We start from the raw sequence: 57495 nt of genomic DNA on the forward strand, positions 1-57495 counted from the left end.
GAACGTCCTGAGTAAGTGGTTGAAATAAAAAAAGGCGGCTTTATCGGCCGCCTTTTTACTGTGTGATTAATTCACACTATGGTTATTTTACTTATTTTAGTGCTCTTGCAATTCTTACTGAATGTCATTTACGAAGCATGCCTTCGATAAAATCTTTCCAGTTCCCCAGTTCACGTTCAATCATAACAACCTCTCTTATTATTATGCGCATTCTACAAAAACGTACCATCATTGTGAAGACTATTTAACCAATTGCTGTGATTGTACCCTACGTCCTGCGGGGATTTATGATAAATATGAACGGAGAGCCCTCAATTTTTTGTGACGGCCAGCAATATTTTGAAATAACCCTACGAACGGGTGAGTTTTATTTTATTTGCTGAGTTTGTTGGATTTTTAAAGTTAATGGACATCTATGCTTAAATGATGAAAGAATATTCAGCGTACAATTGTGAGTCGAATTAAAAAGACGTATTAATCCAGACAATTCCTGAATGTGTTATATTCCACTTAAGGATATATCTTCGAATTTACTGAACATTTAATTATCAGAACATCAAAAGGATTCACCATGGTTGTGATGTACGGCATTAAAAATTGCGACACCATCAAAAAAGCCCGCCGCTGGCTGGACGCTAACAGCGTGGAGTACCGCTTCCACGATTACCGTGCCGACGGGCTCGATGCAGAATTTCTGCATAGCGCTATCCGCGAACTGGGTTGGGAAGCCCTGCTGAACACCCGCGGCACCACCTGGCGTAAACTGGACGACTCACTGCGCGCCAGCATCACCGATGCCGACAGCGCTGCAAAACTGATGCTCGAGATGCCGGCAATTATCAAACGCCCATTGCTCTGCGCGCCAGGGCAGCCTATGCTGCTGGGTTTCAGTGAAACCCTTTATTCCGACTTTTTTCGTTGAGGTGTAGTTTATGTCATGCCCGGTCATTGAGCTGACTCAGCAGCTTATTCGCCGTCCTTCCCTTAGCCCGGACGACGCAGGTTGTCAGGCTCTTATGATTGAACGCCTGCGTGCCATCGGTTTTACCGTTGAACGCATGGATTTTGGCGATACCCAGAACTTCTGGGCGTGGCGCGGACAGGGCGAAACGCTGGCCTTCGCCGGGCATACTGACGTCGTTCCCGCCGGTGACGCGGATCGCTGGATTAACCCGCCGTTTGAGCCGACCATTCGGGATGGCATGCTGTTTGGTCGCGGCGCGGCAGACATGAAAGGTTCTCTGGCGGCGATGGTCGTGGCGGCAGAGCGCTTTGTGGCGCAGCATCCCAACCACAAAAACCGTCTCGCGTTTTTGATCACCTCCGACGAAGAAGCCAGCGCGCACAACGGCACCGTGAAGGTCGTCGAAGCGCTGATGGCCCGCAACGAGCGTCTCGACTACTGCCTGGTCGGTGAGCCGTCCAGCACCGAAGTGGTGGGTGACGTCGTCAAAAACGGACGCCGTGGCTCGCTGACCTGTAACCTGACCATTCACGGTGTGCAGGGCCACGTCGCTTATCCGCATCTGGCCGATAACCCGGTCCACCGCGCCGCGCCAATGCTGAGCGAGCTGGTGGCGATTGAGTGGGATAAGGGCAACGAGTTCTTCCCGCCGACCAGCATGCAGATTGCGAACGTCAAGGCCGGGACCGGCAGCAATAACGTGATCCCGGGGGATTACGTCGTCCAGTTCAACTTCCGCTTCAGCACGGAACTGACCGATGAGATGATCAAGGCGCGCGTTATCGCCCTGCTGGAAAAATATCAGCTGCGCTACACCGTGGAGTGGTGGCTTTCCGGCCAGCCGTTCCTGACGCAGCGCGGCAAACTGGTGGATGCGGTGGTGAACGCCATCGAGCACTATAATGAAATTAAGCCACAGCTGCTGACAACGGGTGGCACCTCAGACGGACGCTTTATCGCCCGTATGGGTGCTCAGGTTGTCGAACTGGGGCCAGTGAACGCAACCATTCATAAAATAAATGAGTGTGTCAATGCGGCAGATTTACAACTGCTGGCCCGTATGTATCAACGTATTATGGAGCAAATCGTCGCCTGACGAACGCTCTGAGAGGAATAGCGAATGGATTGGCTTTCAAAGTACTGGTGGGTTCTGGTGTTGGTTTTTCTGGTCGGCGTACTGCTGAACGTGATTAAAGACCTTAAGCGCGTGGACCATAAAAAATTTCTCGCCAACAAGCCGGATCTTCCCCCGCACCGTGATTTCAACGACAAGTGGGACGATGACGACGACTGGCCGAAGAAGGATCAGAAGAAGTAATCGATCCGATTCCCCCTCTCCATGGGAGAGGGGGAAGAATCACATAAACTCAACAATATCATCGTCATCCGGCTTACCGCCGCTGAGCGCTTCATCAAAGTAGTGCTTCGGTACGGTATAGCGCAGATGGTCAAGCGCAAACTGCATGCTGCGATCGTCAATGGCGTGGCCCAGATCGTCAACGATATCCAGCGTCACATCCCCACCCTCACGCATCAGCGCTTCCTGGGCAGCAACCGCATGCGAGAGCTCAATCACCCGGTCTTCACCGCCGTGGATTAAGTGGATCGTGGTCTGCGTGGTTGCGCTTGTCGGTAACGTCGCAAAACGGCCGTTAAAGGCGATCACCCGTGAAACCAGACCCGGCTGCGCCTTTACGCTTTCCAGCGACATGATTGACCCCTGCGAGAAGCCAATCAGCGCGGTCGCTTCGGCTCCTACGCCGCTCTGCTGCTGCCAGTAGCGGACGACGTCGATAAAGGTCGGCATGATGGCGTCGATACGCGCCTGACGGTTCTCTTCCGTCACGCCCTGAACCGAGAACCACTGGCGCCCGTTCGGGCCGCATGGCTCTACGCCACCGATGCTAATAATCAACGCTTCCGGGAAAACGGGCGCAAACCAGCTGCCAATCTGCCCCATATTGACGGCATTATCGCCAACACCATGAAACAGAAGCAGTAACTGTTTAGCCGGTTTGTCAGGGCTTTGAACAACAAAATGGTCATGTTTCATGGTGGTCTCCTTAATAGATGACCTGGATTCTACGCCTCCCGGCGGGAATGACCATGCCACTTTACTGAAGAAGTCATTGAAAAAATTGCCATTGCAAAATGGCTTCCTTCAACTGCTGGCAGCGCGGATAATCAATGGTTTCAAGCGCTTGCGCGGTTTCAGAGCGCAGCTTTGCCAGCAACGCTTTTCGCCCGAGCTCATCCGTTTTCCCTGCTAGTTTCCCCCGCAGGGCCGGAAGCGGCATATCAACGGTGAGCAACAACCGCGTCAGCGCGGCAACCGAGGTTGAAAACGCGCGATGGGCAAAAGCAAACCCGGCCAGCTCCCACCAGTCATCACTATTAAGGGTAGCTTCCCAGCCGTCGTCCACCGGGATCTTTTCACCGTTCCAGGCCGACAGGACGCGCATATCCCGGCACAAACGCTGATGTTCCTGCGCGCACAGCCGACGCCCTGCCTCGCTTAGCGGCAGCAGCGCCATCGCCGTGTAGCAGCCGCTGCTGGCTTCCCGATGGCTCCCCATCCGCACCAGCACAAACCCGCACCGCTGCCAGAAATGCCACAGCTCGTCGGTATAACCGAAACTCACCGACAGATAATCTTCCCCGCGGGCGCTACGGATAAGCCGTTGCCCGATGCCTTCCCGCTGGCGCAGGGGGTGAACCGCAATGCGGCTAACCCGTCGCCCTTTCAGCGTTGCCGCGAGTGGCGATCCGCCGTGTGCCGCCAGCGACTGCGCTACGAGATTCCCGCGCGGACGCCGGTATCCCGCCCACACGGCGCGGCTAAGCTCAGGGGACAACCCGCCCTCTTCCACCAGCCAGAGCGCGCCTGCAATCTCTGCCTCGGTCCCGGCAACAGCAAAGTGCTGACCGGGCGCGTCCATCATCCGGCGTAAATCGAGCGGTGACGTGCGGTAGTGTGCCGCACACAGCAGTTCATAAACGCTTGCCACGCGTGCCGGGTCGCTCTCCCACATCCGCGGCGCCAGCGGCGTTATACGCACGTCGCCTTCCGGTTTGCGGTCGATAAGCGCATCATCAAATAACAGAGCATTTGCCACGAACCGCTCAAGCGGACATCCGACGGCCCAGCGAATGGGGGTCGATAAGGCATAATGCCGCAGTCCGCTGAAACGGGCGCAAAACTTCAGCAGGAACCCCCTTCCCGTCCCTTCATAGCCCTGCACCGTGGTGGTTAATAATGCGCGCGTAAAGCGCGTCACCAGCTTCTCCAGCAGCGGACCCGGGATGGCAGCCGCTTCATCGACAATCAGCCAGTCGGCCTGCAGCGTGGAGGCCAGCAGCGCATCCGGGGCCATAAAGTGGAAATGCTCGCCCGCAAAGCGCGCAATGACATCCGTTGCCCCTTTAGCCGGTGCCGTGACCACCGCACTCCCCTGAATGCTATTGAGCAGCATCCCCGCCAGCGCTGACTTTCCGCGCCCGCGCGGTGCCGTTACGGCAGCGATGCCCGCAGGCATGGTCAGAAGCGCGTCGAGGATCTCCGCCTGCTCGCGCTGCGGTGCGCCGCTGGCAGGCCGCCAGGCGGGTAAATCCGGCGCAACGGGAACGGACAAAGGACGATGCTGTTGCCAGACAATCGCATCCGAATCGGCGGCAAGCGTCCGGCAGAAGTGGTGCACAAAGTGTGGAGTGGCGATCGGCTCCGCGCTGTCGCTCCAGCGCAAAGAGTCGCTGTCTGGCCTGTCGGCCCAGTCAGCAAGCGGAGGAACCAGCAGCACCAGGAGGCTTCCGGCGCGCAGCGTCCCGCTGAGCGCGGCGAAGGCTGAGACGTCAAACCCGGCGCGCGCGTCAAAAACGGTGTGAAGGTATTCGCGTCCCAGCAGTCCGCTGAGGGTTTTAGAGGGATTGTCATCCAGCCACAGCCAGTCTCCCGGCAGGGTATTACGCAGGTCAGCCGCCTGACTCAACGTCCACTGCGTCTCACCGCTGAGCACCACCAGCCGACGATGGCCGGTGCGCTCAAGCTCGCGTATCAGCTGTTCAAACGCCAGCATTACATCGCTTTACCGAAGGTATTACACTGCGCCGGGTCGCCGCTGTCGAAACCGCGTTTAAACCAGCTGTAGCGCTGCTGCGAGGTACCGTGAGTGAAGCTGTCCGGCACGACGCGCCCCTGGCTCTGCTGCTGAAGACGGTCGTCACCGATCGCCTGAGCGGCATTCAGCGCCTCCTCAAGATCGCCGGATTCCAGAACGCCCTGCTGCTGCATGCTGTGGCCCCAGACGCCCGCGAAGCAGTCCGCCTGCAGCTCCATTTTAACGGACAGGCGGTTCACGTCAGCCTGCGACGCATTTTGCTGGAGCTGGCGCACTTTTGGCTCAATTCCCAGCAGCTTTTGCACGTGATGGCCGACTTCATGCGCGATCACGTAGCCCTGGGCAAAATCGCCATCAGCGCCAAGCTTGCGTTTCATGTCATCGTAAAAAGAGAGATCGATATAGACGGTGCCGTCCGCCGGGCAGTAGAACGGCCCCATCACGGACTGTCCGGTGCCGCATCCGGTGCGGGTTGCGCCCCGGTACATCACCAGCTTCGGCTGCTGGTAGGTACGCCCCATCTTCTCAAACAGCTGACCCCAGGTGTCTTCCGTTGTGGCGAGGATCACGGAGGTAAATTTGGCCGCTTCATCTTCATTCGGGCTGATGGAGCGCTGAGAATGCTGCTGCTGTTGCAGCGGCTGACCGGTCATTAACCCGGTGAGATCGACGCCGTAATAGCCCGCGACCAGCACCACAATCAGCAGAATGATACCGCCCTTGCCGCTGGGTAAGCGGAAGCCCGGTCCGCCCATGGAAGGACCGCCGCCGCCATCACTGCGTCTGTCTTCTACATTGTCACTTTCACGACGCCCTTGCCAGCGCATAACCACCTCTAACTATTCCATTTATAATAGCTATGATCGTAGGCGGTTAACGGCAAGATTACCATAGGAAACAAAGGTAAGACGCCAAAGGATGCGAACATCCTTTGGCAAGTGAGGGAGTTAGTCGAGCTTAACGCCTAAACGGTGAGCAACCGCTTCGTACGCTTCAATCAGGCCACCCAGGCTCTGACGGAAACGGTCTTTGTCCATTTTATCCAGGGTTTCTTTGTCCCACAGGCGGCTACCGTCCGGAGAGAACTCATCGCCCAGCACCACTTCGCCTTTGAACAGACCAAACTCCAGCTTGAAGTCGACGAGGATCAGGCCCGCGTCATCAAACAATTTTTTCAGCACGTCGTTGGCTTTGTAGGTCAGCTCTTTCATGCGCGCCAGGTTCTCTTTGTTCACCCAGCCGAAGGTTTCGCAGTAGGAATCATTGACCATCGGGTCGTGCATGGCATCGTTTTTCAGGAACAGATCGAACAGCGGTGGATTCAGTTCGATACCTTCTTCAATGCCCAGACGCTTCACCAGGGAGCCCGCCGCACGGTTACGAATAACGCACTCAACCGGAACCATATCCAGTTTTTTCACCAGACATTCCGTATCGGACAGCAACGCTTCCATCTGAGTCGGGATACCCGCTTCGGCCAGTTTGGTCATAATGAAGTGGTTGAACTTGTTGTTCACCATGCCTTTACGATCGAACTGCTCAATGCGCGCGCCATCCCCTGCTGACGTATCATTGCGGAACTCGAGCACCAACAGATCCGGGTTTTCCGTGCTGTATACGGTCTTCGCTTTGCCACGATACAACTCAGCTTGCTTCTGCATCTTCATTACTCCTGGTGTGATGATTTGTGTTCAAAACTGGGGATATTATGCCACGCACACGTTTGCGTAGCACGAAAATAAAAAGGGCTGGATTCACCAGCCCTCGTATTTATTTGCTGAATGCTGCCTGGAAGACAGCGACCAGCGCATCGTTCTGCGACTGGGTCAGCGTGTGACCTTTTGGATCGATAAACTGCAGGCTACTGCGGTTATCAAGGTCACCGACCTGAATCTTGTAGTCACCGGAGGCAAGCTGAGGATCTTTCGCGCCCAGTTCCTGCCACGCGCTGTCGGAGAGCGGCTTATAGGTTGCCGTCATGCTGCCGGTTGAGCGGGTACTGTCGGTCACTTTCATGCCCACTTTTTCCAGCGTCGCTGGCAGACGCTGCCAGGTCTGGTTAAACGGTGCACGCACCACCAGCATTGGCAGGCCGGTATCATCCGCGCCGCTCTGGACATCGAAGGTCACACCGTTGCGGCTCTGCGCGGCGTTGGCAGCATCGGTCGCGTTTTTATCCAGGCCTGCGGCAATCACGTTCAGCATTTCGGTGCTGTAACGCTGCAGGGATGCGGCATCCGCAACCGGTTTACCCGCCTGCTCCAGGTTCAACAGCTTAACGTTAACCGCCTGCTGATAACCCTGTGGTTTAACGGAGACTTGATAACGACCGCGGTACTGCTGGTCTTCATCCAGACGGTTCCATTCGATCCAGTCGGTGGTTAACGTCTGGCTGGCATCATCGCGTTTATCGATGGTGTAGTTCTTCGCCTGAATGACGCTGACAACCTGCGGCCACAGGGTGCTACCGCGCGCGCTCTCAACCATCAGAGATGCCGTATCACCGGTGAACTGGGTACGCGCCCCGCTCACCAGCGCCAGAGGCTGTGCTGGTGGACGAATATCAAGCGCTTTACCGACCAGGCCGCTGCCGTTGGTCACGGGAATATTATAATCGCCGTTCTGAATCGGCAGGATCATACCAGCCGGTGCGTGAAGTTCAGCAAGCGGGGTCGCATCCAGATAGGATTCATCACCGCTCACCTGGCGCTTGTAGCGCGAGTCTGAACTACAGGCAGCGAGCAGCATAACAAGCGAAACACTCGCAACCTTCGCCAGGCGCGACTTCTGTACTGAATAAGCCATCAAATCTCCCTAAACTTTACAGCAAACCGGCATGTTTCAGCGCTGCCCTGACGATATCACGACCGTGGTCGGTAATCGGTGTCATTGGCAGACGCAGCGTGTCGGTTGCTACAAGCCCCAACTCCTTACATGCCCATTTCACTGGGATCGGATTGGGTTCGACAAATAATTTATTGTGCAGCGGCATCAGACGCTGATTTATGACACGCGCTTCATCAAAGTGACCGGCCGCGGCCAGTTTGCACATTTCAGCCATATCGCGCGCCGCAACGTTTGCCGTTACGGAGATCACGCCATGGCCACCGAGCTGCATAAAGTCCAGCGCGGTCGCATCATCACCGCTCAACAGGATAAAGTCGTCTGAAACCAGCTCTTTGAGCTGATGAACGCGGCTTAAGTTCCCTGTCGCCTCTTTAATACCGATAATATTTTTGACTTCCGAGAGACGGCCAACGGTTTCCGGCAGCATATCGCAACCGGTACGGGACGGCACATTATACAGAATTTGTGGCAAGTCAGTATGTTCAGCGATGGCTTTGAAGTGCTGGAACAAACCTTCCTGAGTAGGACGGTTGTAGTAAGGGGTCACCGTCAGACAGCCGACAATGCCGCTGTCGTTAAAACGTTTAGTCAGGCTGATCGCTTCTGCGGTGGCATTCGCGCCTGTGCCCGCGATGACCGGAATACGTCCGTCAGCCAGTTCCAGGGTCAGCATAACCACATCGCCGTGCTCGTCGTGGCTCAGCGTTGCAGATTCACCGGTAGTCCCTACCGAAACGATCGCCGAGGTTCCATTGGCGACATGGTAATCAATCAGCTTCTTCATGCTAGACCGGCAGACGTTACCTTTTTCATCCATCGGTGTTACAAGCGCGACAATACTTCCCGTGAACATGAGCCATCCTCTGTGCGAACAAGAGTCTCAATGGTACGTTTGGAACTGTAATAAAAGCAAGCGACCTGAGGCCCTCAGGCGGTTGTATGCATGTTTTTTTTATGCTTTCCTTAGGAAGACTTAACCATGCAAAGGAAGAACAGGTTTGACAACCTCATCACAACATTACCTGGTTATCACTGCGCTGGGTGCCGACAGGCCGGGTATCGTGAACACCATCACCCGCCACGTAAGCAGTTGCGGCTGTAATATTGAAGACAGCCGTTTGGCCATGCTCGGCGAAGAGTTCACATTCATTATGTTGCTTTCAGGGACATGGAACGCCATCACGTTGATTGAATCGACCCTGCCGCTGAAAGGTGCCGAGCTGGATTTGCTGATCGTCATGAAGCGCACCACCGCGAGACCGCGTCCGGCTATGCCTTCTACCGTCTGGGTGCAGGTTGAAGTGCCTGATTCTCCACATCTGATAGAGCGCTTCACCGCGCTGTTTGACAGCCATCAGATGAACATCGCCGAGCTCGTTTCCCGCACACAGCCGGGCGACGCAAGCACGGTTCCCACGCTCTTTATTCAAATTACCGCGCACAGCCCTGCATCACAGGATGCGTCAAATATCGAGCAAGCGTTCAAAGCCCTCTGTACAGAATTAAACGCGCAGGGCAGTATAAGCGTCGTCAATTATTCGCAGCACGAACAGGATGGAGTTGAGTAATGAATCCACTGAAAGCCGGTGACATCGCACCGAAATTTAGCTTACCGGATCAAGACGGCGAGCAAGTAAATTTGACCGACTTCCAGGGACAGCGTGTTCTGGTCTATTTCTACCCGAAAGCCATGACCCCCGGCTGCACCGTACAGGCCTGCGGCTTACGCGATAACATGGATGAGTTGAAAAAAGTCGGCGTGGAAGTGCTGGGTATCAGCACCGATAAACCAGAAAAGCTGTCACGATTTGCTGAAAAAGAGCTGCTGAACTTCACGCTGCTTTCTGACGAAGATCATCAGGTATGCGAGCAGTTCGGCGTCTGGGGCGAGAAGACGTTTATGGGTAAAACCTACGACGGTATTCACCGCATCAGCTTCCTGATTGACGCCGACGGTAAAGTTGAACACGTGTTTGACGACTTCAAAACCAGCAACCACCACGACGTGGTGTTGAACTGGCTGAAAGAAAGTGCCTGAAAGTGAGTGTCGGGTGGCGGCTTCGCCTTACCCGACCTACAAGGATAAATAGGCCGGGTAAGCGCAGCGCCACCCGGCAAAACTTACTGCTCTTCTACCGCCGGCACATCCGGCCACGCGTGGACGACCGCTTTAATCAGCGTCGCCAGCGGAATGGCGAAGAACACGCCCCAGAATCCCCACAGCCCGCCGAAAATCACCACCGATAAGATAATCACCAGCGGATGCAGGTTCACCGCTTCGGAGAACAGCACCGGTACAAGCAGGTTACCGTCCAGCCCCTGAATAATCAGATACACCGCGAAGCAGCTCCAGAACTCGGTACCCAGCCCAAACTGGAACAACGCCACGCCAACCACCGGAATGGTTACCACAAACGCGCCGATATAGGGGATCAAAACCGAAAATCCGACCAGCACGGCCAGCAGCAGCGAGTAGTTCAGGCCGAAAATCAGGAAGCCAATCCAGGTGGCGACCCCCACCACAATCATCTCCAGCACCTTGCCGCGAATGTAGTTGGTGATCTGCTGGTTCATCTCTTCCCAGACCTGCCCCGCCAGCCCGCGGTTGCGCGGCAGAATACGGCGTACGGCGTTGAGCATCTGGTCTTTATCTTTCACCAGGAAGAAGACCATCAGCGGCACCAGCACGAGGTAGACCGCCAGCGTCAGCAGTCCGACCAGGGACGCCAGAGAGTACTTCACCACCGAATCGCCCATCGTCATGATGCGGGCGCGCATGTTTTCGGCCATCGCGTCGATAATCCCGGCATCCATCAGCGCAGGATAACGGCGCGGCAGCGTGGCGGCGAAATCAGAAAGCTTATTCAGCATGCCGGGCATATCGCGGATCAGGTTAATTCCCTGTTGCCAGGCAACCGGCATCACCACAAAGGCCATCAGCAGCAGGATGCCGACAAACAGCACCAGCACGATGCTGGTCGCCCAGCGGCGGGAACACCCAATATTCTCCAGGCGCGCCGTTGGCCACTCCAGCAGGTACGCCAGCACAATCGCTACCAGCAGAGGGGCGAGCAGACCGCTGAAGAAGAACAGGATACCGAACCCGGCGACCAGAATAACCAACAAAGCAATGGCTTCCGGGTCGCTGAACCGACGCCGGTACCACTGCATTAACATTTCGAGCATACAACCCTTCCCTGAATCGAATGGCGGGAGTGAGACGGTGAATTGTATCTAACTGTCACAAAAAAGACTTTCGCTTTTTGTATCTCGATCGCAATCCGCAAAAGCCTGATGAATGGGATTTTCTTCATGCTACAACACGGCTACACTCGCAGGGCAGCAGAGATGAACGATATGCCGGTTCATCGGTCAAACTAGCACATCTAACATACAGGACAGTGGTTATGTTCAGGCAGTTGAGAAAAACACTGGTTGCAACACTGATTGCCGCGGTGACGGTCGGTCAGGTGTTGCCCGCTTTTGCTGACTCGTCCGATACATTGCCGGACATGGGCACCACGGCAGGAAGCACGCTCTCTATTGGGCAAGAGATGCAAATGGGCGACTACTATGTCCGCCAGCTGCGCGGCAGCGCCCCGCTGATTAACGACCCTTTGCTGGTACAGTACATAAACGGGCTGGGCATGCGTCTGGTAGCACACGCCGACTCGGTAAAAACCCCCTTCCATTTCTATTTAATCAATAATGACGAAATCAACGCCTTCGCCTTCTTTGGCGGTAACGTGGTGCTGCATTCGGCGTTATTCCGTTATTCGGACAACGAAAGCCAGCTGGCCTCGGTCATGGCGCACGAAATTTCGCACGTCACCCAGCGGCACCTGGCGCGTGCGATGGAAGACCAGAAACGTAACGCCCCCCTCACCTGGGTGGGCGCACTGGGTTCCATTCTGCTGGCGATGGCCAGCCCGCAGGCCGGGATGGCGGCGCTGACCGGTACGCTGGCCGGGACGCGCCAGGGGATGATCAGCTTTACCCAACAAAACGAGCAGGAAGCAGACCGCATCGGCATCCAGGTGTTACAGCGCTCAGGCTTTGACCCGCAGGCCATGCCGAGCTTCCTCGAAAAACTGCTCGATCAGGCGCGTTATTCTTCCCGCCCACCGGAAATTTTGCTCACACACCCGCTGCCTGAGAGCCGTCTGTCGGACGCGCGTAACCGTGCCAACCAGATGCGCCCGGTTGTGGTCCAGTCTTCGCAGGATTTCTACATGGCGAAAGTGAGAACGCTGGGGATGTACAATTCCGGGCGTAACCAGCTCACCAGCGACCTGCTGGATGCCCTGGCGAAAGGCAACGTGCGTGAGAAAAACGCCGCGCAGTATGGTCAGGCGCTCCAGGCGATGGAAGCCAGCAAATACGACGAGGCGCGTAAAGCGCTGCAACCGCTTCTGGCTGCCGACCCGAACAACCCGTGGTACCTCGATCTGTTGACGGATATCGATCTGGGGCAGAAGAAGCCTGCCGATGCGATTAACCGCCTGAAAGGGGCGAAAGACGTCCGCACCAACCCGGTGCTGCAGCTTAACCTGGCGAACGCTTACCTGCAGGGCGGCCAGCCGGGTGAAGCGGCGACCATCCTGAACCGTTACACCTTTAACAATAAAGACGATCAAAACGGCTGGGATCTGCTCGCTCAGGCGGAAGCCCAGCTTGGCAACCGTGACCAGGAGCTCGCGGCGCGTGCCGAAGGCTTTGCCCTGGTGGGCCGCCTCGATCAGGCCATTTCCGCGCTCAGCAGCGCCAGCTCGCAGGTCAAACTCGGCAGCCTCCAGCAGGCCCGATACGACGCGCGTATCGATCAGCTTCGCGGCCTGCAGCAGCGCTTCAAGCCGTACGAGAAGATGTAATCAAGGAGAATTCACGTCATGACAGACGCCGTAAAAATTTATCACAACCCGCGCTGCTCCAAGAGCCGCGATACCCTGAGCCTGCTGAAGTCTAACGGCGTGGAGCCGGAGGTGGTGCTGTACCTCGACACCCCACCGGACGCGCAAACCCTCCGCCAGCTGCTGCATATGCTGGGCATGGGCAGTGCACGGGATCTGATGCGCAAGAAAGAAGATCTGTATACGTCGCTTAACCTGAATGACGACCGTCTCTCCGAGGAGCGGCTGATACAGGCGATGGTTGAAAATCCAAAGCTGATTGAGCGCCCGATTGTGGTGGCGAACGGCCAGGCGCGCATTGGACGCCCGCCGGAAGACGTGCTCGAGATCCTCTGATGGTTTCGCCCGGTGGCGCTGCGCTTACCGGGCCTACGGGTGCCATATGTAGGCCGGGTAAGGCGCAGCCGGCACCCGGCACAACTATAGCTTCAGAATATCTTTCACAAACGGAATGGTCAGCTTGCGCTGGGCGGTAATCGAGGCGCGATCGAGCTGATCCAGCGTGTCGAAGAGCGTGCGCATTTCGCGGTCCAGCCGCTTCAGCAGGAAACGGCCCACGTCTTCCGGCAGCTCAAACCCACGCTGCTTTGCACGCAGCTGTAGCGCCTGAAGCTTATCTTCATCCGACAGCGGCTGGAGCTTGTAGATTTGTCCCCAGTCCAGGCGAGACGCCAGATCCGGCAGGCCCAGATTCAGCTGCCGAGGCGGGCGATCGCCAGTGATCAGCAGCCGGGTTTTGCCCGATTCCAGAATGCGGTTGTAGAGGTTAAAGATCGCCATTTCCCACGGCTCATCCCCCGCCACGCATTCGATGTTATCGATGCAGACCAGGGAGAGATGTTCCATCCCCTCCAGCACCTCAGGCACGAACCAGGTTCGTTTATCCAGCGGCACATAGCCTACCGCATCACCGCGCGCCGAAAGCTCCGCACAGGCGGCGTGCAGCAGATGGCTGCGCCCCGCACCTTCGCGTGACCAGATATAGATGTATCCGCTGTGTTCCTGACGCAGCACGTTTTGCAGTGCAGCCAGTAAAGAGGGGTTATCACCCGGCCAGAAACTTGCAAACGTTTCGTCGTCAGGGAGATAGAGTGGCAGAGAGAGCTGTGCCGGTCCGTTCAGAAGTACCTCAACCAGATCTGACATAAAATCGGCATGGAGTTTAACACGGAACCTGCAAGGAGAGAACCGGGCGGATCGTCCGCCCGGTTAAAGGATCACTGTGACGCTTTTTCGCTTTCGTCAGCGTCCAGCACCACCTCTTCCGGGCGGATCACGGAGATCAGCTTGAAAATGAGGCTCAGGCCCACGCCGACGATGGTCGCCAGCGCCATACCTTTCAGCTCGGCCGCCCCGATGTGCACCTTCGCGCCGCTCACGCCGATAATCAGGATCACCGACGTCAGGATCAGGTTCTGCGCTTTGCTGTAATCCACTTTGGATTCAATCAGCACGCGAATACCGGAGGCACCGATTACCCCGTACAGCAGCAGAGACACGCCGCCCATCACCGGCACCGGGATGATCTGAATCGCTGCCGCCAGCTTGCCGACGCAGGAGAGCAGAATGGCGATGATCGCCGCGCCGCCGATAACCCAGGTGCTGTAAACGCGGGTAATCGCCATCACGCCGATGTTTTCACCGTAGGTGGTGTTTGGCGTAGACCCAAAGAAACCGGAGATGATGGTGGAGAAACCGTTCGCAAACATGGAGCGGTGCAGGCCCGGGTCGCGGATCAGGTCACGTTTGACAATGTTTGCCGTCACCACCAGGTGGCCGACGTGCTCTGCAATCACCACCAGCGCCGCAGGCAGAATGGTGAAAATCGCAAACCATTCGAAGCGCGGCGTATAGAAGGTAGGCAGCGCGAACCAGTGCGCCTGCGCAATCGGGGTGGTATCCACCACGCCCATCATAAAGGAGAGCGCATAGCCCGCCAGCACGCCGATCAGGATCGGGATAATCGCCATAAAGCCACGGAACAGCACGGAGCCAAAGACCGTTACGCCCAGGGTCACCAGCGAGATGATAATGGTTTTGGAATCCGGCGACTGGCCGTCTGCTGGCAGCAGGCCGGCCATGTTCGCCGCCACGCCCGCCAGCTCAAGACCGATGACGGCCACGATGGCGCCCATCGCCGCAGGGGGGAACATCACGTCCAGCCAGCCGGTACCGGCTTTCTTCACGATGAAGGAGACCAGGCAGAACAGCACGCCACACATGATAAAGCCGCCCAGCGCGACCTCATAACCCAGCGGCAGCAACAATAACACCGGAGAGATAAAGGCGAAGCTCGACCCGAGATACGCCGGGATTTTGCCTTTACAGATAAAGAGATACAGCAGCGTACCGATGCCGTTGAACAGCAGCACGGTAGCCGGGTTAATGTGGAACAGGATTGGCACCAGCACGGTTGCGCCAAACATGGCGAACAGGTGCTGCAAACTAAGCGGGATAGTCTGTAAAAGCGGCGGTCTTTCACTCACCCCGATAGCACGGCGCGTCATAGTGTTTTCCTCTGAGTAGTATCGTTGTTGGTGTTTTATTCAAAAAAAAGCCGACTATCAAAGTCGGCTTATTTATCGTTATTCGATTATTTCGTACCAAAGATCTTATCGCCGGCATCGCCGAGTCCCGGGATGATGTACCCGTGCTCGTTCAGGCCCTGGTCGATAGAGGCGGTATACAGCTCAACGTCCGGGTGCGCTTTTTCCAGTGCCGCGATCCCTTCCGGTGCCGCAACCAGCACCAGCACTTTAATGCTGCTGCAGCCCGCTTTTTTCAGCAGGTCGATAGTGGCAATCATTGAACCGCCGGTTGCCAGCATCGGGTCAACCACCAGCGCCATACGCTCGTCGATGTTGGACACCAGCTTCTGGAAGTAAGGAACCGGCTCGAGGGTTTCTTCGTTACGGTAGATCCCCACCACGCTGATGCGCGCGCTTGGCACATGCTCCAGCACGCCTTCCATCATGCCGAGACCGGCACGCAGGATTGGCACAACGGTAATTTTCTTACCTTTGATCTGCTCAACCTGCACCGGGCCGTTCCAGCCTTCGATGGTGACTTTTTCTGTCTCCAGATCGGAGGTCGCTTCGTAAGTCAGCAGGCTGCCGACTTCAGAGGCCAGTTCGCGAAAACGCTTCGTGCTGATGTCATGCTCACGCATCAGGCCCAACTTGTGTTTAACGAGTGGGTGTTTCACTTCCACAATCTTCATTCTCTTTCTCCTCTGAATGGCATCCGCAAAAAAATCGCGGGATTATACCGCTTTTTTCGGATTAGGCCATACCCATGTTGCTTGACGAATATCAAGCAAAGTGATTTAGAGACAAAAAAACCGGAGGCGAGACTCCGGCTTGGGTGCGGGTTCTGCCGGGTGGCGCTAACGCTTACCCGGCCTACACGTCCCGTAGACCCGGTAAGCGCAGCGCCACCGGGCAATTATAGCTGCTCGCCGTTGCTCGCAATCACCTGCTTATACCAGTCGAACGACTTTTTCTTACTGCGGTTCAGCGTGCCGTTCCCTTCGTTATCTTTATCGACAAAGATAAAGCCGTAGCGTTTTTTCATTTCACCGGTACCGGCAGATACGAGGTCGATACAGCCCCACGGGGTGTAACCCATCAGGTCTACGCCATCTTCCACCACCGCTTTTTTCATCTCGCGGATGTGGGCGGCCAGGTAGTCAATGCGGTACTGGTCGTTCACCGTGCCGTCGCTCTCCTGCACGTCGATTGCGCCAAAGCCGTTTTCAACGATAAACAGCGGCAGCTGGTAGTGATCCCAGAACCAGTTGAGGGAGTAGCGCAGCCCCACCGGGTCAATCTGCCAGCCCCAGTCAGATTTCTGCACGTACGGGTTAGAGACCAGGCTCTTGCTCTCGTCATAGTCCAGCTGCGGGTTGTCCGCCGTCGCCTTGGTGGCGAAGGACATATAATAGCTAAACCCGATGTAATCCACGCAGCCCTGCGTCAGCGCGACTTTATCTTCTTCGGTGATATCCAGCGCGAAGCCGCGACGTTCAAAGTAGTTGAGCAGATGCTGCGGATACTTGCCGCGCACGTGGACGTCGGTAAACCAGTAGCGGCGGTGCATGGCGTTCATCGCCATCATCATGTCGTCCGGCGCGCAGGTCAGCGGGTAGATGGGGCACATGGCAATCATGCAGCCGATCTGCAGGGACGGGTTAATCTCGCGCCCCGCCTTCACCGCCAGGGCGCTGGCCACCAGTTCATAGTGCGCGGCCTGGAACATCACCGGCTCACGATCTTCACCCGGCGCGTACTTCAGCCCGGAGTTGGTAAACGGCGCAAAATCTTCATGGAAGTTGGCCTGGTTGTTGATCTCGTTAAAGGTCATCCAGTACTTCACTTTATGCTGATAGCGCTGGAAAACCACTTTCGCAAAACGAACGAAGAAGTCGATCAGCTTACGGTTGCGCCAGCCGCCGTATTCCGTGACCAGGTGGAAAGGCATCTCGAAGTGGGAAAGCGTAATAACCGGTTCGATGCCGTACTTCAGGCACTCGTCGAACAGATCGTCATAGAATTTCAGACCGGCCTCGTTCGGCTCAAGCTCGTCACCTTTCGGGAAGATACGCGTCCAGGCGATGGAGGTACGGAAGCATTTGAACCCCATCTCGGCAAAGAGTTTGATGTCTTCTTTATAGCGGTGGTAGAAATCGATGGCTTCATGGTTAGGGTAATTTTTCCCCTCAAGCACGCCGTTGGTGATTTCGCGCGGTACGCCGTGCGCGCCCGCCGTCATCACATCGGCAACGCTAACGCCCTTGCCGCCCTCTTTCCAGCCGCCCTCAAGCTGATGCGCCGCAACGGCCCCCCCCCCACAGAAAATCTGCTTTAAATCCTGACATTTGCTTTCCCTCATTCTGCGTTATTTTCTGCAAAAACAATTACAGAAACCGGTTTCAGTTCGATGATGTGCAAAGGGGATAGCCGTTGCAAGCAGAACGCCGAAACCGGTTTCATTTTCGTGAACAGAGTCAAGTTTGTCGCCCTGCATAAGCCAGAGAGAAAAAAAGATCCCCGCACCGAGAATAGGCTCGCAAACGTTTGCCTGGACTGTTAGAATTGCGCCGATTTTTCTTACTAGCTATGCAATCGCGTGGGGACTTGAGCCGTGACCAACAAAACTTCTCTCAGCTATAAAGATGCCGGTGTTGATATTGACGCAGGTAATGCGCTGGTTGACCGAATCAAAGGTGTGGTGAAAAAAACCCGCCGCCCGGAAGTGATGGGTGGTCTGGGTGGATTCGGCGCACTGTGCGCGCTGCCGCAAAAATATCGTGAACCTGTTCTGGTCTCGGGTACTGACGGTGTAGGCACCAAGCTGCGCCTGGCGATGGATTTAAAACGTCACGACACGATCGGTATAGATCTGGTCGCGATGTGTGTGAATGACCTGGTGGTTCAGGGCGCAGAGCCGCTGTTCTTCCTCGATTACTACGCGACCGGCAAACTGGACGTGGATACCGCGGCCAGCGTCATTAACGGTATCGCCGAAGGGTGCCTGCAGTCCGGCTGTGCGCTGGTCGGCGGCGAAACCGCTGAAATGCCGGGTATGTATCACGGCGAAGATTATGACGTCGCGGGCTTCTGCGTCGGCGTAGTAGAAAAATCAGAAATTATCGACGGCAGCAAAGTGGCGGATGGTGACGTGCTGATCGCGCTGGCTTCCAGCGGCCCACACTCCAACGGCTACTCCCTGGTGCGTAAAATCCTCGAGGTGAGCGGCTGCGACCCGCTGACCTCCGAGCTTGACGGTAAACCGCTGGCAGACCATCTGCTGGCACCGACCCGCATCTACGTGAAAAACGTGCTGGAACTGATCGAGAACGTTGACGTGCACGCTATTGCCCACCTGACCGGCGGCGGCTTCTGGGAAAACATCCCGCGCGTGCTGCCGGACAACACCCAGGCCGTAATCGACGAATCCTCATGGCAGTGGCCAGCCGTGTTTAACTGGCTGCAGACCGCAGGCAACGTGAGCTCTCACGAAATGTACCGCACCTTTAACTGCGGCGTGGGCATGGTTATCGCCCTGCCGGCAAGCGAAGCGGATAAAGCGGTCAAGCTGCTGACCGAAAAAGGTGAAAACGCGTGGAAAATCGGTACGATTAAAGCCTCCGATTCCGAACAGCGTGTGGTCATTGAATGAAAAACATCGTGGTGCTCATTTCCGGCAACGGAAGCAATTTGCAGGCCATCATAGACGCCTGCAAACAGAAGAAAATCAACGGCACCATTCGGGCAGTATTCAGCAACAAGGCCGACGCGTTCGGCCTTGAGCGCGCGCGGGAAGCGAACATTCCCGCGCACGCGCTGGAAGCCAGCCAGTTCGCCGGGCGTGAAGCCTTTGACCGCGAGCTGGTTCAGGAGATTGATGCCTACGCACCGGACGTCGTGGTGCTGGCGGGCTATATGCGCATTCTGAGCCCGGCTTTTGTTGCGCACTACGCCGGACGTCTGCTGAATATTCACCCTTCTCTTCTGCCGAAATATCCCGGCCTGCACACCCATCGTCAGGTTCTGGAAAACGGCGATGAGGAGCACGGCACCTCCGTGCATTTCGTTACCGACGAGCTGGACGGCGGTCCGGTGATCCTGCAGGCCAAAGTCCCGGTCTTTGACGGCGACAGCGAAGAAGACGTGACCGAACGCGTGCAGACCCAGGAACACGCCATTTACCCGCTGGTGGTAAGCTGGTTTGTCGACGGGCGTCTCGAAATGCGCGACGGCGCTGCCTGGCTGGATGGCGTGAAGTTACCCCCGCAGGGCCATGCGGCGGAAGAGTAGTTTGTTATGTCGGGTGGCGCCGCGCTTACCCGACATCTACCTTGCATTACCCGATATTCCCTTCTCCAACCTTCTAAATTCCCCAACAAAAAAAATAACTGTCATACTTTTCTGGCACTGTTGGACATATCGTGGAAATGCTCGCCATAATAAGGACGAGACGGATTTACCACGTCCTGTGATTGAACTGGAGTGTGAGCTGTAATGGGTCAGGAAAAGTTATATATCGAGAAAGAGCTAAGCTGGTTAGCATTTAACGAACGTGTACTCCAGGAAGCGGCTGACAAAAGTAACCCGCTGATCGAACGCATGCGTTTTTTGGGCATCTATTCCAACAACCTGGATGAGTTCTACAAGGTTCGCTTTGCCGAGCTGAAAAGACGGATCATCATCAGTGAAGAACAGGGCTTAAACTCTCACTCGCGGCATCTGCTGGGCAAAATCCAGTCCCGCGTGTTGAAAGCCGATCAGGAATTTGACGGCCTGTATAACGAACTGCTGCTGGAGATGGCGCGCAATCAAATCTTCCTGATTAACGAACGTCAGCTTTCCGTTAACCAACAAAACTGGCTGCGCCACTATTTTAAACAGTACCTGCGCCAGCACATTACCCCGATTCTCATCAACCGCGAAACCGATCTGGTGCAGTTCCTGAAAGATGACTACACCTATCTGGCCGTAGAAATTATTCGCGGTGAATCCATTCGCTACGCGCTGCTGGAGATCCCGTCCGACAAGGTCCCGCGCTTCGTGAACCTGCCGCCGGAAACCCCGCGCAGACGCAAGCCGATGATCCTGCTGGACAACATCCTGCGCTACTGTCTCGACGACATTTTCAAAGGCTTCTTCGATTACGATGCGCTAAACGCCTACTCGATGAAGATGACCCGTGACGCCGAATATGACCTGGTGCACGAGATGGAGGCCAGCCTGATGGAGCTGATGTCCTCCAGCCTGAAACAACGCCTGACGGCCGAGCCGGTGCGCTTTGTTTATCAGCGCGATATGCCGGACGCCATGGTAGAAATGCTGCGCGAGAAGCTGACCATTTCGCGCTATGACTCCATCGTGCCGGGCGGCCGTTACCACAACTTTAAAGACTTCATTGGCTTCCCGAACGTTGGCAAGGCCAATCTGGTGAACAAGCCGCTGCCGCGCCTGCGCCATCTGTGGTTTGATAAATTCCGCAACGGGTTCGACGCCATTCGCGAGCGCGATGTTCTGCTCTACTATCCGTATCACACGTTTGAACACGTGCTGGAGCTGCTGCGACAGGCCTCGTTCGACCCGAGCGTGCTGGCGATCAAAATCAACATCTACCGCGTGGCAAAAGATTCCCGCATCATCGATGCGATGATCCACGCCGCGCACAACGGCAAAAAAGTGACCGTGGTGGTTGAGCTGCAGGCGCGCTTCGACGAAGAGGCGAACATTCACTGGGCGCGCCGTCTGACGGAAGCGGGCGTGCACGTGATCTTCTCCGCGCCGGGTCTCAAAATTCACGCCAAGCTGTTCCTGATCTCCCGTAAAGAGGGCGACGACGTGGTGCGCTATGCTCACATCGGCACCGGTAACTTCAACGAAAAAACCGCCCGTATTTATACCGACTACTCGCTGCTGACCGCCGATGCGCGCATCACCAACGAGGTACGCCGGGTCTTTAACTTCATTGAGAACCCGTACCGCCCTGTCAGCTTCGACTATCTGCTGGTCTCGCCGCAGAACTCGCGCCGTCTGCTGTACGATATGATTGATAAAGAGATTGCCAATGCCCAGAAAGGGCTGTCGTCCGGCATCACGCTGAAGCTGAACAATCTGGTCGACAAAGGACTGGTGGACAGGCTGTACGCCGCGTCCAGCTCTGGCGTACCGGTTAACCTGCTGATCCGCGGCATGTGCTCGCTGATCCCGGAACTGGAAGGCATCAGCGATAATATTCGGGTGATCAGCATTGTTGACCGTTACCTGGAACACGATCGGGTCTATATTTTCGATAATGCAGGCGACAAACAGGTCTATCTCTCTTCGGCAGACTGGATGACGCGCAATATTGACTACCGAATTGAAGTCGCAACCCCGCTGCTGGATCCGCGTCTGAAACAGCGTATTCTCGACATTATCGAGATCCTGTTCAGCGATACGGTGAAGGCGCGCTATATCGACAAAGAACTCAGTAACCGCTATGTACCGCGCGGCAACCGCCGTAAAGTGCGGTCGCAACTGGCGATTTACGACTATATCAAATCACTCGAGCAACCCGATTAACCTATGCCGATAAATGATAAGACCCCACGCCCGCAGGAATTCGCCGCGGTCGATCTTGGCTCTAACAGTTTCCACATGGTCATCGCCCGTGAGGTGGATGGCGCGCTGCAGATCATCGGTCGTCTGAAGCAGCGCGTACACCTGGCGGATGGCCTTGATGAACGCAGCATGCTCAGCGAAGAGGCGATGGAGCGCGGGTTAAACTGCCTGTCGCTGTTTGCTGAACGCCTGCAGGGCTTCTCGCCCTCCAGCGTATGCATCGTGGGCACCCACACCCTGCGTCAGGCGCTGAACGCGCCAGAGTTTCTCAAGCGGGCCGAAAAGGTGATCCCCTACCCGATTGAGATCATCTCCGGTAACGAGGAAGCGCGTCTGATTTTCATGGGCGTCGAGCACACCCAGCCGGAAAAAGGGCGCAAGCTGGTGATCGACATCGGCGGCGGTTCTACGGAGCTTGTGATCGGCGAAGACTTTGAGCCTCGCCTGGTGGAAAGCCGCCGTATGGGCTGCGTCAGCTTCGCGCAGATGTATTTCCCGGGCGGCACCATCACCCGCGAGAACTTCCAGCGTGCGCGTATGGCGGCAGTCCAGAAGCTGGAAAACCTGGCCTGGCAGTACCGCATTCAGGGCTGGAACGTGGCGCTGGGCGCGTCGGGCACCATCAAGGCAGCGCATGAAGTGCTGCTGGCAATGGGTGAAAAAGATGGGTTCATCACGCCCGAACGCCTGACGCTGCTGACCGACGAAGTGCTGAAGCATAAAAGTTTTGACGCCTTAAGCCTGCCGGGGCTTTCCGACGAGCGTAAGGCGGTCTTCGTGCCGGGGCTGGCCATTCTCTGCGGCGTGTTTGATGCGCTGGCCATTAAAGAGCTGCGCCTGTCCGACGGCGCGCTGCGCGAAGGCGTGCTGTACGAAATGGAAGGCCGCTTCCGCCATCAGGATATTCGCAGCCGCACCGCGCAAAGCCTGGCCAACCAGTACAACATCGACCGCGAGCAGGCGAAGCGCGTGCTGGACACCACGGTGCAGATGTATGAACAGTGGGAAGAGCAGAATCCGAAGCTGGCGCACCCGCAGCTTGCCGCGCTGCTGAAATGGGCCGCGATGCTGCACGAGGTGGGGCTGAACATCAACCATAGCGGGATGCACCGCCATTCGGCCTATATTTTGCAAAACAGCGATCTGCCAGGCTTCAACCAGGAGCAGCAAACCATGATGGCGACCCTGGTGCGCTATCACCGCAAAGCCATCAAGCTCGACGACCTGCCGCGCTTCACGCTGTTTAAGAAAAAGCAGTTCCTGCCGCTCATTCAGCTGCTGCGTCTGGGCGTGCTGCTCAATAACCAGCGTCAGGCGACCACCACGCCGCCCACGCTGAAGCTGAAAACCGACGACCATCACTGGACGTTGAGCTTCCCGCACGACTGGTTCAGCCAGAACGCGCTGGTCCTGCTGGACCTGGAAAAGGAGCAGCAGTACTGGGAAGCGGTCACCGGCTGGCTGCTCAAAATCGAGGAAGAGAGCGCCGACGTCGCCGCGTAACGGTTCAGGCGTCCGCGCAGGACGCCTCTGTTTCCAGCAGTGACTCAAGCGGTGCCGGTCTGCCAATCAGATAGCCCTGCACATAATCAATACCTAGCGCGTGAACCGCGCTACGTATCTCTTCGGTCTCGACATATTCCGCCACCACCAGCATCTTCTTCATGCGCGCCAGATGGCAGATAGACGCCACAATCTGATAATCCAGGCTGTTGTTGACGATATTGCGGATGAAGTCGCCGTCGATTTTAAGAATATCTGCGTCCACGCTTTTTAGCCGCGCGTAGCTTGCATAGCCGGTACCAAAATCATCAATCGCAATGCGTACCCCCATTTTCTGCAGCTGACTGAGGATATGCAGCGCCTGCTCCGCGTTGCAGAAGTTGCTGCACTCCGTCACTTCAAAGATCAGCTGCCACGGCTCAATAGCGTATTTCGCCAGCACGCGGCTCACCTCAAGCGGGAACTGCACCCGGCACACTGTTGAAGGCGCCAGGTTAATAGCAAAGCGCTGGCCGGGCAGTCTTTCCCGATGCGCGGCCAGGAAGCGCAGCGTATGCTCAAGCACCCACAGATCCACCCGAGAGGACAAACCAAACTCCTGCGCGACAGGCAGGAACTGATCGGGGGAGATCAGTATCCCATTGGTGTCCGGCATCCGCAGCAGGACTTCGTGATAGCAATCGCCACGCAGGCCGCGAACGGGTTGAACCAGCAGGATGAATTCGTCGTTGTCGAGCGCCTTCTGCAGGCGGCTCATCATCGCGACTTTATCCTTCAGGCTGCGCTGCAAATGGACGGCACCGCGCTGCTGAAGATTTTCCGGGTGATTAGAGGAGAGTGACAGATCGGCCACCACCGCCAGCTCCCCCAGCACCAGATAAAGATGGTTAACAGGGGACCGGACATAGCAGTAGCTTACGCCAACCTGCGGCTGCAGCGGCATGCCGTCCCAGACAAAGCGGAACTGCTTGATATGCTCGTCCAGGGCGTCAATCCGCTGCTGGTGCGATTCCGCGTTGAGCCGCACCGCCATGTCATACCCGGTGAGGTGATACACCTGCTCATTGGGCTGGAGCGTAGCGTTAACCCACTGCGCCAGCTGCTGTTTGTACTGAATACGCAGCTGCACGCCGTAATTTCGGCCCAGAATTTCCAGCTCCGGAATGCGCAGCAGGCAGAGCGCCGACCACGGATTCTTCGCCAGATCGCGCGACAGCGCCCGCAGGTTAGGCATATGGACAACCGGATCGAGCAGTGCCAGCCTGCGGGCGTGTTTGTTCACCGCGCGCTGCCGGGTCGCCAGCATCGACATATAAATCACCACAAACGAAAAGACCAGGTAACTGGAAGAGGTGATCGCCAGCTGAATATCGTACCCCGCGTTCACTGGGATATAGCGGTAAAAATAGTGAATGGACACCAGCAGTATCGGGGTCCAGATCAGCGAAATCAGCTTATAGCCAAAACGCATCGCGCCCCAGAGCATCACCGGCATCAGCAGCGACAGGGTATAGTTAGTGGTGAAGATGGAGCTGTTTTCATTTATCGGGAGCAGCAGCAGCGACAGCAGCCCGCCAAGCGCAATCGCCCACAGCAAAAACTCCGCGGCCGTCACCTTTTTATCTATCTGGAAACGGATCTGCGAGAGAAGACTTTTGATATAGCGCGGATGACGGATCAGGCGGATCAGCAGATAGCTCAACGGCACGCCCGTCAGCCCGCTGACCAGCAGCGCCTGGTAGTTAATGAGCGTACGAATGTTAAGAGGGTTCAACCCCGCGAGGCTCTGGCGACTCTCATACACGCCCAGATACACCGCAAACTGAAACAGCACCAGAAACAGCGTCGCAGGGCAGATGACCTGCCAGAAGATGCGCTGCGCCATCAGCCGGATGTCGCCGTACGCCGTCATATTGCGTCTGGGCGCAAACACCCGGTAGCCGCCCCAGCTGAGGACTAAAGGGACAATAAAATGGAGCACCCCGGCAACCGTTTCGAACATCCCGACCGACGGGTAATAGCGGATAAACAGCGACAACACGATCCCGGGAAGGGCTTCCAGGCCAAAGAACATCATCAGCGAGAGCAAAAAGGAGAGCGGTAAATAATAAAGCGCCGCGATACCGTCCCCCAGCTGCGTGAACGTATTTGCCACGCTCAGCACGGGAAGCAAAACCACCGGTAATAGTAGCGGCAATGCCCACCAACGGTATTTATTGTTTTTCAGAAAAGCGAAAATCTTCATAGATGCCCGGTTAAACCCCTTTTTCTCCAGAGGGAAGATAAAGACAGGCATCCAACCTGACCTGGCGCCACCCCGCGACGTGCAGAGTGAACAGTGTGGAGGAGGGATTTTAAATATCAGAGCCGGGAATCCGTTGACTTAAATCAAACTATTTCACGCAAATAAGCCTTGCAGAAGAATTTTGTGAAATAATTTTCTTCATATTATCAATATGGTAAATGCAATTATTAATTTCAATAACAATAGTTAATGCAAACGTTGACGGTTATTTACACATCACAGAATTGACCCCATCTTCCCGCTGTGCCTTAATATCCTTATCGCCCGGGCGGGCTTATCCAGGAAAACAGAGTGAGTCAGGTCACGCGTATGCGCAAACGACATCGATTTAACACCCGAATGACCCGCATCATACTGCTTATCAGTTTCCTGTTTTTCTTTGGCCGCTTCGTTTACTCTTCGATTGGTGCCTGGTACCACCATCAGGACAAAACCCAGTCACAGCAATCGAGCCTGACCGTCGACACCGCTGACCGCTAACCCCCCGAAGGATGTTGTACGAGCCGAATAAGGGCCGCGATCCCTTTGCTGAGGATTTTATCCTGCCGCATCACCACCGCCAGCTGCCGCTGCAGCATGGGCGTCAGCGACATCACGCATAGCCCCTCGCGATCGGCATCCTGTTCTACCGCCATTCGCGGCACGATGCTGTAGCCCAGCCCCGCGCGAACCATGCGTTTGATCGCCTCGATGCTGCCAAGCTGCATCACCGGCGCCATCGCTACCCCATGGGCGGCAAACCAGCCATCGATCAGCGCCCGGGTCCCGCTGCCTGTCTCAAAGGCGATCAGCGGCTGGGCATGGAGCGCCTCCGGGGTTAACTCCCTGAAAGCGTCCTGCTGCTCCCTTGAGGCGATAAAGACAAACTCTTCGTCCATCACCGGCATGACGTCCAGCGCTCTGCCGCTCACCGGCAGGGTCACCAGCCCCATATCGAGACGGTTCTCTTCAATGGCCCTGACGATGTCGAGGGTGTTGCCCGTCGTGACTCCCACGCTCAGGAGCGGATAGTCGCGGCGTAGCTGCTCCAGCAGCGGCGGCAGAAGATGAATGCAGGCCGTCGCCCCCGTGCCAAGGGTAATGGTGCCGCTCACGTCGTGGCTAAACGCATTCACGGCCCGGATGGCGTCATCCACCACCTGCTGAATACGCTCCCCGTGCGCCAGCAAGGTTTCTCCGGCAGCCGTCGCCTTAATCCCTCGCCCGGTACGCTCCACCAGCCGCGTTTGCAGAAACTGCTCCAGCTGGCGTATTTGCAGGCTGACGGCGGGCTGGGAGAGGCCCAGAACGTCCGCTGCCGCTGAAAAGCTGCCGCGCTGGTGAACCAGGCGGAAGGTGGCGAGATAGCCCAGATTAAGCGTCGTCATTCAAAGTTTCTCTTATACGGTGCATAAGGTTGCAGCCCTGCCAGCACAATACCGCGCCCGTTATGCTCAGGACAACTGCATAACGGAATGAAAACTCATGGAAACCTCTGCCCTTCCTCGTCGCCTCGCCCTCACCGCCGGGTGTAATCAACTCATCAACTGGGGGATTTCGTTTTATATGCCCGGCACCTTTGCGCGGGCCATTTCAGCCGACCGGGGATGGTCGTCACCGCAGATTTACCTCGGCCTGACGCTGGCGATGCTGGTGATGGCGGCGGTATCTCCTTTTGTCGCCCGCCTGCTGGCACGCTTTGGCGGTCAAAAAGTGGTGATGGTCGGAACGCTGCTGATCGCCGCAAGCTGCGCAGAAATGGCGTATACCCGGACGCTTTATGGCTGGTACGGCGCCTGGATTGTCGCCGGCACTGGGATGCGCCTGTCGCTGTACGATGCGCTGTTCGCCGCGCTGGTCAACCTCTACGGGCAGCAGGCGCGAAGAACGATCTCACGCGTCACGCTGGCAGGCGGGCTGGCCTCCGCCGTCTTCTGGCCGCTGGGCGATGGTCTGCTTCACATCATGAGCTGGCAGGACGCGTTACGCATTTATGCCCTGCTTGGCCTGCTGAGCGCAGTGCTGATCCGCACGCTTCCCCGGCAGCGGCTGACGGAAAACACGAAGGCCATCGCGCCGCCCCTGCGCAACGAGCGGCGTAACGCCTGGCTTTATGCGGCCTTCATCGCCCTTATCACCTTTGTCTCTAACGGCACCTCCACCCATCTGCCGGAGTTTATTGCCCACTTTGGCCTGCCGGTCGCCATCGGCATGCTGTGGGGGATCGGCCAGACGGGCGCGCGCTCGCTGGAGGTGCTGGCAGGTGGCCGCTTAACCCCCTTCAAACTTACGCTCTTTACCGCTCTTGCTATGCCGCTGTGTTTTCTTGTGGGAATAAGCAGCGCCCTGTTTGTCTGGTGCGCGGCCGGGTTTGTGCTGGGCTACGGCGCCATCAACGGGCTGGTCACCATAGTAAAAGCCACGCTGCCACTGGAGCTGTTTAGCGCGGAAAGCTATGCCCGCCGCACGGGCATGCTGCTTATCCCGGGCCAGCTGATGGCCGCAGCCGCACCGTTTGCCTATGCATGGCTGAACAAAACGCTGGGGATCGCGGGTGCAATGGGAGTGTCGACGGGGTTAACGCTGGTGATTGCCGGGCTGGCGATAGCGATCGTGCGCCGTCCCGGGAGGCAAACTGTATCGCACTGTATCCCGCGCGACGCGCTGACAAACGGGTACAAAACGCCCCCTCCGGCAAATATCTCCGATACATAAAAATGGTTTTCTTTCCCTGTCGTCATTCAGAACCGATGAGGAGAGAACCATGATTCGTCGTTACGCAATTTTACCCCTGCTCGTCCTGGCCTCTGTAACACATGCCCAGGCCACGCCGCTGGACAACCTGAGCGCCGCGGACGTTAACGGCCCCGCCGCCGTTGCCCCGCTGGCGCAGCCGCAACCGCCTGCAAAACTGATCGTCGATCCGCCGCTTGCCGGGCCGCTGAGTAAAGGCGCGGTGTTTATCCAGTACCGTGCCGAAAACCTGCGCATCGAGCCAGTATTCGGACCTGAAGCGCTCAAGGTCACCCCGCGCATCGGGCACATTCACGTGGTGGTGGACGGCGCGCCGTGGCACTGGGCTGACGCCAGCGGAGAGCCGGTGATTCTGGTGGGACTCCCCGCCGGTAAACACAAGGTGACGATTATTCTGGCCGACCCGACGCACAAGCCGCTCGACCACAAAACCATTGAATTCACCGTACCGCCCCACGCGGCGGTCCACCATTTTTAAGGAGTCTGACGATGAAAGCACTGTCTGTAGTCACGGCAGGCCTGCTGGCGCTTTCCGCCAGCGCCTTTGCACAGAGCAAAACCAGCGTCGTGCTGGTGCACGGCGCGTTTGCCGACGGCAGCAGCTGGAATAAGGTGATTACCCTGTTGCAGAAACAGCACGCAGAGGTCATTGCCGTCCAGCTGCCGCTCACGTCGCTTAACGATGACGTTGCGGCCACAAAGCGGGCCATCGCCCGCGCGCAGGGGGATGTCGTGCTGGTGGGTCACTCCTGGAGCGGCACCGTGATTAGCGAAGCGGGCAACGATGCGCGGGTGAAATCGCTGGTGTATGTGGCGGCGTTCGCGCCGGATGCCGGCCAGTCGACGGCGGACCTGGCAGGAAGCTACCCTGCACCGCCGGGCAGCGCGGGCATTGCCAAAACGGCGGACGGCTATTTATACCTGCCGACGGACGCCGTCAGGAAGGATTTCGCGCCGGACGTGAAGCCCGAGGAACAAACTGCAATCGCGGCCACGCAGGGGCCAATTAAGGCCGATGCGTTTGGTGAAAAGGTGACCCACGCGGCGTGGCATGATAAGCCGAGCTGGTTTGTGGTCAGCAAAAATGACCGAATGATCAACCCCGATCTTGAACGTGCGATGGCGAAGACGATCCATGCGAAAACCACCGAGGTCTCCGCGAGCCACGTGTCGATGGTGAGCCAGCCGGAGGCTATCGCCCGGACGATTGAGCAGGCGATTGAAGCAAAATAGTATTTTGTAAATTGTAGGCCGGGTAAGCACAGCGCCACCCGGCAAAAAAATAGCCTCAGCGCCCGCCATCCGCGGGATAATCCCGATTAATCCACGCGTGGTCCTCTTCCCACGTGAACATCCATTTGCGCACCGGCCCGGCCATCACGTTGAGATAATAGCTGTCATACCCGGCCATCGTCGCCACCGGGTGGTAGCCCTTCGGCACCATGACCACGTCACGGTTGTAGACCGCCATGCACTCATCCAGCGCTCTGTCGTCGGTGTAAACCCGCTGCATGCAGAACCCCTGCTCCGGGTTGAGGCGATGGTAGTAGGTCTCCTCCAGGTAAGTCTCCCGGGGCGGGTTATCCGTGTCGTGCTTGTGGCTCGGGTACGAGCTGGTGCATCCCTCGTTGGTCCAGACCTCCACCACCAGCAGGCTGTCGGCGGGCTTATCTTCCGGCAGAATGTTGTGCACGTAGCGCTGGTTATGGCCCTTGCCGCGCGCTTCAGCGTCGATATCCTGCGGCGCAATCAGCCGCGTCGGATACGTGCCCTTGCCGGGGGCGGCGCAGACCGCCAGCTCGAGCCTCGTCAGCGCCTTCACCTGCACCGTCTCCTGCGGGGTAACGTACACCGCCCACGGCTTGATGCGCTCGAACGGGCTCATCCGCTCGCCGATGTCGTTAAACTGCGCGGAAGGCGTGCTGATGGAGGCGCGTCCGGCGACCAGCACCAGGCAACGCTCTTCGCTGACGGCGGGCAGCGTCAGCTGCTGCCCCTCATGTAGCTCATACGCCTCAAAGCCGACGTATCCCCACCCTGCGCGTTCCGGCGTGACGGACTGAGTGCGCCCCTCCGCGTTCGGCTGTTGCCAGCGTGATAACAGACGTGACATGTCACCTCCTCAAATCAGTCCGGCGTCGCGCGCCAGGCGGCTCAGGTTGTTATACCCCAGACGGGCGTAGGTCAGCGGATGGGCAACCGCCGGGTCCTGCTCCGCCTCCACCACCAGCCAGCCGTGATAGTCCTGCGCCTTCAGCAGCTGCATGATCGGCGGGTAATCCACGCAGCCGTCGCCCGGCACCGTAAACACGCCGCTCAGTACCGCATCAAGGAAGCTGGTTTTACGGTTTTTCACGTCCGCCAGCACGTCGGCGCGCACGTCTTTGCAGTGAACGTGGTTGATGCGCGACGCCCAGCGCTGCGCCACCGCCAGCGGATCGGCCCCGGCAAAGGTCAGGTGACCGGTGTCCAGCAGCAGTCCAACCTCTTCGCCGGTGTGGGTCATCAGGTTGTCCACGTCGTCAGCGGACTCAATCACCGTCCCCATATGGTGGTGATAGGCAATCTGCACCCCCTGCTGCTGGGTGTAGCGGGCAAATTCCGTGAGCTTCTCGCCATACTCCTTCCAGCGTGCCTGTGGGAAACGCGGGCGCAGATGCACCGGCGTCTGCTGCTCGCCGTGAATGCAGCCGCTCACTTCCGCAAACACCAGCACCTTCGCCCCCAGCTCGCGCAGCAGCGTCAGGTGGGACTGCACGGCGGCGATCTCCGCCTCCACGCTGCGCTCCAGGAGTCGGCCGGAGTACCAGCCGGAGACCAGCTGCAGGTCATGGCGCTGCAGGATGGGGCCAAGCAGCCGCGCTTCGCGCGGGAATTTATTGCCCAGTTCGAACCCTGCAAAACCGGCCTCTTTACCTTCGCTCAGGCAGGTCTCCAGCGACGTCTCCGCGCCGAGAGAAGGCAGATCGTCGTTTGTCCACGTCAGCGGGTTAATGCCCAGTTGTACACTCATTGTCGTCTCCATTATGCGTGTCCGCGCTCGCGCCACCAGGCGATAAGCTGCAGGTAGTTGTCCCGGATGCGCGCCACCAGCTGCGCATCGTCAATATCGTGTTTCAGCCACGCGCGGGAGGCATCGCCGAACAGCGTGCGCCCTACGGCGAAGCCTTTAACCAGCGGCTGCCCCGCTGCGGCCCTGAAGTCGGCGCGCAGCTGTTCTGCAGGGGCATCCAGGCCGAGGATCACCACCCCGCGGCAGTGCGGGTCACGGCGTTCGATAATCTCGCTCAGTGCCGTCCAGCCCCCGGCGGAAAGCGGCGGCAGCTTCCACCAGTCCGGGTAAATGCCGAGGTTGTAGAAGCGGGAGATGGCGCGCAGGTAGAGCTCGTCGCTGCGCGGCATGGTCGCAGGCAGGATCACCTCCAGCAGCAGCTCGTGCCCGGACTGACAGCAGGCGTGGTACACCTCAGCAATTTTCTGCTCCTGCTCCAGGCGCAGGCCGTGGGCATCTTCCGGATGGAAAAAGACCAGGCACTTCACCACGTGCTCCTGCGGCCAGCTGATGAGCTGGGTGCCGATGTTGCCGTGCTCCATCTCCAGCGGACGCGAGCCAGGCAGCTCAATGGGGCGACCAATCCACCACCCCTCGCCGGTGATGGCGTTGAGCGCGTCCTGTCCAAAGGTGCCATCGCACAGCAGGCCGGCTTTGCCCTCCAGCCCGGCCCGGCTCGCCGCCTCGCGGCTGGCCTGCAGGATCAGCTGCTTGAGCGCCGGAATACGTTTGAGCGACGCCCCGCACTGCAGCGCCATATCCTCAAGCTGACTGCGGTGGTCGAACGCCATTACGCACAGCTCCGGCCATTCGCGGCGACGGGTGGTCACCCGGTGCAGATGGTTCAGACGCGGGTCGAGATCCGGGCGCGGCACATCCGCAGCGCGAGAGAGATAGTCATCCAGCTCGATTTTGCTCGGCATCGCCGGGGCGCAGCCGTGGCGCGAGACCACCAGCGCGCCGCAGGCGTTGGCATAGCGACACGCCTGCTCCCAGCCCTCGTCGTTCAGGTAGCCGCGCAGCAGGCCGGACATAAACGCGTCCCCCGCGCCGAGGACGTTCAGCACCTCCACGCGCACGCCGGTCACCGTCAGGCCGTCGTCCAGCCGGGGCGGAATGGCGTCGGTATAAACCGAGCAGCCGAGCGCACCGCGCTTGCAGACCAGCGTGGCCTGACTCACCGCACGCACCTGCCCCAGCGCCTGCAGGGTCTCCGTGCTGCCGCCCGCAATGTGAAACTCCTCCTCGGTGCCGACAATGACGTCGAAGAGGTGCAGCACCTCCTGCAGCTCGCGGGTGACCTTATCCGCGGCGATAAAACGCGTTTCACCGTCGCCTAAGGAGGTCAGCCCCCACAGCACCGGACGGTAGTCGATGTCCAGCACCGTGCGCACGCCGTGACGGCGGGCATAGCCCAGCGCCGTCAGCACCGCCTCGCGGGTCTGAGGATGAGAAAGGTGAGTCCCGGTGATGGCAAGACACCGTGCGGAGGCAATGTAGCTTTCGTCCACATCGCTGGCCGTAATGGCCATATCCGCGCAGTTATCGCGATAAAAAATCAGAGGAAAGGTGTCCCGGTCTTTAATGCCGAGTAGCACCAGCGCCGTGAGGCGGTCTTTATCGGTAATCAGATGGCTGGTATCGCAGCCCACCTGGCTGAGCTCTTCGCGCAGGAAGCGGCCCATATGCTCGTCGCCGACGCGCGCCAGCATCGACGAGCGCAGCCCCTGGCGCGCGGTGCCGTACGCCACGTTGCCGGACGAGCCGCCGAGGTATTTGGCGAAGCTCGACGCGTCCTCCAGACGGGCACCAATCTGCTGACTGTAGAGGTCTACCGCCACGCGGCCCATGCATATCACATCAAACTGCTTTTCCACGTTGATACCTCATCAGACAATGTCATTCACGTTCAGCCAGCGGCCTTCACGGTGCGAGAGCGCGATCGCGTCCAGCACGCGCGACACCTTCCAGCCCTCTTCGAAGTCCGGCCACATCGGCGCGTCGGCGGCAATCCCGTCCACCAGATCGCGCACCTCCACCGTTTTTTGATCGTTAAAGCCAATCCCATGGCCTGCGCCCATGCAGAACGCGGCGTAGTCCGGGTGTGCCGGGCCGACGAGCAGGGTGCGGAACCCCTGCCGGTTTACCGGATCGTCATGCAGATAGAGCTTCAGCTCCGCCATGCGCTCCTGGGTGAAGCTGATGGCGCCTTTGGTCCCGGTGATGACGTACGACAGCCCCATCTTGCGGCCGCAGGCGACGCGGGAGGTTTCAATCACGCCCTGCGCCCCGCCCGCGAAGCGCACCATCGCGTGGGCCTGATCCTCGTTTTCGACGGCAATCATGTCTGACGACCCGGCCTTCGCCGGGCGTGCCGGGACCACAATCTTCAGGTCGCCGCAGACCTGCTCAATCTCCCCGACCAGGTACTGGGCCATGTTGACGATATGCGCCGCGAGGTCACCCAGCGCCCCCAGCCCGGCGGTCTCTTTGAAGCAGTGCCAGTGAATGGGCGAGAGCGGGTCGGCCATATAGTCTTCGTTGTGGGTGCCGTAGAAGTGGATCACCTCGCCAATCTCGCCGCGGGCGATAATCTCCTTCGCCAGCTGCGCCGTCGGGTTTTTCATGTAGTTGAACCCCACCAGCGTTTTCACCCCGGCCCGCTTCGCGGCGTCGACCATCTCGCGCGCGTCGTGGGCGTTCAGCGCCAGCGGCTTCTCCGAGTAGACGTGCTTGCCGTGGCGGATCGCCTCCAGCGCCATCTCTTTATGCAGGTGGTTGGGTGAGCAAATATCCACCACGTCAATCGCCGGGTCGGCCACCAGCGCCCGCCAGTCGCCGGTGGAGCGGTTGAAGCCAAACGCCTGCGCGCGCGCTGCCGCCAGCTCCGGCGTGACTTCCGCCACCATCTCGCGCACCAGCCTGCCGCGCAGGTTGAACACCGTCGGAGCCTGGGCATAGGCGATAGCGTGTGCCTTGCCGATATACCCGGTGCCAATCAATCCAATACGAACCTCTTTCATCGTGATCCTCACAGTGCGCCGCGACGGCTCTTGGCGTATGTATCAAACGCCACCGCCAGAACGATAATTAACCCGGTGATAATCTGCTGGTAGTAGGCCGAGACGTTCATCAGCACCAGGCCGTTAATCAGAATCCCCATGATGATGGAGCCGATAATGGTGCCGCCGATGCGCCCGTAGCCGCCCATCAGCGAGGTGCCGCCGATCACCACCGAGGCGATGACGCGCAGCTCAAAGGAGATCCCGGCGACCGCCTCGGCGCTTCCCAGACGCGCGCTCAGAATGAAGCCCGCCAGCCCCGCCAGGCAGCCAATCAGCACGTAGACGCTGACCAGCACGCGCTTGACGTTCACCCCCGCCAGGCGCGCCGCCTCCGGGTTGCCGCCGATGGCGTAAACGAAGCGGCCCCAGCGGGTTTTGTGCAGTGCCAGATAGCCGCCGAGGGCGACGATGGCGAAGATCCAGATCGGAATGGAGATGCCGAGCAGCTCCCCGCGCCCCCACCAGCGGTAGCCCTGATCGAAACCGGCGATCGGCGCGCCGTCGTTGATCACCAGCGTCAGGCCGCGCCAGATGGTCATCCCGCCGAGGGTGACGATGAACGGCGGCAGGCGCAGGCGGGTCACGCCCAGACCGTGCAGGAAGCCAATCGCCGTGCCCATCGCCAGACAAATCCCCAGCCCAATCAGCCAGCTCATGCCGCCCCAGGCGTTCGGGTCGACGGTGGTGAAGTTGTCGCCCTTAATCACGTACGCCGCGGTCATGGCGCACACCGCCAGAATGGAGCCCACGGAGAGGTCAATCCCGGCGGTCAGGATGACGAAGGTCATCCCCACGGCCATGATCCCGTAGATGGAGACTTCGGTCAGGATGTTGAAAATATTGCGTTCAGAGAAAAAGTTGCTGTTCTGCGACTGGAAGAAGATCAGCAGCAGGATCATGAAAATCAGCACCCCGAAGCGCTCGAAGAAGGCGATGGGATCGATGCGTCCGGCGCGTTTGACCGGGGCCTGCGTTTTAGAAATCATCTGCGTCATGAGAAACTCCGTTATGCCGCGTTCAGGGCGTTGTGGTTGATGGCCATCATCGTCATCAGCCGTTCTTCGTTAGCGTCGTCACCGTGGATCTCGCCGGTCACTCGCCCTTCGCTGAGGGTGATGATCCGGTCTGACACCGCCATCACTTCAGGCAGATCGGAGGAGATCACGATCACCGCCACGCCCTTTTTCGCCATGTCAAACAGCACCTGGTGCACTTCCGATTTGGTCCCCACGTCGATGCCGCGCGTCGGCTCGTCGACGATCAGCACCCGCGGGTTGAGCGCCATGCAGCGCGCGAGGATCACCTTTTGCTGGTTACCGCCGGAGAGCTTGCGCACCTCCTGCGCGCTGTTGACCATTTTGATCTGCAGCGCCTTGCGGTAGGACTCGATCAGGTCGTCCTCTTTGCGGGTATTCACGAACCAGCGCCACTGCAGCAGCGAGGAGAGGCAGGAGAGCGACAGGTTGTCGCGAATCGACAGTCCCAGCACCGCCCCCTCTTTTTTGCGGTCTTCCGGTACCAGCGCCACGCCCTGGTCAAGGGCATAGAGCGGGTCGCGCGGCTGGTACGGTACGCCGTCCAGCTCAAAGCTCCCGGCGGTAAACGCGTCTGCGCCAAAGAGGCAGCGGGCCACCTCGGTGCGCCCGGCGCCCACCAGTCCGGCAATGCCTAAGACCTCCCCGGCGTGGACGTGGAAGCTGATGTCGTGCAGGGCGATGCCGTGCGGATCCAGCGGCGGCTTTTCGCGGCTCAGCCCCTTCACCGCCAGGCGGACGGGTTTGTCCTCATGATGCGTTACGCTGGCGGGACGGCGATTAAAGGCCACGTCGCGCCCGACCATCAGGCGGATCAGCTGTTCGACGTTGGTCTCCGCCACCGCGCCGGTGCCGGTGAAACGGCCGTCCTGGAAAACGGTGAAGCGGTCGCAGAGCTGGAAAACTTCGTGCAGACGGTGGGTAACGTAAATAATGCTCACGCCACGGTTTTTAAGCTCGCGCACCACGCGGTGCAGGCTTTCCACCTCGCTGTCGCTCAGCGCGGCGGACGGTTCGTCCATAATGATGAGCCTGGCGTTGAGGGTCAGCGCCCGGGCGATCTCCACCATCTGCTGCTGGGCCACGCTCAGGCGGGCGACCGGGGTGGTCGGCGCAACGTTCAGCTGCAGGTAATCAAGAATGACCTGCGCCTCCTGGTTAACCGCCCTTTCGTCGACGATCAGGTTACGTTTACGCGGCTCGCGCCCGAGAAACATGTTTTCCGCGACGGTCATGTTGGGCAGCAGGTTGAATTCCTGATAGATGGTGATAATGCCCTTGTTCTGCCGTTCCACCGGGGAGTCGTCCACCGGCAGCGTTTCGCCGTTGAACCAGATCTCCCCGCGGGTTTGCGGCTGCGCCCCCGCGAGCGCCTTCAGCAGCGTGGATTTACCCGCCCCGTTTTCCCCCAGCAGAGCGTGGATCTCGCCCGCGCCGACGGTCAGCTGGGCGCTGCTTAACGCCCAGACGCCGGAAAAGCTTTTTGCCAGGTCGGTCACTTTCAGTAAGGGTTGCGACATCGGTCTGCTCCTCCTTTAGAGTGAGCCGCCGCGCCAGCGGCGGCTGCGGATAAATCAGTTACCGGCCTCACCGATACGCTCAGCCTGCTGCAGGTTCTCTTTGGTGATCAGCGTCGGTGGGTAGTCGGCCCCGGTGATGGCCTTCTTCTCGCGCACGTTGGCCACCAGCTGGCTCATCGCCGTCTGCACCGCAAAGCCCGGACGCTGATCCGCCGTCACCGCCAGCCAGCCGTCGCGCACGCGGGCCAGCGCTTCCGGTACCGCGTCAAAGCCGGTGACCAGAATTTCGCCCGGCTTCACGCCCTGGCTCTGCAGGGCTTCGATCGCCCCCAGCGCCATGTCGTCGTTGGCGGAGAGGATCACCTGAGGACGTTTCGGCAGCGAGGGCAGCACGCTTTCCACGATGCGCATCCCTTCAGAACGCATCCAGTTGCCGGTCTGATCGGCGACGATCTTGTACTTATCGCCACCCGCCTTCAGGCTGTCGCGGATCCCTTTGGTGCGTTCGATGTTGGAGGAGGAGCCCGGCTGGCCGGTCAGCAGAATGATTTCCGCCCCGTCGGGGAATTTGGTTTTGACGAAGTCGCCAATCGCCTGACCGCCCTTGTAGTTGTTGGCGCCAAAGTGCGGCACCTTCTTCTGGCTGTCGACGGAGCGGTCAAGGGTGACCACCGGCAGCTTCGCATCCTGAATTTCATCCACCGCGCTGGAGACCGCGTTCACGTCGTTCGGGGAGACGATAAAGCCCTGCGCGCCGCGGGTGATGGCGTTTTCCAGGTCAGCCACCTGCTTCGGTGAACTGCCCTGCCCGTCCAGTACCTGAAGCTTCACGCCCATCTCTTTTGCGGCTTTTACCGCCGTGCGCTGCATGTGAACTTCAAACGGCATGGCCAGGTTTGGCGTACTGAACACAATTTGCTCGTTTTCGGCGAGGGCGGCCCCGGACGTCATGGCGATGAGGGCGGCTACGATCAGTTTTTTCATTATTATGTCTCTCTGTGTAGGGTGGTTGTGTTTAGAGGACGATCTCGCGCTGGCTGCGCAGTGACTCCAGCGCTTTATCCGCGAGGTACAGCGCACGTTCACCATCATCGCCGCTGCAGTCAGGCACCGCTTCGCCGCGCAGGACCGCAACAAAGTGTTCCCATTCCGCGGCGTAAGCGGATTTGTAGCGCTGCAGGAAGAAGTGTTCCGGCAGCGCGCTGGTGCAGCCCTGTTTGCCGTAGTGCTGCACCTGGTTTTCCAGAATGTTGCCCGCGCACAGCAGCCCTTCGGAGCCGTGCAGTTCCAGGCGCTGGTCGTAGCCGTAAGATGAACGGCGGCTGTTAACGATGGTCGCCATCGCGCCGGAGGCATATTTCAGAACGATAAACGCGGTATCGATGTCCCCCGCCTCGCCAATCGCCGGATCGACCAGGTTGCTGCCCTGGGCATACACCGACACCGGCTCTTCGCCCATGATGAAGCGCGCCATGTCAAAGTCATGAATGGTCATATCGCGGAACATGCCGCCGGAGACGCGCACGTACTCCGCGGGCGGCGGAGACGGATCGCGGGAGATGATGAGCAGCGATTCCGGCTTGCCGATGCGCCCGGCCTGCGCGTCGGTTTTCACGCGGCGGAACTGCGGGTCAAAGCGGCGGTTAAAGCCGATAAACAGCGGCACGTCGTACTCTTTGACCACCTTCAGGCAGTCGCGCACGCGGGCGAGGTCGAGGTGTACCGGCTTTTCACAGAAGATGGCCTTGCCGTGGCGGGCGGCCATTTCAATCAGGTCCGCGTGGGTATCGGTGGCGGAGGCGATCAGCACGGCGTGAACGTTAGGGTCGGTCATCGCTTCATCCAGGCTCTGCTGGCGGGCCTGATACTGCGTGGCGAGACGGGTGGCAAATTCCTGATTCGGGTCAACCACGGACCAGAGCGTGGTCGCGCCGTGGCTGGCGATGTTAGCTGCATGTACCTGGCCAATTCGGCCAGCGCCCAGTAAAGCAATGTTAAACATAACGGCTCCCGGTGTTGGTGAATGCTGTGAACTAACGACCCTATAAATAAAACATTTATTTCATTTTTATAAATAGTGAAAATTATGTTTTTGAGTGCGGGTTAACACTTTTGAGATGAATGAGATAAATTTTGTTATCAATCTCACAACATGGAAGAAGGTGCTGCTAGCCCCTCACCCCGGCCCTCTCCCTCAGGGAGAGGGAGTAAAAAACCACACCGAGCCGTCCCCTCTCCCTGAGGGAGAGGGTTAGGGTGAGGGGAAAACAAAAATGAAATGAAAATTTCGTTACTTCGGGAAAACTCAATACTGACGGGCTTTTTTCACCTGCGACTGCGTTTGCTCCGCGGCCTCACGCACGGCAGACGACTCTGCCACCTGCGCATCACCGGTTCGCCACCAGGAGGCGTAGTCGTGGGTCATGGTCTTCGGCAGCACCTTGATGTCCAGCAGCGTCGGGCCAGGATGGGCGCGGGCCGCCTCCAGCGCCGCCAGCAGGCTTTGCTCATCGTTTACCCGCCACGCGCGGCAGCCGTAGCTTTCCGCATTTTGCGCAAAATCGACCTTCACCAGCGGCCCGTCAAGCCGCCCGCTTTCCGGGTTGCGATGGCGGTTTTCCGTGCCAAAGCTGCCCATGCCGTGCCCCATCTGCAGGTTGTTAATGCAGCCGAAGCTGGCGTTATCAAACAGCAGAACGGTGACCTTAATGCCCTCCTGAACAGCGGTTTGCAGCTCGGAGTGGAGCATCATGTAGGAGCCATCCCCCACCATGGCGTATACCGGCTGCTCGGGTCGGGCGAGCTTCGCGCCGATGGCTGCCGCAATCTCGTAGCCCATGCAGGAGTAGCCGTACTCCAGGTGATAGCTGTCCGGCGTTTTGACCTGCCAGAGGCGCTGTAAATCGCCCGGCAGCGAACCGGCCGCCCCCACCACGATGGCGTTATCTTCCACATGCTGGTTGATCAGCCCCAGCACCCGCGTCTGGGTCAGGCGGGTATTGAGCGCCTCGCCGTATTCCGCCAGCTGCGCGTCCAGGTGCCCCGCCACTTCGGGCGCGTCGTCAGGACGCCACTGGCGATCCCACAGGCGACGGCACTCGTCGCGCCAGGCGGATTTCGCCTCAGCGATCGCCTCTCCCCAGCCGCTGCGGTAATCACCAAGCGCGTGGGTCAATGCCTCGAGCCCGGTTTGAGCGTCGGCAATCAGCGCCGTGGCGTCCAGCTTCAGGGCGTCAAACTCGGCCACGTTCAGCAGCAGGAATTCCACGTCCGGATGGGAAAAGAGCGCCTTGGAGCCGGTGGTAAAGTCGGTCAGACGCGTGCCGATGCCGATCACCAGGTCAGCCTGCGGCGCGAGCTGGTTGGCCGCCATCCCCCCCGTCACCCCTACGCCACCGAGGTTAAGTGGGTGGTCACTTACCAGCGCCCCCTTTCCGGCCTGGGTTTCGGCAAACGGCAGCTGCAGCGTCTCGACAAAGTCGCGAAACGCCTCATGCGCGCCGGAATAGCGCACGCCGCCGCCGCACACCACCAGCGGGCGACGCTTGCGGGCAATCAGCGCCCGCGCCTGCGCCAGACGCTGCGGATCGGGCGGACGGCGCTCGATGTGGTGCACACGACGCGCGAAGAAGCTCAGCGGGTAATCCCACGCTTCCCCCTGCACGTCCTGCGGGAGGCAAATCGTCACCGCACCGGTATCTGCCGGGTCAGTAAGCGTTCGCATCGCGCTGAGCATCGCGCTCATGAGTTGCTCCGGGCGGTTAATGCGGTCCCAGTAGCGGGAGACCGGACGGAAGCAGTCGTTGGTGCTAATGCTGAGATCGTGATACTGCTCGATCTGCTGCAGCACCGGGTCCGGCTGGCGGCTGGCGTAGATATCGCCCGAAAGCAGCAGCAGCGGGATGCGGTTCGCCGTAGCGGTTGCCGCGGCCGTGACCATATTGGCGGCGCCCGGCCCGACGGAGGAGGTGACGGCAAAGATGCGCTGACGGCGGTGCTGTTTGGCGAATCCCGTCGCCATATGGGCAATGCCCTGCTCGTTGCAGCCCTGCATCACCTGCAGATGGCCCGGATCCTGCTCCAGCGCCTGGCCGATGCCCAGCACGTTGCCGTGCCCAAAGATCGTTGCCACACCCTCCACGAAGGGCGTTTCGTTGCCGTCAACGCTGACGTACTGTTGATTCAGGAACCGGACCAGCGCCTGGGCCATGGTCATACGTTCGGTTTGCATAAAATCTCCTGTCAGCCCAGCGTCGGCATGGAGAACGCAGCGCCTGTCTCCTGCTGCATTTCCGGCCAGCGCGCGGTGATGGTTTTCATTCGGGTGTAGAAGCGCACGCCGTCGTTGCCGTGGACGTTGAGCGCGCCGAAGATGGAACGCTTCCAGCCGCCGAAGCTGTGGAACGCCATCGGCACCGGGATCGGCACGTTGACGCCCACCATACCTGCCTGCACCTCTTCGCAGAAGCGGCGCGCGCAGCCGCCGTCGCGGGTGAAGATTGCCGAGCCATTACCATATTCATGGCGGTTAATCAGGTCCACCGCGCTGGCGTAATCTGCTACGCGCACCACAGAAAGCACCGGACCAAAAATCTCTTCTTTATAGATGGTCATCTCCGGGGTGACGTTATCGAACAGCGTCGGCCCGACGAAGTAGCCCTGCTCGTGGCCCTTCACGCTGAAGCCGCGACCGTCCACCCGAAGCGTCGCCCCCTGCGCTTCCCCGCTGTCAATGTAGCCCAGTACCTTGCTGCGGTGCGCGGAGGAGATGAGCGGCCCCATTTCGTTTTCCGGCGACTGGTCCAGGCCCGGCCCGACGCGCAGCGCAGCAATCTGTTTTTCCAGCCGGGTGCAGAGGTCATCGGCGGTGTTATCCCCCACCGCCAGCACCACCGAGAGCGCCATGCAGCGCTCGCCCGCCGCGCCGTAGGCCGCGCCCATGATGGCGTTGGTCGCCATCTCCATGTCGGCATCCGGCATTAAAATGCAGTGGTTTTTCGCACCGGCCAGCGCCTGGCAGCGCTTACCGTGGGCGGACGCGGTCTGGTAAATGTATTCCGCAATCGGCGTGGAGCCGACAAAGCTCACCGCCTGCACGCGCGGGTCGGTCAGGAGCACGTCAACGGACTCTTTATCACCCTGCACCACGTTGAAGACGCCGTCCGGCAGGCCGGCCTCTTTCAGCAGCTGCGCCAGCGCGAGCGCGAGCGAAGGGTCTTTTTCCGACGGTTTCAGCACGAAGGTATTCCCGGTCGCCAGCGCAATCGGGAACATCCACATCGGCACCATCGCCGGGAAGTTAAACGGCGTGATCCCGGCGCAGACGCCGAGCGGCTGCATCAGCGAGTGGCTGTCAACGCCGGTCCCGACGTTCGCCGAGTGTTCGCCCTTTTGCAGATGCGGAATACCGCAGGCAAACTCCACCACTTCCAGGCCGCGGGTCAGCTCGCCCACCGCGTCGGAGAAGACCTTACCGTGCTCTTCACTGATGAGGCGGGCCAGGCGATCCATGTTCTCTTCCAGCAGCGCCTTGAAGCGGAACATTACGCGCGCGCGCTTAAGCGGAGCATGACGCGCCCACGCCGGAAACGCCTGCTGCGCGGCGGCGATCGCCTGCTCCGTTTCCTGTGCCGTACTCATCACCACCTGGCGGATCTGCTCGCCGGTGGCCGGGTTGAAGATCGCCTGAACGCGCTGGCCTGAACCGGTGACACATTCGCCGTGAATAAAATTCGCTACCGTCTCCATCCTTAACCTCTCGCTGTTGATACGTGACTTGACCTGAACACTGTGTACTGAACACTATATATGAAACAAATATTCCATTTTAAGTTGAAATAAAATAAATGATGATTATTGTGATCAAGGATGGATTTTTATGTTAACAGCCAGCACCACTGACGCCGCGTGCTCTATTAAGGGTTCTCGGGCGAGGAAATGACTGAATCTTCTGTTTCATTTTTGCTGCCAGATGGATGGCCGACATTTAAAAGACGCGGTTTTGCGTTTAGAATCATATGACTGTATTTGGGGGATAACATGACAACAGCAACCAGCCTGAACGAACTGCAGCAGCAAATCCGCGATCGCTACGATAGCCTGAGCAAGAGGCTGCAGCAGGTCTCCCGCTACGTGCTGGACAACACCAACAGCGTGGCCTTTGATACGGTTGCCGTCATTGCCGAGCGCGCCGACGTGCCGCCCTCGACGCTGATCCGCTTTGCCAACGCCTTTGACTTCACCGGCTTCAACGAAATGAAACAGCTGTTTCGCATGAACCTGGTGGAGGAGACCGCCAGCTACAGCGACCGCGCCCGGCTGTTCCGCGAGATGGAGAGCGAGGCCGTGCCGGAAACGCCGCTCGATATCCTGCAGGAGTTTGCCCGCTCGAACGCGCAGGCGCTGCAGCAGCTGGCCGCCCGCGCCGAGCCGGAGATGCTGGAGCGCGCGGTACAGCTGCTGGCCGACGCCGATACCATCTACATTGCCGGACTGCGCCGCTCCTTTAGCGTCGCTGCCTATCTCACCTATGCCCTGAGCCACCTCGAGTGCCGCCCTATCCTGCTCGACGGCATGGGCGGGATGCTGCGCGAGCAAATCAGCCGCATTAAGGCGCGCGACATCGTGGTGTCGATAAGCTTCTCGCCGTACGCGGAAGAGACGGTGATGGTCAGCGAAACCGCCGCCAGCGTTGGCGCGCGGCAGATTGTGATTACGGACAGCCAGATAAGCCCGCTGGCGACGTTCAGCGATCTCTGCTTTGTGGTGAAAGAGGCGCAGGTGGACGCGTTTCGGTCTCAGTCGGCGACGCTGTGCCTGGTGCAGTCGCTGGTGGTGGCGCTGGCGTATCGGTTGGGAGAAGGGAAATAAGGAATCGGTCTTAATGCTTTCCTTAATCATAAACGGTTGGATCTATCAGGGATAAAATGTGAAAAAAATTTTATGGGTGAAATTCGGCTGGTCAGAATATTATCGGGGTGGACCGGTTAATGGTAATTTTGGTTGGCTAAATGAAAATAAAAAATACGAGCGACGGGGTCACGAGGCGTTCAACTTTGAACCTGCACCTGATGGCACTTATTATTGTTATGTTCCGCCACAAGCAAAACATTATGCCCCTTTAAACGAAGACCCGCACGGATGGACAGTTATTTGTCTTGCGAAAAATCCTCGACGCGCCGGGATCCACATTGTTGGATGGTATGAAGATGCAACGTTGCACGGAAAATGGCTTGTTCCGCCTGACAATGAGATAAAAAAAGCGGGGGATATTAACGTATCTTATAGTGACAGGTCATACTGTATTTCAGCCCAGAAAGCCTATTTTATTCCTCCCGACAAACGAAACGCTCCGTTCTCCGATCCCTCCATAAAACAAGGGAAATATTCCTTTCTCGAAGGACCTGGGGTGGAAATCAACGACAATAAGATACGCGTACTTAACTTGCTGAATCAACGGATGGAAAAAATCTCTCCCTTTGCCATCCTTAATCCAAATGATATTAACTCTCCCGACCCTGAACTTAATACAATCGATCCCTTAACGGGATTCGGTACTCCAGAACATAGGAAACGTGTCGAAAAGCGCGCCGAAGATATCGTCATTACACATTACGAGAAAAAAGGTTTTACCTGCAAACGTATGACGCATCTGCCCTGCGGCTATGATTTCTCATTCACGAAAGGTGAAGAGGAGAGACATATTGAAGTTAAAGGCACATCAAGCTCAACCCCGCAATTTTTCCTTACACGGAATGAACATTTGAAGGGAATGCAATCTAATTCAAAATGGCGTCTGGCAATGGTGACTTCTGCCCTTTCTGAATCGCCGAACTTAATTGAATATACTGCCCGCGACCTGAAACGCGTATTTGAGCTTGAACCTTATGTTTATATTGGAAGATTTCTTCCCACAGTAAAGGAATAATGAAACTATTCTTTAGACATAAAAAACCCTCTAAGAAACAGAGGGTTTTTTAGAACGTTAAAAAATTTTAACCGCGTTTATTCCCACTCAATCGTAGCCGGTGGCTTACCGCTGATGTCATACACCACGCGGGAAATGCCGTTCACTTCGTTGATAATGCGGTTAGACACGCGGCCCAGGAAGTCATACGGCAGGTGCGCCCAGTGCGCGGTCATGAAGTCGATGGTTTCCACCGCACGCAGGGAAACAACCCAGTCGTACTTACGGCCATCGCCCATCACGCCGACGGAGCGAACCGGCAGGAACACGGTGAACGCCTGGCTTACCTTGTTGTACAGATCAGCTTTGTGCAGCTCTTCGATGAAGATCGCGTCCGCGCGACGCAGCAGGTCGCAGTACTCTTTCTTCACTTCACCCAGCACGCGCACGCCCAGACCCGGACCCGGGAACGGGTGACGGTAGAGCATGTCGTACGGCAGACCCAGTTCCAGACCGATCTTACGCACTTCGTCTTTGAACAGCTCGCGCAGCGGTTCAACCAGGCCCATCTTCATCTCTTTCGGCAGGCCGCCCACGTTGTGGTGAGATTTGATGACGTGTGCTTTACCGGTGGCGGAGGCCGCAGATTCGATCACGTCAGGGTAGATGGTACCCTGCGCCAGCCACTTCACGTCGTCCAGCTTCAGCGCTTCTTCGTCGAACACTTCCACGAACACGCGACCGATGATCTTACGTTTCGCTTCCGGATCGTTCTCGCCTTTCAGCGCGTCCAGGAAGCGCTGCTCGCCTTCCACGTGAACGATGTTCAGACCGAAGTGGTCGCCGAACATGTCCATAACCTGCTGGGCTTCGTTCAGGCGCAGCAGGCCGTTGTCCACGAAGACGCAGGTCAGGTTTTTGCCGATAGCGCGGTGCAGCAGCATCGCGGTCACGGAGGAGTCCACGCCGCCGGAGAGGCCGAGGATCACTTTGTCATCGCCAACCTGCTGGCGGATACGCTCAACGGCGTCGTCGATGATTTTTGCCGGGGTCCACAGGGCTTCACACTGGCAGATGTCGCGCACGAAGCGCTCCAGCATGCGCATACCCTGACGGGTGTGGGTCACTTCCGGGTGGAACTGCACGCCGTAGAAGCGTTTTTCTTCGTTCGCCATGATGGCAAACGGGCAGCTCTCGGTGCTGGCAACGGTCACGAAGTCAGACGGGATAGCGGTGACTTTGTCGCCGTGGCTCATCCACACGTCCAGCAGCGGTTTGCCGTCTGCGGTCAGGGAGTCTTCGATACCGCGCACCAGCGCGCTGTCGTTAACCACTTCAACCTGCGCATAGCCGAACTCGCGCTCGCTGGAGCCTTCTACGTGGCCGCCCAGCTGCATTGCCATGGTCTGCATACCGTAGCAAACGCCGAATACCGGCACGCCAGCTTCGAATACGTACTGCGGCGCGCGCGGGCTGTTTTCTTCGGTGGTGCTTTCCGGGCCGCCGGACAGGATGATGCCGCTTGGATTGAATTCGCGAATCTGTGCTTCCGTGACATCCCACGCCCACAGTTCACAGTAAACGCCCAGTTCACGCACGCGACGCGCCACCAGCTGAGTGTACTGAGAACCAAAGTCCAGGATGAGAATGCGATGTTTATGAATGTTTTCCGTCATTGACGCTAATTCCGAGGCAAGTGAAACAAAAACAGAGCGCCCGGCAGAAGCCGGGCGCGGAAATTAATCAGGAGCCCAGACGGTAGTTCGGGGACTCTTTGGTGATCGTCACGTCGTGAACGTGGCTCTCCTGGATACCCGCACCGCTGATGCGTACGAATTCCGCTTTAGTACGCAGCAGGTCAATGGTACCACAGCCGGTCAGACCCATACAGGAGCGCAGGCCGCCCATCTGCTGGTGAATGATCTCTTTCAGACGGCCTTTATAGGCAACGCGACCTTCGATACCTTCCGGCACCAGTTTGTCAGCGGCGTTATCGGTCTGGAAGTAACGGTCAGAGGAACCTTTGGACATCGCGCCCAGGGAGCCCATACCGCGGTAAGATTTGTAAGAACGGCCCTGGTAGAGTTCGATTTCACCCGGGGATTCTTCGGTACCGGCCAGCATGGAGCCTACCATCACCGCCGCTGCGCCCGCAGCGATCGCTTTCGCGATGTCGCCAGAGAAGCGGATACCGCCGTCAGCAATAACCGGAATACCGGTGCCTTCCAGCGCTTCAACCGCGTCAGACACCGCGGTGATCTGCGGAACGCCCACGCCGGTCACGATGCGCGTGGTACAGATAGAGCCAGGGCCGATACCCACTTTCACCGCGCTGCAGCCAGCGTCAGCCAGCGCGCGAGCGCCTGCGCCAGTGGCTACGTTACCGCCGATGATCTGCAGGTCAGGGTATTTGGCACGGGTATCACGGATACGCTGCAGCACGCCTTCGGAGTGGCCGTGAGAGGAGTCAATCAGCAGGACGTCAACGCCCGCGGCAACCAGCGCGTCAACGCGCTCTTCGTTACCGGCACCTGCGCCAACCGCAGCGCCAACGCGTAGACGGCCATGCTCGTCTTTACAGGCGTTAGGCTTACGTTCTGCTTTCTGGAAATCTTTAACGGTGATCATGCCGCGCAGGTGGAAGTTGCTGTCAACAACCAGCGCTTTTTCAACGCGTTTTTCGTGCATTTTTGCCAGCACCACGTCGCGGGTTTCACCTTCGCGAACGGTAACCAGACGCTCTTTTGGCGTCATGTACACGCTGACAGGCTGGTTCAGGTCAGTCACGAAACGCACGTCACGACCGGTGATGATGCCCACCAGTTCGTTCTCTTCGGTCACCACCGGGTAACCGGCGAAGCCGTTACGCTCGGTCAGGGCTTTCACTTCGTGCAGGGTGGTGGTTGGCAGAACGGTCTGTGGATCGGACACGATGCCGGATTCATGTTTCTTCACGCGGCGAACTTCTTCTGCCTGACGTTCGATAGACATATTTTTGTGAATAAAGCCAATGCCACCTTCCTGTGCCAGGGCAATTGCCAGGCGCGCTTCAGTCACGGTGTCCATTGCCGCAGAGAGCATAGGAATGTTCAGGCGAATGGTTTTCGTCAACTGCGTGCTGAGATCGGCAGTATTCGGCAGAACGGTGGAATGAGCGGGAACGAGGAGGACGTCGTCAAACGTCAGTGCTTCTTTAGCGATACGTAGCATGGGCAATATCTCTGACCTGGGTGGTTAAATATTGCCGTGGCATTATACAGAGCGTAACCGATTGCATCTACACTTTTTTATAAAAAAGCTTGCGATTGCCTCTCAGCAGGTTACTATCGACTGAATAACTTGCTGATTTAGAATTTGATCCCGCTCACATGTTATCCTCTCAATCCCCCTCAATTTATACCGTCAGCCGCCTTAATCAGACGGTGCGTTTGCTGCTTGAGCAGGAAATGGGGCAGGTCTGGATCAGCGGTGAAATCTCTAACTTCACGCAGCCCTCCTCCGGCCACTGGTACTTTACGCTAAAAGACGATACCGCCCAGGTGCGCTGTGCGATGTTCCGCAACAGCAACCGCCGCGTGACGTTCCGTCCACAGCACGGCCAGCAGGTTCTGGTGCGCGCCAATATCACCCTCTATGAGCCGCGCGGTGATTATCAGATTATCGTCGAGAGCATGCAGCCTGCGGGCGAAGGTCTGCTGCAGCAGAAGTACGAACAGTTAAAGGCTAAGCTCTCGGAAGAGGGACTTTTCGACCAGCAGTTCAAAAAGCCGCTGCCCTCGCCTGCCCACTGCGTGGGGGTCATCACCTCGAAAACCGGTGCGGCACTGCACGATATTTTGCACGTTCTGAAGCGTCGCGACCCTTCCCTGCCCGTCATTATCTACCCGACCGCCGTGCAGGGTGACGATGCGCCGGGGCAGATTGTGCGCGCCATTGAGCTGGCGAACGCGCGTCAGGAGTGCGACGTCTTAATCGTCGGACGCGGCGGCGGCTCGCTGGAAGACTTGTGGAGCTTTAACGAAGAGCGCGTGGCGCGGGCAATCTTTGCCAGCCTTATCCCCGTGGTGAGCGCCGTCGGCCACGAAACGGACGTGACGATCGCCGATTTTGTCGCGGATCTCCGCGCGCCGACGCCGTCCGCGGCGGCAGAGGTGGTCAGCCGCAACCAGCTGGAGCTGCTGCGTCAGATCCAGAGCGGCCAGCAGCGTCTTGAAATGGCGATGGACTACTACCTCGCCAACCGGACCCGGTGCTTTACCCAGCTTCATCACCGTCTACAGCAGCAGCACCCGCAGCTGCGCCTGGCGCGTCAGCAGACCGTGCTGGAGCGCCTGCGCCAGCGCATGAACGTGGCGATGGACACCCAGATCAAGCGCGCGGTGTCGCGCCAGCAGCGCGTGACGCAGCGTCTGAACCAGCAGAACCCGCAGCCGAAAATTTATCGTGCGCAAACGCGGATTCAGCAGCTTGAGTACCGTCTGGCGGAAACTCTCCGCGCGCGACTGAGCGCCACCCGCGAACGCTTTGGCAATGCGGTGACCCACCTTGAAGCGGTCAGCCCTCTCTCCACGCTGGCGCGCGGCTATAGCGTGACGACGGCAACGGACGGCAAGGTGCTGAAGCAAACCAAACAGGTGAGTACCGGCGATGTGCTGACGACGCGTCTGTCGGACGGCTGGGTAGAAAGCGAAGTGAAATCAATTAAACCGGTGAAAAAGACGCGTCAGCGTAAAACCGGATAATTCTTCGCCGGTTACTTACTATACTGCTGCTATTCCCTTTTTCAATAAGGAGAGCAGCATGCCCCATCTTCATAGCGTTATTCCCCCGTATATTCTTCGTCGTATTATCGAAAGCGGTTCCGAACCGCAGCAGCGCTGTGCCCGCCAGACCTTAACCCACGTCCAGACGCTGATGGCCCATATGCCGGGCAAATCCGCCGCGCCGCACGTGAATAAAGCCGGACAGCTGGAGCGCGATATCTACGATGCGAAACAGACCCAGGAGCTTCCGGGTACGCAGGTGCGTTATGAAGGTCAGCCGTCGAACGGCGATGTGGCGGTGGACGAAGCGTACGAGTATTTGGGTATTACCCATGATTTCTTCTGGAAGGAATATCAGCGCGATTCGCTCGATAACAAAGGGCTTATTTTAACCGGCACCGTTCACTACGGTCGGGAATATCAGAACGCCTTCTGGAACGGCCAGCAGATGGTATTTGGCGACGGCGACGGGGAAATATTTAACCGTTTTACCATCGCCATAGACGTCGTGGCGCATGAGCTGAGCCACGGCGTGACCGAGACCGAAGCCGGGCTTATCTACTTTGAGCAGTCCGGCGCGCTGAACGAGTCGCTGTCGGACGTGTTTGGCTCGCTGGTGAAACAGTACCATCTGAAGCAAACCGCCGAGAAAGCAGACTGGCTGATTGGTGAAGGGCTGCTGGCAAAAGGCATCAACGGCAAAGGGCTGCGCTCGATGTCTGAACCGGGCACCGCCTACAACGATCCGCTGCTCGGCAAAGACCCGCAGCCTGCACACATGAAGGATTTCATTAAAACGCGCGAGGATAACGGCGGCGTGCATCTGAACTCCGGTATTCCCAACCGGGCATTTTATCTGGCCGCGACGGCGATTGGCGGCTACGCCTGGGAAAAAGCGGGTTATGCCTGGTACGACACGGTTTGCGATCGCAATCTGGCGCAGGATGCGGATTTTGAGGCCTTCGCAAAACTGACGGTAGCACACGGAGAAAAACGCTCCGGCGGTGACGTTGGGGCGGCCATAAAACAAGCCTGGGAACAGGTGGGAGTGCTGTAAATGCAGGTTCCGGAACTGACGGATGACGCCGTGGTTGAGCTGGCCCGGGAAGGCGGCGTCGCTTTTATTCCCAAGCTGAGCGGCCAGCGCACCATCGCGCTCTCCTCGCTCAATGAGGCCCAGCGCCAGCGTCTGGTGAGCATCCTGGAGCAGGCCTTTCCGCGCGGTCAGCCGCCGGGACAGGCCTCGTCACCCGGCAGCGGCGACCAGCGCTATTTCCGCATCCAGATTATCTGGACCGGGCAAAATCAGGCGCACTACGCCGATATCATCGTGCTGGTACCGGAGCAGGAAGCGCCCGAGTCGCTGGTCGAGCTGTGGCAGAAAGGCGAAGGCTGCGTGTGCGATTAACCTTCGGCCCGAACAAACTCCACGCGTTTTTTAGAGATAAGACCGTGGCCGTTCTGGCAGAAGTAGTCCACTGCCCCGCAGGCTTTTAAGACCTGGAGTGGCTGATGGCACTCCGGGCAGCGGGCTTCAAGCGCAATATCCTTATTACAGCTCTCGCAGTGTGCCATCCCGTTCAGGGGCTCAAGCGGTGCCTGGCAATCCGGGCAGGTAATCGTCATGGTGACTCCTTAAAAGCATTCTGGTCTGCGATCATTTTACCACGTCGCGTTCAGTGCGGGCCACGCAGCTGTTGCTGTAACGCCAGCAGCAGTTCCACTTCCGCTATCCTGCGGCGCGTCGTGCGGCTCACCTCGTGCGGATCCCGTTCAAAAAGACTGCTGGTGCCCAGAATATGCCCGGCAAGACAGTGCTCGTAGAGTGTCCCGGGAATATGCCAGCGCTGAATATCCTTACCCTCAATCAGCTCAAGCACATCCTCCGCGCCGCGCCGGTCGTGGCTGATGATGCGCCCGTCGCGCAAACAGAGCCGTAATCCTTTTTGCCCGCCCGCGGGTCCCGCGTATTTGTTCAGCCAGATATCCACCGGCACGCCGCTGATGCGGCCCTGAATATGCGCCTCGCCCTCCGCCGTGGACATGTCGCCTTTTGCGATAGCGCGGCCCAGGCGGTCTTTAGCCGTGACGACCTGCAGGGTCATATCATCACTTCCGCCCAGATAACGCACCGTTTCGCGCAGCATCGCCAGCACGTGCGTACCGATATCCAGAATCACGCCGTCCGGGTGGCGAAGCGTACGCGCGTCCGGCTCGCCGGTGGCAAAGTTAAGCGCGATGGGTTCCCCTGCGGCGTTATATCCGCTCGGCTCCTGCAAAAAGCCGTCGATTTTGACGATGTCAGAGACGCTGCCAACCAGCGACCGCTTTACCGTTTCGATGCGCGCCATCCAGTGATCGAGCGCCAGCACGCGGGAAGCAGCGTCGGGGTTTGCCAGCAGCGCGTTGAGCTTTTCGATTTGGGGAAGCGTGGCGACGATCGGTTTTTCAATCACAATCCGCGGAACGGCCGAGGCTATGGCCTGTTCCAGCACCTCGAGGTGGTGCAGCGATGCGGTGGTAATAAAGAGAGTATCAAGCGGTACGGCGAGAAGTTCCGTAAGCGAAGCGCAGCGCGTGACGCCTTCAGGCTGCCTGGTGGGGAGAACATCAAATCCAAAACAATGAACCGCGTGACCATAAAGGCGACGTAAGGCGGGCAGATACGCGGTTTCCACGACCGCACCAAGACCGACAAATCCTAACTGCATAGTTTCACCTCAGGGAATCGATGCCGGGGCATAACGCCGCCCCGGCAAGCCCGAGGTTTATGAGGCGTTAGCAGCCGGTTTAGTCTGCGCATTTTCCAGCATGCGGCGTACCGGAACAATGAGGACGATCAGTACCGCGGCACAAATCAGCAGTGCGACGGAGCAGCGCGCAAAGAGATCCGGCAGCATATCCAGCTGGTCGGCCTTCACGTGGCCGCCAATCAGACCCGCCGCCAGGTTACCCAGCGCGCTCGCACAGAACCACAGCCCCATCATCTGGCCGCGCATTCTCTCCGGCGCCAGCAGCGTCATGGTCGCCAGGCCAATCGGGCTGAGACACAGCTCGCCGAGCGTCAGCATCAGGATGCTGCCCACCAGCCAGAACGGCGACACGCCCGCCCCACCGCTGCTCAGCACGTTCTGTGCCGCCAGCATCATCAGGCCAAAGCCCGCTGCGGCACACAGGATACCGATAACAAACTTGGTGATGCTGCTCGGACGAATGTTCATGCTCGCCAGCTTCGGCCACGCCCAGCTAAACACCGGTGCCAGCAGGATGATGAACAGGGCGTTGATCGACTGGAACCACACCGCCGGGATTTCGAAATCGCCGATCATGCGGTTAGTGTAGTCGTTGGCAAACAGGTTGAACGAGGTTGGCTTCTGCTCGAACGCGGACCAGAAGAACGCCGCGGAGATCAGCAGAATAAAGCAGACCAGCAGTCTGGCGCGCTCTTTACGGTTCAGTCCTGCAAAAACAAACAGATAAATAAAGTAGAGGGCAACGGATGCCGCAATCACGTAGACCAGCACGCTGGCTACCGCGACCGGGTTAATCACAATCACACCCTGCGCAATCAGCGTCACGATCGTTGCCACGCCTGCCGCCAGCGCCAGCGCCAGCAGCCAGGCGCCCACGCCGTTACGCTTCACCACCGGGCTGTTCCAGGTGGAGTCGAGGCCGACTTCGCCGTCATAGCGTTTCATTGCCGGAACGGCAAACACGCGGAAGATAATCAGCGCCACCAGCATCCCGATACCGCCAATACCAAAGCCCCAGTGCCAGCCGTGGGTTTTGATCAGCCAGCCGGAAATCAGCGGGGCAATGAACGAGCCCATGTTGATGCCCATATAGAACAGCGAGAAACCGCCGTCACGGCGCGCGTCGCCTTTTTTATACAGGGTACCGACCATTACCGAGATACAGGTCTTAAACAGCCCGGAGCCGAGCACGATGAACATCAGGCCGATAAAGAACAGGTTATTGCCCATGATGGCCGAGAGCGCAATCGACAGGTGACCGAGCGCAATCAGGATCGAACCGTACCAGACGGCTCTCTGCTGGCCGAGCCAGTTATCCGCCAGCCAGCCGCCCGGCAGCGCGGCCAGGTACATGGTGCCGGCAAAGATACCGACAATCGCCGAGGCGTTTTCACGCGCCAGGCCCATCCCGCCGTCATAGACGGTGGCGGCCATAAACAGGATCAGTAACGGACGAATGCCGTAAAACGAGAAACGCTCCCACATCTCGGTGAAGAACAGGGAACCGAGCGGATACGGGTGGCCGAAGAACGTTCGGCTTTCTTTTTGATTAACAGAGGATTGCATAATTCTCCCGAAAGGTATGTCGTCGTGCTTGTAAACACCAGCAGGTACGCCGGCCAGTTACGTATCTGGCCGATTTTTTTACATGCGGCGAAAAGTTGGTTAACCATTTGATAACCAGGCGCTAGTTTTGTCTAGTACCGGACCCTGGACTTTAAGATGAAAATTCGACGATTGTCTACTTTCTTAGATTTAAACTTGGTTAAAAGTGAATAGTGATTGACTTCACACAGAGAAAACCGGCGGTATGAATGGGCAAAAAAAAGCCCGCGAGAGTCGCGGGCTTTCGCGCGTTCAGCAAAGCTTATTTGCTTTTCTTAATGTGCTTAATCAGACGCTTACGCTTGCGCATCTGGTTCGGCGTCAGGGTGTTGCGCTTGTTGGCGAACGGGTTTTCCCCTTCCTTGAACTGGATACGGATAGGCGTGCCCATCACGTCCAGCGATTTACGGAAGTAGTTCATCAGGTAGCGCTTGTAGGAATCCGGCAGGTCTTTCACCTGGTTGCCGTGGATCACCACGATTGGCGGGTTATAACCACCGGCGTGGGCGTATTTCAGCTTCACGCGACGGCCGCGCACCAGCGGCGGCTGATGGTCTTCCGCAGCCATATTCATGATACGGGTCAGCATGGCGGTGCTCTGACGACGGGTGGAGCTGTCGTAAGCTTCGCGCACGGATTCGAACAGGTTACCCACGCCGCTGCCGTGCAGCGCAGAGATGAAGTGTACGCGAGCAAAGTCGATAAAGCCCAGACGGAAGTCGAGGGTCTCTTTCACCTGCTCACGCACTTCATTGCTCAGGCCATCCCATTTGTTGACCACGATAACCAGTGAGCGCCCACTATTGAGGATAAAGCCGAGCAGAGAGAGGTCCTGATCGGAGATCCCTTCGCGCGCGTCGATAACCAGCAGCACGACGTTGGCATCTTCAATCGCCTGCAGGGTTTTGATAACGGAGAATTTTTCCACCACATCGGTGATTTTCCCGCGCTTACGCACCCCGGCGGTGTCGATGAGGACATACTCACGCTCATCGCGCTGCATCGGGATGTAGATACTGTCGCGGGTGGTGCCCGGCATATCGTAAACGACCACGCGCTCTTCACCCAGAATACGGTTAGTAAGTGTAGACTTACCTACGTTTGGACGACCCACGATGGCCAGCTTGATCGGCAGATCCTGCGGGTTGAAGTCGTCTTCAGGCTCTTCTTCTTCGCCCGCTTCGCCGTCTTCGAACTGCGCCCAGTATTCCGCGTCTTCGTCCACCTCTTCCGGCGGGTTCACTTCGTCAACCCACGGCAGCAGAACGGTTTCCAGCAGGCTGGTGACGCCACGGCCATGCGATGCCGCGATAGGGTAGATCTCACCCAGACCCAGTGACCAGAAATCTGCGATGGCCTGATCGGCATCGATGCCGTCGGTTTTGTTCGCCACCAGGAAGGTTGGCTTTTCGCGTGAACGCAGGTGTTTAGCGATAGCTGAGTCCGCCGGCATCAGGCCAGCGCGCGCGTCCACCATGAACAACACCACGTCCGCTTCTTCAATCGCCAGCAGCGACTGTTCCGCCATGCGGGTTTCCACGCCGTCTTCTGTGCCGTCAATACCACCGGTATCAATACAGATGAACTCGCGTCCTTCCACCTCTGCACGACCGTACTTACGGTCACGCGTCAGCCCCGGGAAATCCGCAACCAGCGCATCACGGGTGCGTGTTAAACGGTTAAAAAGAGTGGATTTTCCAACGTTAGGGCGCCCGACAAGCGCGACCACAGGTACCATGTTTGAAGCCTCATAAAATTCAAAATAACGTCGCTTTCGCGGCGTTTTTAAAAATGTCAAAACGGCTCCTGAGTGAACAGGAGCCGTTTAGTATACTACAACCGCCGGGTAATTAACGCGTGATCGCGTACAGCGTGCCGTCTTTTGCCTGAATCAGCAGTTTGCCGTCGGCCACGACCGGGTCGGTCAGGAAACCAGAGCTGTCGACTTTTTGCTGTGCAACAAAGCGGCCATTATCCGGATCGATCCAGTGCATATACCCTTCGCTGTCGCCCACAACCAGGCTACCGTTGTACAGCGCTGGCGCAGTCAGCAGACGGTGCAGCAGATCGCTTTGCGTCCACAGCGTCACGCCGCCTTCGGTGCTCAGGGCCAGCAGACGGTCGTTCTGGTCAACCATATAGATGCGGTTACCCTCAACGATGAAATCATTCACCGAGCCCAGCTCACGTTTCCACATGATCTGGCCGCTGCGCAGATCCAGCGCGGTCAGGTTGCCGTTGTAGGCCAGCGCGTAAACCACACCGTTAACGATGACCGGCGTTGTGTCCACGTCGCTCAGACGGTCAATTTCCGTTGAGCCAGTGGCCTGAGAGATACGCTGCTGCCAGATCATCTGGCCCTGCTGCATCAGTACGGCGCTTACGCGACCGTTGTCGCCGCCGACAATGGCAGCACCAAATGCGGTAGCCGGGGCAGATTCGCCACGCAGAGAGAGCGCAGGCATATCCAGGTTAACGGTCCATTTCACCAAGCCGTCCGCTTCGTTCAGCGCCTGCAGCTGGCCGTTGCTGGTATGAATCAGCACCAGGCCATCGCTCACCACCGGACGAGAGAGGGATTCCCCCGCCACGGTCGTTTGCCAGGCAATGGAACCGTCGCTGCTGTTCAGGGCATACACCTGCGCTTTTTCGCTGCCCACGTAGACGTGGCCACCGGCAACGGTCAGGCCGCCAGACAGCAGTGCAGGCTTACGGGAGAACCAGCCGTCTTTTTCCGCCAGGTTAACGGACCACACTTCTTTTCCGTCATCCGCGTTCACCGCTTTCACGGTACCTTTGCGATCGCCCGCATAGACAACGCTGTCTGCATATGCAGGATGAAGGTTGGAATAGAAATCACCAATCCCATTGCCCACGGAGACATCCCACGCGGTGGATGGGGTAAACTGGTTTTCAACCGTCGGCAGTGGGGACATTTTCACAACGTCTTCTTCGCCACTGAACAGTGAACAACCACTCAATAACGTAACAGAAAGCAGTCCTGGCAGAAGTAATTTACGCAATTGCATCGGGTCCCTCTCAGACGGACAAATTATTTATTTTCATCTGCATCATTTCGCTCAGCGCAGGTGAGGCATTGCTCTCGACGCCAGCTTGCCACGCTTTACGCGCGCCCGCTTTGTCACCTTTGCTCAGCAGTGCTTCACCGCGCAGATCGGCAACGATGGCAGCAAAACCTTCGCCTTTGATGGTATCGAGCGTTTTCAGCGCATCGTCAGCTTTTTTCTGCTGAACCTGAATACGTGCCAGGCGCAGATTGATCACCGCTTTCAGATTT

52 protein-coding genes and 1 pseudogene (2 of these 53 running past the window's edge) are annotated in these 57495 nt (G+C 58.2%); 21 read left to right on the forward strand and 32 right to left on the reverse strand.

Annotated elements, in window-relative coordinates:
• Positions 1–15, forward strand: partial view of a multidrug efflux RND transporter permease AcrD gene (gene acrD / locus ACOTXI_RS14995; protein WP_058653488.1) — the 3' portion only. The gene continues 3099 nt to the left of window position 1, outside the view; only the last 15 of its 3114 coding nucleotides appear in the window; the start codon falls outside the window, past its left edge; it ends in the stop codon at positions 13–15.
• Positions 16–124: 109 nt separating this feature from the next.
• Here the strand turns inward: acrD and ypfM are convergent, their stop codons facing one another.
• A complete protein-coding gene (gene ypfM, locus ACOTXI_RS15000; protein WP_015572204.1) occupies positions 125–184 on the reverse strand; it encodes a protein YpfM in 60 nt (19 codons plus the stop codon).
• A gap of 387 nt (positions 185–571) precedes the next feature.
• Between ypfM and ACOTXI_RS15005 the strand changes: the two genes are divergently transcribed.
• From ACOTXI_RS15005 to ACOTXI_RS15015, 3 genes are read left to right on the forward strand one after another with little or no spacing between them, the layout of a single operon-like run.
• The gene (locus ACOTXI_RS15005) at positions 572–922 is read left to right on the forward strand and encodes an ArsC family reductase (protein WP_008501625.1); all 351 of its coding nucleotides are present in this window, start codon (positions 572–574) and stop codon (positions 920–922) included.
• Positions 923–932: 10 nt separating this feature from the next.
• Positions 933–2060: a succinyl-diaminopimelate desuccinylase gene (gene dapE / locus ACOTXI_RS15010; protein ID WP_008501626.1), complete on the forward strand. Its 1128-nt coding sequence runs from the start codon at positions 933–935 to the stop codon at positions 2058–2060.
• Positions 2061–2084: 24 nt separating this feature from the next.
• Positions 2085–2282: a YpfN family protein gene (locus ACOTXI_RS15015; RefSeq protein ID WP_008501627.1), complete on the forward strand. Its 198-nt coding sequence runs from the start codon at positions 2085–2087 to the stop codon at positions 2280–2282.
• 39 nt (positions 2283–2321) lie between these two features.
• Here ACOTXI_RS15015 and ypfH read toward each other — a convergent pair whose 3' ends face one another.
• The 6 genes from ypfH to dapA all read right to left on the reverse strand — a co-directional run bounded on the left by ypfH (position 2322) and on the right by dapA (position 8779).
• Complete coding sequence (ypfH, locus tag ACOTXI_RS15020; RefSeq protein WP_045351574.1) at positions 2322–3017, reverse strand: esterase; 696 nt, start codon at positions 3015–3017, stop codon at positions 2322–2324.
• Positions 3018–3090: 73 nt separating this feature from the next.
• On the reverse strand, positions 3091–5037 hold the full coding sequence (locus ACOTXI_RS15025; RefSeq protein WP_058653487.1) for a tRNA(Met) cytidine acetyltransferase TmcA: 1947 nt from the start codon (positions 5035–5037) through the stop codon (positions 3091–3093).
• On the reverse strand, positions 5037–5906 hold the full coding sequence (locus ACOTXI_RS15030; protein WP_008501630.1) for a neutral zinc metallopeptidase: 870 nt from the start codon (positions 5904–5906) through the stop codon (positions 5037–5039). The genes ACOTXI_RS15025 and ACOTXI_RS15030 overlap by 1 nt, the downstream gene beginning before the upstream one ends.
• A 120-nt stretch (positions 5907–6026) precedes the next feature.
• Complete coding sequence (gene purC, locus ACOTXI_RS15035) at positions 6027–6740, reverse strand: phosphoribosylaminoimidazolesuccinocarboxamide synthase (protein ID WP_008501631.1); 714 nt, start codon at positions 6738–6740, stop codon at positions 6027–6029.
• Positions 6741–6849: 109 nt separating this feature from the next.
• Positions 6850–7884 (reverse strand): outer membrane protein assembly factor BamC, encoded by a 1035-nt coding sequence (bamC, locus tag ACOTXI_RS15040; protein WP_008501632.1) that lies wholly within the window; start codon positions 7882–7884, stop codon positions 6850–6852.
• Between the two features lie 16 nt (positions 7885–7900).
• Entirely contained in the window at positions 7901–8779 is an 879-nt protein-coding gene (gene dapA / locus ACOTXI_RS15045; RefSeq protein ID WP_058653485.1) for a 4-hydroxy-tetrahydrodipicolinate synthase, read from the reverse strand.
• Positions 8780–8924: 145 nt separating this feature from the next.
• On the opposite strand from dapA, the gene ACOTXI_RS15050 reads away from it, so the two are divergent.
• Together ACOTXI_RS15050 and bcp are read left to right on the forward strand one after the other, a co-directional pair.
• Positions 8925–9494 carry a glycine cleavage system transcriptional repressor gene (locus tag ACOTXI_RS15050; protein WP_023325845.1) on the forward strand — a complete coding sequence of 190 codons (570 nt, stop codon included), beginning with the start codon at positions 8925–8927 and terminating at the stop codon, positions 9492–9494.
• Positions 9494–9964 (forward strand): thioredoxin-dependent thiol peroxidase, encoded by a 471-nt coding sequence (bcp, locus tag ACOTXI_RS15055; protein ID WP_008501635.1) that lies wholly within the window; start codon positions 9494–9496, stop codon positions 9962–9964. The genes ACOTXI_RS15050 and bcp overlap by 1 nt, the downstream gene beginning before the upstream one ends.
• 83 nt (positions 9965–10047) lie before the next feature.
• On the opposite strand, the gene ACOTXI_RS15060 is transcribed toward bcp, so the two are convergent.
• Positions 10048–11112 (reverse strand): AI-2E family transporter, encoded by a 1065-nt coding sequence (locus tag ACOTXI_RS15060; RefSeq protein WP_008501636.1) that lies wholly within the window; start codon positions 11110–11112, stop codon positions 10048–10050.
• A gap of 221 nt (positions 11113–11333) precedes the next feature.
• Between ACOTXI_RS15060 and bepA the strand changes: the two genes are divergently transcribed.
• Entirely contained in the window at positions 11334–12797 is a 1464-nt protein-coding gene (gene bepA, locus ACOTXI_RS15065; protein WP_058653483.1) for a beta-barrel assembly-enhancing protease, read from the forward strand.
• Positions 12798–12815: 18 nt separating this feature from the next.
• Positions 12816–13172, forward strand: a complete 357-nt coding sequence (arsC, locus tag ACOTXI_RS15070; RefSeq protein ID WP_032652948.1) for an arsenate reductase (glutaredoxin) — start codon at positions 12816–12818, stop codon at positions 13170–13172.
• Between the two features lie 84 nt (positions 13173–13256).
• On the opposite strand, the gene ACOTXI_RS15075 is transcribed toward arsC, so the two are convergent.
• From ACOTXI_RS15075 to ACOTXI_RS15090, 4 genes and pseudogenes are all read right to left on the reverse strand, one after another.
• Positions 13257–13958, reverse strand: coding sequence for a DnaA inactivator Hda (locus ACOTXI_RS15075; RefSeq protein WP_166792068.1), 702 nt, complete (start codon positions 13956–13958; stop codon positions 13257–13259).
• Between the two features lie 95 nt (positions 13959–14053).
• Positions 14054–15343: a uracil permease gene (gene uraA / locus ACOTXI_RS15080; RefSeq protein WP_023294266.1), complete on the reverse strand. Its 1290-nt coding sequence runs from the start codon at positions 15341–15343 to the stop codon at positions 14054–14056.
• Positions 15344–15429: 86 nt separating this feature from the next.
• Complete coding sequence (gene upp / locus ACOTXI_RS15085) at positions 15430–16056, reverse strand: uracil phosphoribosyltransferase (RefSeq protein WP_008501641.1); 627 nt, start codon at positions 16054–16056, stop codon at positions 15430–15432.
• A gap of 224 nt (positions 16057–16280) precedes the next feature.
• Positions 16281–17712 (reverse strand): annotated as a pseudogene (locus ACOTXI_RS15090) (6-phospho-beta-glucosidase).
• A gap of 266 nt (positions 17713–17978) precedes the next feature.
• On the opposite strand from ACOTXI_RS15090, the gene purM reads away from it, so the two are divergent.
• From purM to ppx, 4 genes are all read left to right on the forward strand, one after another.
• Positions 17979–19016 carry a phosphoribosylformylglycinamidine cyclo-ligase gene (gene purM / locus ACOTXI_RS15095; protein WP_058653481.1) on the forward strand — a complete coding sequence of 346 codons (1038 nt, stop codon included), beginning with the start codon at positions 17979–17981 and terminating at the stop codon, positions 19014–19016.
• Entirely contained in the window at positions 19013–19654 is a 642-nt protein-coding gene (gene purN, locus ACOTXI_RS15100) for a phosphoribosylglycinamide formyltransferase (RefSeq protein WP_021241814.1), read from the forward strand. The genes purM and purN overlap by 4 nt, the downstream gene beginning before the upstream one ends.
• Before the next feature lie 204 nt (positions 19655–19858).
• A complete protein-coding gene (ppk1, locus tag ACOTXI_RS15105; protein WP_008501645.1) occupies positions 19859–21919 on the forward strand; it encodes a polyphosphate kinase 1 in 2061 nt (686 codons plus the stop codon).
• Positions 21920–21922: 3 nt separating this feature from the next.
• Positions 21923–23461: an exopolyphosphatase gene (ppx, locus tag ACOTXI_RS15110; RefSeq protein WP_008501646.1), complete on the forward strand. Its 1539-nt coding sequence runs from the start codon at positions 21923–21925 to the stop codon at positions 23459–23461.
• Positions 23462–23465: 4 nt separating this feature from the next.
• Here ppx and ACOTXI_RS15115 read toward each other — a convergent pair whose 3' ends face one another.
• Positions 23466–25706, reverse strand: coding sequence for an EAL domain-containing protein (locus ACOTXI_RS15115; RefSeq protein WP_031275105.1), 2241 nt, complete (start codon positions 25704–25706; stop codon positions 23466–23468).
• Between the two features lie 351 nt (positions 25707–26057).
• Here ACOTXI_RS15115 and ACOTXI_RS15120 point away from each other — a divergent pair, with 351 nt between their 5' ends.
• Entirely contained in the window at positions 26058–26246 is a 189-nt protein-coding gene (locus ACOTXI_RS15120) for a YfgG family protein (protein ID WP_021241815.1), read from the forward strand.
• Here ACOTXI_RS15120 and ACOTXI_RS15125 read toward each other — a convergent pair.
• The gene (locus tag ACOTXI_RS15125; RefSeq protein WP_008501649.1) at positions 26243–27133 is read right to left on the reverse strand and encodes a LysR family transcriptional regulator; all 891 of its coding nucleotides are present in this window, start codon (positions 27131–27133) and stop codon (positions 26243–26245) included. The two genes, ACOTXI_RS15120 and ACOTXI_RS15125, sit on opposite strands and share 4 nt — an antisense overlap.
• Before the next feature lie 97 nt (positions 27134–27230).
• On the opposite strand from ACOTXI_RS15125, the gene ACOTXI_RS15130 reads away from it, so the two are divergent.
• The 3 genes from ACOTXI_RS15130 to ACOTXI_RS15140 are packed head-to-tail and all read left to right on the forward strand — an operon-like array spanning position 27231 to position 29732.
• A complete protein-coding gene (locus ACOTXI_RS15130) occupies positions 27231–28460 on the forward strand; it encodes an MFS transporter (protein ID WP_008501650.1) in 1230 nt (409 codons plus the stop codon).
• A 49-nt stretch (positions 28461–28509) separates the two neighbouring features.
• Positions 28510–28977 carry a DUF6130 family protein gene (locus ACOTXI_RS15135; RefSeq protein ID WP_045406081.1) on the forward strand — a complete coding sequence of 156 codons (468 nt, stop codon included), beginning with the start codon at positions 28510–28512 and terminating at the stop codon, positions 28975–28977.
• 11 nt (positions 28978–28988) lie between these two features.
• Complete coding sequence (locus ACOTXI_RS15140; protein WP_058653480.1) at positions 28989–29732, forward strand: alpha/beta fold hydrolase; 744 nt, start codon at positions 28989–28991, stop codon at positions 29730–29732.
• A gap of 55 nt (positions 29733–29787) precedes the next feature.
• On the opposite strand, the gene iolB is transcribed toward ACOTXI_RS15140, so the two are convergent.
• The 10 genes from iolB to ACOTXI_RS15190 all read right to left on the reverse strand — a co-directional run bounded on the left by iolB (position 29788) and on the right by ACOTXI_RS15190 (position 42918).
• Complete coding sequence (gene iolB, locus ACOTXI_RS15145) at positions 29788–30612, reverse strand: 5-deoxy-glucuronate isomerase (protein ID WP_055321486.1); 825 nt, start codon at positions 30610–30612, stop codon at positions 29788–29790.
• Positions 30613–30621: 9 nt separating this feature from the next.
• Positions 30622–31512, reverse strand: a complete 891-nt coding sequence (gene iolE, locus ACOTXI_RS15150; RefSeq protein ID WP_058653478.1) for a myo-inosose-2 dehydratase — start codon at positions 31510–31512, stop codon at positions 30622–30624.
• A gap of 11 nt (positions 31513–31523) precedes the next feature.
• Positions 31524–33428, reverse strand: a complete 1905-nt coding sequence (locus ACOTXI_RS15155) for a bifunctional 5-dehydro-2-deoxygluconokinase/5-dehydro-2-deoxyphosphogluconate aldolase (RefSeq protein ID WP_058653476.1) — start codon at positions 33426–33428, stop codon at positions 31524–31526.
• Between the two features lie 12 nt (positions 33429–33440).
• Positions 33441–34574 (reverse strand): Gfo/Idh/MocA family protein, encoded by a 1134-nt coding sequence (locus ACOTXI_RS15160; RefSeq protein ID WP_025912799.1) that lies wholly within the window; start codon positions 34572–34574, stop codon positions 33441–33443.
• 8 nt (positions 34575–34582) lie between these two features.
• Entirely contained in the window at positions 34583–35611 is a 1029-nt protein-coding gene (locus ACOTXI_RS15165; protein WP_008502116.1) for an ABC transporter permease, read from the reverse strand.
• Between the two features lie 11 nt (positions 35612–35622).
• Complete coding sequence (locus tag ACOTXI_RS15170) at positions 35623–37170, reverse strand: sugar ABC transporter ATP-binding protein (protein ID WP_058653474.1); 1548 nt, start codon at positions 37168–37170, stop codon at positions 35623–35625.
• Positions 37171–37224: 54 nt separating this feature from the next.
• Positions 37225–38154, reverse strand: coding sequence for a sugar ABC transporter substrate-binding protein (locus tag ACOTXI_RS15175; RefSeq protein ID WP_008502118.1), 930 nt, complete (start codon positions 38152–38154; stop codon positions 37225–37227).
• Positions 38155–38185: 31 nt separating this feature from the next.
• Complete coding sequence (gene iolG, locus ACOTXI_RS15180; protein ID WP_023294280.1) at positions 38186–39172, reverse strand: inositol 2-dehydrogenase; 987 nt, start codon at positions 39170–39172, stop codon at positions 38186–38188.
• 303 nt (positions 39173–39475) lie between these two features.
• Positions 39476–41401 carry a 3D-(3,5/4)-trihydroxycyclohexane-1,2-dione acylhydrolase (decyclizing) gene (iolD, locus tag ACOTXI_RS15185; RefSeq protein WP_058653472.1) on the reverse strand — a complete coding sequence of 642 codons (1926 nt, stop codon included), beginning with the start codon at positions 41399–41401 and terminating at the stop codon, positions 39476–39478.
• A gap of 11 nt (positions 41402–41412) precedes the next feature.
• Positions 41413–42918 (reverse strand): CoA-acylating methylmalonate-semialdehyde dehydrogenase, encoded by a 1506-nt coding sequence (locus ACOTXI_RS15190; RefSeq protein WP_058653471.1) that lies wholly within the window; start codon positions 42916–42918, stop codon positions 41413–41415.
• Between the two features lie 291 nt (positions 42919–43209).
• Here ACOTXI_RS15190 and ACOTXI_RS15195 point away from each other — a divergent pair, with 291 nt between their 5' ends.
• Both ACOTXI_RS15195 and ACOTXI_RS15200 read left to right on the forward strand, forming a co-directional pair.
• The gene (locus tag ACOTXI_RS15195) at positions 43210–44040 is read left to right on the forward strand and encodes a MurR/RpiR family transcriptional regulator (RefSeq protein ID WP_008502123.1); all 831 of its coding nucleotides are present in this window, start codon (positions 43210–43212) and stop codon (positions 44038–44040) included.
• A gap of 58 nt (positions 44041–44098) precedes the next feature.
• Positions 44099–45097 carry a DUF3883 domain-containing protein gene (locus tag ACOTXI_RS15200; protein WP_058653469.1) on the forward strand — a complete coding sequence of 333 codons (999 nt, stop codon included), beginning with the start codon at positions 44099–44101 and terminating at the stop codon, positions 45095–45097.
• 77 nt (positions 45098–45174) lie between these two features.
• Here the strand turns inward: ACOTXI_RS15200 and guaA are convergent, their stop codons facing one another.
• The gene (guaA, locus tag ACOTXI_RS15205; RefSeq protein WP_008502126.1) at positions 45175–46752 is read right to left on the reverse strand and encodes a glutamine-hydrolyzing GMP synthase; all 1578 of its coding nucleotides are present in this window, start codon (positions 46750–46752) and stop codon (positions 45175–45177) included.
• A gap of 67 nt (positions 46753–46819) precedes the next feature.
• Complete coding sequence (gene guaB / locus ACOTXI_RS15210; protein ID WP_008502128.1) at positions 46820–48286, reverse strand: IMP dehydrogenase; 1467 nt, start codon at positions 48284–48286, stop codon at positions 46820–46822.
• Between the two features lie 158 nt (positions 48287–48444).
• On the opposite strand from guaB, the gene xseA reads away from it, so the two are divergent.
• Genes xseA through ACOTXI_RS15225 form a run of 3 tightly spaced genes read left to right on the forward strand, consistent with a single transcriptional unit; the run spans position 48445 to position 51247 of the window.
• The gene (xseA, locus tag ACOTXI_RS15215; protein WP_008502129.1) at positions 48445–49818 is read left to right on the forward strand and encodes an exodeoxyribonuclease VII large subunit; all 1374 of its coding nucleotides are present in this window, start codon (positions 48445–48447) and stop codon (positions 49816–49818) included.
• A gap of 58 nt (positions 49819–49876) precedes the next feature.
• Positions 49877–50896, forward strand: a complete 1020-nt coding sequence (locus ACOTXI_RS15220) for a M4 family metallopeptidase (protein WP_008502130.1) — start codon at positions 49877–49879, stop codon at positions 50894–50896.
• Positions 50897–51247 carry a protealysin inhibitor emfourin gene (locus ACOTXI_RS15225; protein ID WP_006811517.1) on the forward strand — a complete coding sequence of 117 codons (351 nt, stop codon included), beginning with the start codon at positions 50897–50899 and terminating at the stop codon, positions 51245–51247.
• Here the strand turns inward: ACOTXI_RS15225 and ACOTXI_RS15230 are convergent.
• The 6 genes from ACOTXI_RS15230 to ACOTXI_RS15255 form a co-directional block, all read right to left on the reverse strand.
• Complete coding sequence (locus tag ACOTXI_RS15230; protein WP_008502131.1) at positions 51244–51465, reverse strand: zinc ribbon domain-containing protein; 222 nt, start codon at positions 51463–51465, stop codon at positions 51244–51246. The genes ACOTXI_RS15225 and ACOTXI_RS15230 overlap by 4 nt on opposite strands.
• 50 nt (positions 51466–51515) lie before the next feature.
• Positions 51516–52550, reverse strand: a complete 1035-nt coding sequence (locus tag ACOTXI_RS15235) for an oxidoreductase (RefSeq protein WP_008502132.1) — start codon at positions 52548–52550, stop codon at positions 51516–51518.
• A gap of 57 nt (positions 52551–52607) precedes the next feature.
• Positions 52608–54158 carry a peptide MFS transporter gene (locus ACOTXI_RS15240; RefSeq protein WP_421633945.1) on the reverse strand — a complete coding sequence of 517 codons (1551 nt, stop codon included), beginning with the start codon at positions 54156–54158 and terminating at the stop codon, positions 52608–52610.
• A 301-nt stretch (positions 54159–54459) separates the two neighbouring features.
• Positions 54460–55935, reverse strand: coding sequence for a ribosome biogenesis GTPase Der (gene der, locus ACOTXI_RS15245; RefSeq protein ID WP_008502134.1), 1476 nt, complete (start codon positions 55933–55935; stop codon positions 54460–54462).
• Between the two features lie 112 nt (positions 55936–56047).
• On the reverse strand, positions 56048–57226 hold the full coding sequence (gene bamB / locus ACOTXI_RS15250) for an outer membrane protein assembly factor BamB (RefSeq protein ID WP_058653465.1): 1179 nt from the start codon (positions 57224–57226) through the stop codon (positions 56048–56050).
• A gap of 10 nt (positions 57227–57236) precedes the next feature.
• Positions 57237–57495, reverse strand: the end of a protein-coding gene (locus ACOTXI_RS15255) for a YfgM family protein (RefSeq protein ID WP_008502136.1). The gene runs 362 nt beyond the window's last position; the window shows 259 of its 621 coding nt (coding positions 363–621); its start codon lies beyond the right edge, outside the window — the gene reads right to left on this strand; the stop codon is at positions 57237–57239.

The sequence above is a fragment of the Enterobacter cloacae complex sp. BZL2005 genome, from assembly GCF_049238885.1.
In the GTDB taxonomy this organism is placed as follows: domain Bacteria; phylum Pseudomonadota; class Gammaproteobacteria; order Enterobacterales; family Enterobacteriaceae; genus Enterobacter; species Enterobacter roggenkampii.

What these genes read in the sequence shown, in the direction of transcription:
- ACOTXI_RS15005 (WP_008501625.1), top strand. Translation starts at nt 572, where the DNA reads ATGGTTGTGATGTACGGCATTAAAAATTGCGACACCATCAAAAAAGCC.
- dapE (WP_008501626.1), top strand. Translation starts at nt 933, where the DNA reads ATGTCATGCCCGGTCATTGAGCTGACTCAGCAGCTTATTCGCCGTCCT.
- ACOTXI_RS15015 (WP_008501627.1), top strand. Translation starts at nt 2,085, where the DNA reads ATGGATTGGCTTTCAAAGTACTGGTGGGTTCTGGTGTTGGTTTTTCTG.
- ypfH (WP_045351574.1), bottom strand. Translation starts at nt 3,017, where the DNA reads ATGAAACATGACCATTTTGTTGTTCAAAGCCCTGACAAACCGGCTAAA.
- ACOTXI_RS15025 (WP_058653487.1), bottom strand. Translation starts at nt 5,037, where the DNA reads ATGCTGGCGTTTGAACAGCTGATACGCGAGCTTGAGCGCACCGGCCAT.
- ACOTXI_RS15030 (WP_008501630.1), bottom strand. Translation starts at nt 5,906, where the DNA reads ATGCGCTGGCAAGGGCGTCGTGAAAGTGACAATGTAGAAGACAGACGC.
- purC (WP_008501631.1), bottom strand. Translation starts at nt 6,740, where the DNA reads ATGCAGAAGCAAGCTGAGTTGTATCGTGGCAAAGCGAAGACCGTATAC.
- bamC (WP_008501632.1), bottom strand. Translation starts at nt 7,884, where the DNA reads ATGGCTTATTCAGTACAGAAGTCGCGCCTGGCGAAGGTTGCGAGTGTT.
- dapA (WP_058653485.1), bottom strand. Translation starts at nt 8,779, where the DNA reads ATGTTCACGGGAAGTATTGTCGCGCTTGTAACACCGATGGATGAAAAA.
- bcp (WP_008501635.1), top strand. Translation starts at nt 9,494, where the DNA reads ATGAATCCACTGAAAGCCGGTGACATCGCACCGAAATTTAGCTTACCG.
- ACOTXI_RS15060 (WP_008501636.1), bottom strand. Translation starts at nt 11,112, where the DNA reads ATGCTCGAAATGTTAATGCAGTGGTACCGGCGTCGGTTCAGCGACCCG.
- bepA (WP_058653483.1), top strand. Translation starts at nt 11,334, where the DNA reads ATGTTCAGGCAGTTGAGAAAAACACTGGTTGCAACACTGATTGCCGCG.
- arsC (WP_032652948.1), top strand. Translation starts at nt 12,816, where the DNA reads ATGACAGACGCCGTAAAAATTTATCACAACCCGCGCTGCTCCAAGAGC.
- uraA (WP_023294266.1), bottom strand. Translation starts at nt 15,343, where the DNA reads ATGACGCGCCGTGCTATCGGGGTGAGTGAAAGACCGCCGCTTTTACAG.
- upp (WP_008501641.1), bottom strand. Translation starts at nt 16,056, where the DNA reads ATGAAGATTGTGGAAGTGAAACACCCACTCGTTAAACACAAGTTGGGC.
- purN (WP_021241814.1), top strand. Translation starts at nt 19,013, where the DNA reads ATGAAAAACATCGTGGTGCTCATTTCCGGCAACGGAAGCAATTTGCAG.
- ppk1 (WP_008501645.1), top strand. Translation starts at nt 19,859, where the DNA reads ATGGGTCAGGAAAAGTTATATATCGAGAAAGAGCTAAGCTGGTTAGCA.
- ppx (WP_008501646.1), top strand. Translation starts at nt 21,923, where the DNA reads ATGCCGATAAATGATAAGACCCCACGCCCGCAGGAATTCGCCGCGGTC.
- ACOTXI_RS15115 (WP_031275105.1), bottom strand. Translation starts at nt 25,706, where the DNA reads ATGAAGATTTTCGCTTTTCTGAAAAACAATAAATACCGTTGGTGGGCA.
- ACOTXI_RS15125 (WP_008501649.1), bottom strand. Translation starts at nt 27,133, where the DNA reads ATGACGACGCTTAATCTGGGCTATCTCGCCACCTTCCGCCTGGTTCAC.
- ACOTXI_RS15130 (WP_008501650.1), top strand. Translation starts at nt 27,231, where the DNA reads ATGGAAACCTCTGCCCTTCCTCGTCGCCTCGCCCTCACCGCCGGGTGT.
- ACOTXI_RS15135 (WP_045406081.1), top strand. Translation starts at nt 28,510, where the DNA reads ATGATTCGTCGTTACGCAATTTTACCCCTGCTCGTCCTGGCCTCTGTA.
- ACOTXI_RS15140 (WP_058653480.1), top strand. Translation starts at nt 28,989, where the DNA reads ATGAAAGCACTGTCTGTAGTCACGGCAGGCCTGCTGGCGCTTTCCGCC.
- iolB (WP_055321486.1), bottom strand. Translation starts at nt 30,612, where the DNA reads ATGTCACGTCTGTTATCACGCTGGCAACAGCCGAACGCGGAGGGGCGC.
- iolE (WP_058653478.1), bottom strand. Translation starts at nt 31,512, where the DNA reads ATGAGTGTACAACTGGGCATTAACCCGCTGACGTGGACAAACGACGAT.
- ACOTXI_RS15160 (WP_025912799.1), bottom strand. Translation starts at nt 34,574, where the DNA reads ATGAAAGAGGTTCGTATTGGATTGATTGGCACCGGGTATATCGGCAAG.
- ACOTXI_RS15165 (WP_008502116.1), bottom strand. Translation starts at nt 35,611, where the DNA reads ATGACGCAGATGATTTCTAAAACGCAGGCCCCGGTCAAACGCGCCGGA.
- ACOTXI_RS15170 (WP_058653474.1), bottom strand. Translation starts at nt 37,170, where the DNA reads ATGTCGCAACCCTTACTGAAAGTGACCGACCTGGCAAAAAGCTTTTCC.
- ACOTXI_RS15175 (WP_008502118.1), bottom strand. Translation starts at nt 38,154, where the DNA reads ATGAAAAAACTGATCGTAGCCGCCCTCATCGCCATGACGTCCGGGGCC.
- iolG (WP_023294280.1), bottom strand. Translation starts at nt 39,172, where the DNA reads ATGTTTAACATTGCTTTACTGGGCGCTGGCCGAATTGGCCAGGTACAT.
- iolD (WP_058653472.1), bottom strand. Translation starts at nt 41,401, where the DNA reads ATGCAAACCGAACGTATGACCATGGCCCAGGCGCTGGTCCGGTTCCTG.
- ACOTXI_RS15190 (WP_058653471.1), bottom strand. Translation starts at nt 42,918, where the DNA reads ATGGAGACGGTAGCGAATTTTATTCACGGCGAATGTGTCACCGGTTCA.
- ACOTXI_RS15195 (WP_008502123.1), top strand. Translation starts at nt 43,210, where the DNA reads ATGACAACAGCAACCAGCCTGAACGAACTGCAGCAGCAAATCCGCGAT.
- guaA (WP_008502126.1), bottom strand. Translation starts at nt 46,752, where the DNA reads ATGACGGAAAACATTCATAAACATCGCATTCTCATCCTGGACTTTGGT.
- guaB (WP_008502128.1), bottom strand. Translation starts at nt 48,286, where the DNA reads ATGCTACGTATCGCTAAAGAAGCACTGACGTTTGACGACGTCCTCCTC.
- xseA (WP_008502129.1), top strand. Translation starts at nt 48,445, where the DNA reads ATGTTATCCTCTCAATCCCCCTCAATTTATACCGTCAGCCGCCTTAAT.
- ACOTXI_RS15220 (WP_008502130.1), top strand. Translation starts at nt 49,877, where the DNA reads ATGCCCCATCTTCATAGCGTTATTCCCCCGTATATTCTTCGTCGTATT.
- ACOTXI_RS15225 (WP_006811517.1), top strand. Translation starts at nt 50,897, where the DNA reads ATGCAGGTTCCGGAACTGACGGATGACGCCGTGGTTGAGCTGGCCCGG.
- ACOTXI_RS15230 (WP_008502131.1), bottom strand. Translation starts at nt 51,465, where the DNA reads ATGACGATTACCTGCCCGGATTGCCAGGCACCGCTTGAGCCCCTGAAC.
- ACOTXI_RS15235 (WP_008502132.1), bottom strand. Translation starts at nt 52,550, where the DNA reads ATGCAGTTAGGATTTGTCGGTCTTGGTGCGGTCGTGGAAACCGCGTAT.
- ACOTXI_RS15240 (WP_421633945.1), bottom strand. Translation starts at nt 54,158, where the DNA reads ATGCAATCCTCTGTTAATCAAAAAGAAAGCCGAACGTTCTTCGGCCAC.
- der (WP_008502134.1), bottom strand. Translation starts at nt 55,935, where the DNA reads ATGGTACCTGTGGTCGCGCTTGTCGGGCGCCCTAACGTTGGAAAATCC.
- bamB (WP_058653465.1), bottom strand. Translation starts at nt 57,226, where the DNA reads ATGCAATTGCGTAAATTACTTCTGCCAGGACTGCTTTCTGTTACGTTA.